The sequence below is a fragment of the Pseudomonas kilonensis genome, from assembly GCF_001269885.1.
In the GTDB taxonomy this organism is placed as follows: Bacteria; Pseudomonadota; Gammaproteobacteria; order Pseudomonadales; family Pseudomonadaceae; genus Aquipseudomonas; species Aquipseudomonas kilonensis.
The window spans coordinates 1-55,545 of record NZ_LHVH01000034.1 but is presented as its reverse complement, the minus strand read 5'-3'; the positions used below and the strand labels follow the sequence as shown (position 1 = coordinate 55,545).

General features: G+C 61.0%; 52 protein-coding genes and 4 tRNA genes (1 of these 56 only partly in view). 26 read left to right on the top strand and 30 right to left on the bottom strand.

The features are described 5' to 3' along the window. The 6 genes from clpB to AD662_RS24380 all read left to right on the top strand — a co-directional run. Positions 1-700: the final stretch of an ATP-dependent chaperone ClpB gene (gene clpB / locus AD662_RS24405; RefSeq protein ID WP_053189872.1), read on the top strand. It extends 1,865 nt beyond the left edge of the window; 700 of the gene's 2,565 nt are visible here — the last part of the coding sequence; its start codon lies beyond the left edge, outside the window; it ends in the stop codon at positions 698-700. 446 nt (positions 701-1,146) lie between these two features. Next, a tRNA-Asn gene (locus AD662_RS24400) sits at positions 1,147-1,222 on the top strand. A 7-nt stretch (positions 1,223-1,229) separates the two neighbouring features. Continuing rightward, positions 1,230-1,306, top strand: a tRNA-Pro gene (locus AD662_RS24395). 5 nt (positions 1,307-1,311) lie between these two features. Next, positions 1,312-1,387 (top strand) — tRNA-Lys (locus tag AD662_RS24390). A gap of 93 nt (positions 1,388-1,480) precedes the next feature. Beyond that, a tRNA-Pro gene (locus AD662_RS24385) sits at positions 1,481-1,557 on the top strand. 147 nt (positions 1,558-1,704) lie between these two features. Next, on the top strand, positions 1,705-3,330 hold the full coding sequence (locus AD662_RS24380) for a methyl-accepting chemotaxis protein (protein ID WP_053181961.1): 1,626 nt from the start codon (positions 1,705-1,707) through the stop codon (positions 3,328-3,330). A gap of 211 nt (positions 3,331-3,541) precedes the next feature. On the opposite strand, the gene AD662_RS24375 is transcribed toward AD662_RS24380, so the two are convergent. The 5 genes from AD662_RS24375 to AD662_RS24355 all read right to left on the bottom strand — a co-directional run bounded on the left by AD662_RS24375 (position 3,542) and on the right by AD662_RS24355 (position 7,767). Next, positions 3,542-4,840 (bottom strand): NAD(P)/FAD-dependent oxidoreductase, encoded by a 1,299-nt coding sequence (locus AD662_RS24375; protein ID WP_018609242.1) that lies wholly within the window; start codon positions 4,838-4,840, stop codon positions 3,542-3,544. 60 nt (positions 4,841-4,900) lie between these two features. Then, entirely contained in the window at positions 4,901-5,074 is a 174-nt protein-coding gene (locus AD662_RS24370; RefSeq protein ID WP_003185543.1) for a DUF3094 domain-containing protein, read from the bottom strand. Positions 5,075-5,126: 52 nt separating this feature from the next. Then, on the bottom strand, positions 5,127-5,654 hold the full coding sequence (locus tag AD662_RS24365) for an MOSC domain-containing protein (protein ID WP_053181958.1): 528 nt from the start codon (positions 5,652-5,654) through the stop codon (positions 5,127-5,129). Next, the gene (locus tag AD662_RS24360) at positions 5,651-6,277 is read right to left on the bottom strand and encodes a DUF1780 domain-containing protein (protein WP_003205682.1); all 627 of its coding nucleotides are present in this window, start codon (positions 6,275-6,277) and stop codon (positions 5,651-5,653) included. Before AD662_RS24360 ends, AD662_RS24365 begins: the two co-directional genes overlap by 4 nt. A gap of 590 nt (positions 6,278-6,867) precedes the next feature. Then, positions 6,868-7,767, bottom strand: coding sequence for a LysR substrate-binding domain-containing protein (locus AD662_RS24355; RefSeq protein ID WP_018609248.1), 900 nt, complete (start codon positions 7,765-7,767; stop codon positions 6,868-6,870). 151 nt (positions 7,768-7,918) lie between these two features. Between AD662_RS24355 and AD662_RS24350 the strand changes: the two genes are divergently transcribed. From AD662_RS24350 to AD662_RS24340, 3 genes are all read left to right on the top strand, one after another. Then, entirely contained in the window at positions 7,919-8,329 is a 411-nt protein-coding gene (locus AD662_RS24350) for a tautomerase family protein (protein WP_003205679.1), read from the top strand. A 41-nt stretch (positions 8,330-8,370) separates the two neighbouring features. Further along, entirely contained in the window at positions 8,371-9,057 is a 687-nt protein-coding gene (locus tag AD662_RS24345; protein WP_053189871.1) for an energy-coupling factor ABC transporter permease, read from the top strand. A gap of 63 nt (positions 9,058-9,120) precedes the next feature. Continuing rightward, entirely contained in the window at positions 9,121-9,336 is a 216-nt protein-coding gene (locus AD662_RS24340) for a hypothetical protein (protein WP_013694234.1), read from the top strand. On the opposite strand, the gene yacG is transcribed toward AD662_RS24340, so the two are convergent. The 5 genes from yacG to pilB are packed head-to-tail and all read right to left on the bottom strand — an operon-like array spanning position 9,333 to position 13,950. Then, a complete protein-coding gene (gene yacG / locus AD662_RS24335; protein ID WP_018609255.1) occupies positions 9,333-9,539 on the bottom strand; it encodes a DNA gyrase inhibitor YacG in 207 nt (68 codons plus the stop codon). The two genes, AD662_RS24340 and yacG, sit on opposite strands and share 4 nt — an antisense overlap. Further along, complete coding sequence (gene coaE, locus AD662_RS24330) at positions 9,536-10,159, bottom strand: dephospho-CoA kinase (protein WP_033062721.1); 624 nt, start codon at positions 10,157-10,159, stop codon at positions 9,536-9,538. The genes yacG and coaE overlap by 4 nt, the downstream gene beginning before the upstream one ends. Next, a complete protein-coding gene (locus AD662_RS24325) occupies positions 10,159-11,028 on the bottom strand; it encodes a prepilin peptidase (protein ID WP_018609261.1) in 870 nt (289 codons plus the stop codon). Before AD662_RS24325 ends, coaE begins: the two co-directional genes overlap by 1 nt. Before the next feature lies 1 nt (position 11,029). After that, the gene (locus AD662_RS24320; RefSeq protein ID WP_018609262.1) at positions 11,030-12,247 is read right to left on the bottom strand and encodes a type II secretion system F family protein; all 1,218 of its coding nucleotides are present in this window, start codon (positions 12,245-12,247) and stop codon (positions 11,030-11,032) included. 2 nt (positions 12,248-12,249) lie between these two features. Further along, entirely contained in the window at positions 12,250-13,950 is a 1,701-nt protein-coding gene (gene pilB / locus AD662_RS24315) for a type IV-A pilus assembly ATPase PilB (RefSeq protein WP_053189870.1), read from the bottom strand. A 224-nt stretch (positions 13,951-14,174) separates the two neighbouring features. On the opposite strand from pilB, the gene AD662_RS24310 reads away from it, so the two are divergent. Continuing rightward, complete coding sequence (locus AD662_RS24310) at positions 14,175-14,582, top strand: pilin (protein WP_018609267.1); 408 nt, start codon at positions 14,175-14,177, stop codon at positions 14,580-14,582. Positions 14,583-14,849: 267 nt separating this feature from the next. After that, on the top strand, positions 14,850-15,203 hold the full coding sequence (locus AD662_RS24305; RefSeq protein ID WP_003205664.1) for a BON domain-containing protein: 354 nt from the start codon (positions 14,850-14,852) through the stop codon (positions 15,201-15,203). Between the two features lie 326 nt (positions 15,204-15,529). Here the strand turns inward: AD662_RS24305 and AD662_RS24300 are convergent, their stop codons facing one another. The 15 genes from AD662_RS24300 to dksA all read right to left on the bottom strand — a co-directional run bounded on the left by AD662_RS24300 (position 15,530) and on the right by dksA (position 35,737). Further along, positions 15,530-15,820: a DUF2845 domain-containing protein gene (locus AD662_RS24300; RefSeq protein ID WP_018609270.1), complete on the bottom strand. Its 291-nt coding sequence runs from the start codon at positions 15,818-15,820 to the stop codon at positions 15,530-15,532. A 1-nt stretch (position 15,821) separates the two neighbouring features. After that, the gene (locus AD662_RS24295; protein ID WP_174553528.1) at positions 15,822-18,755 is read right to left on the bottom strand and encodes a DUF748 domain-containing protein; all 2,934 of its coding nucleotides are present in this window, start codon (positions 18,753-18,755) and stop codon (positions 15,822-15,824) included. Positions 18,756-18,876: 121 nt separating this feature from the next. Beyond that, entirely contained in the window at positions 18,877-19,893 is a 1,017-nt protein-coding gene (locus AD662_RS24290) for a class I SAM-dependent rRNA methyltransferase (protein WP_053189869.1), read from the bottom strand. Positions 19,894-20,137: 244 nt separating this feature from the next. Further along, a complete protein-coding gene (acs, locus tag AD662_RS24285) occupies positions 20,138-22,075 on the bottom strand; it encodes an acetate--CoA ligase (protein ID WP_053189868.1) in 1,938 nt (645 codons plus the stop codon). A 235-nt stretch (positions 22,076-22,310) separates the two neighbouring features. Next, a complete protein-coding gene (gene pgi / locus AD662_RS24280; RefSeq protein WP_014340245.1) occupies positions 22,311-23,975 on the bottom strand; it encodes a glucose-6-phosphate isomerase in 1,665 nt (554 codons plus the stop codon). A gap of 322 nt (positions 23,976-24,297) precedes the next feature. Further along, positions 24,298-24,678 carry an aspartate 1-decarboxylase gene (panD, locus tag AD662_RS24275; protein WP_003205654.1) on the bottom strand — a complete coding sequence of 127 codons (381 nt, stop codon included), beginning with the start codon at positions 24,676-24,678 and terminating at the stop codon, positions 24,298-24,300. A gap of 217 nt (positions 24,679-24,895) precedes the next feature. Next, entirely contained in the window at positions 24,896-25,756 is an 861-nt protein-coding gene (gene panC / locus AD662_RS24270; RefSeq protein WP_053189867.1) for a pantoate--beta-alanine ligase, read from the bottom strand. Next, the gene (gene panB, locus AD662_RS24265) at positions 25,753-26,553 is read right to left on the bottom strand and encodes a 3-methyl-2-oxobutanoate hydroxymethyltransferase (RefSeq protein ID WP_018609283.1); all 801 of its coding nucleotides are present in this window, start codon (positions 26,551-26,553) and stop codon (positions 25,753-25,755) included. Before panB ends, panC begins: the two co-directional genes overlap by 4 nt. Before the next feature lie 366 nt (positions 26,554-26,919). Next, positions 26,920-27,405 carry a 2-amino-4-hydroxy-6-hydroxymethyldihydropteridine diphosphokinase gene (gene folK / locus AD662_RS24260; RefSeq protein ID WP_053181940.1) on the bottom strand — a complete coding sequence of 162 codons (486 nt, stop codon included), beginning with the start codon at positions 27,403-27,405 and terminating at the stop codon, positions 26,920-26,922. A gap of 3 nt (positions 27,406-27,408) precedes the next feature. Then, positions 27,409-28,806 (bottom strand): polynucleotide adenylyltransferase PcnB, encoded by a 1,398-nt coding sequence (locus AD662_RS24255; RefSeq protein ID WP_053189866.1) that lies wholly within the window; start codon positions 28,804-28,806, stop codon positions 27,409-27,411. Between the two features lie 715 nt (positions 28,807-29,521). Next, positions 29,522-30,955, bottom strand: a complete 1,434-nt coding sequence (locus AD662_RS24250; protein ID WP_024618746.1) for a sigma-54-dependent transcriptional regulator — start codon at positions 30,953-30,955, stop codon at positions 29,522-29,524. 22 nt (positions 30,956-30,977) lie between these two features. Next, entirely contained in the window at positions 30,978-33,932 is a 2,955-nt protein-coding gene (locus tag AD662_RS24245) for a sensor histidine kinase (RefSeq protein WP_024618745.1), read from the bottom strand. Beyond that, on the bottom strand, positions 33,916-34,092 hold the full coding sequence (locus tag AD662_RS29410) for a hypothetical protein (RefSeq protein WP_003176118.1): 177 nt from the start codon (positions 34,090-34,092) through the stop codon (positions 33,916-33,918). Before AD662_RS29410 ends, AD662_RS24245 begins: the two co-directional genes overlap by 17 nt. Positions 34,093-34,170: 78 nt before the next feature. After that, entirely contained in the window at positions 34,171-35,061 is an 891-nt protein-coding gene (gene gluQRS / locus AD662_RS24235; RefSeq protein ID WP_053189865.1) for a tRNA glutamyl-Q(34) synthetase GluQRS, read from the bottom strand. Positions 35,062-35,293: 232 nt separating this feature from the next. Then, entirely contained in the window at positions 35,294-35,737 is a 444-nt protein-coding gene (gene dksA, locus AD662_RS24230) for an RNA polymerase-binding protein DksA (protein ID WP_018609331.1), read from the bottom strand. 351 nt (positions 35,738-36,088) lie between these two features. Between dksA and AD662_RS24225 the strand changes: the two genes are divergently transcribed. Together AD662_RS24225 and sfsA are read left to right on the top strand one after the other, a co-directional pair. Then, positions 36,089-37,261, top strand: a complete 1,173-nt coding sequence (locus AD662_RS24225; protein WP_018609332.1) for a pyridoxal phosphate-dependent aminotransferase — start codon at positions 36,089-36,091, stop codon at positions 37,259-37,261. Next, on the top strand, positions 37,261-38,007 hold the full coding sequence (sfsA, locus tag AD662_RS24220) for a DNA/RNA nuclease SfsA (RefSeq protein WP_018609334.1): 747 nt from the start codon (positions 37,261-37,263) through the stop codon (positions 38,005-38,007). The genes AD662_RS24225 and sfsA overlap by 1 nt, the downstream gene beginning before the upstream one ends. On the opposite strand, the gene AD662_RS24215 is transcribed toward sfsA, so the two are convergent. Further along, on the bottom strand, positions 37,963-38,280 hold the full coding sequence (locus AD662_RS24215; protein ID WP_018609337.1) for a Rieske (2Fe-2S) protein: 318 nt from the start codon (positions 38,278-38,280) through the stop codon (positions 37,963-37,965). The two genes, sfsA and AD662_RS24215, sit on opposite strands and share 45 nt — an antisense overlap. A gap of 254 nt (positions 38,281-38,534) precedes the next feature. Here AD662_RS24215 and AD662_RS24210 point away from each other — a divergent pair, with 254 nt between their 5' ends. The 4 genes from AD662_RS24210 to AD662_RS24195 are packed head-to-tail and all read left to right on the top strand — an operon-like array spanning position 38,535 to position 42,085. Then, the gene (locus AD662_RS24210) at positions 38,535-39,413 is read left to right on the top strand and encodes a heme/hemin ABC transporter substrate-binding protein (protein WP_053189864.1); all 879 of its coding nucleotides are present in this window, start codon (positions 38,535-38,537) and stop codon (positions 39,411-39,413) included. 50 nt (positions 39,414-39,463) lie between these two features. Next, positions 39,464-40,447: a FecCD family ABC transporter permease gene (locus AD662_RS24205; protein ID WP_162843743.1), complete on the top strand. Its 984-nt coding sequence runs from the start codon at positions 39,464-39,466 to the stop codon at positions 40,445-40,447. Continuing rightward, positions 40,447-41,214, top strand: a complete 768-nt coding sequence (locus tag AD662_RS24200) for a heme ABC transporter ATP-binding protein (RefSeq protein WP_053189862.1) — start codon at positions 40,447-40,449, stop codon at positions 41,212-41,214. Before AD662_RS24205 ends, AD662_RS24200 begins: the two co-directional genes overlap by 1 nt. A gap of 16 nt (positions 41,215-41,230) precedes the next feature. Further along, positions 41,231-42,085 carry a ChaN family lipoprotein gene (locus AD662_RS24195; RefSeq protein ID WP_053189861.1) on the top strand — a complete coding sequence of 285 codons (855 nt, stop codon included), beginning with the start codon at positions 41,231-41,233 and terminating at the stop codon, positions 42,083-42,085. 221 nt (positions 42,086-42,306) lie between these two features. Here the strand turns inward: AD662_RS24195 and AD662_RS24190 are convergent, their stop codons facing one another. The 3 genes from AD662_RS24190 to AD662_RS24180 all read right to left on the bottom strand — a co-directional run bounded on the left by AD662_RS24190 (position 42,307) and on the right by AD662_RS24180 (position 44,786). Next, positions 42,307-42,579, bottom strand: coding sequence for a TfoX/Sxy family protein (locus AD662_RS24190; RefSeq protein WP_018609346.1), 273 nt, complete (start codon positions 42,577-42,579; stop codon positions 42,307-42,309). Between the two features lie 220 nt (positions 42,580-42,799). Next, positions 42,800-43,141: a pentapeptide repeat-containing protein gene (locus AD662_RS24185; RefSeq protein ID WP_018609348.1), complete on the bottom strand. Its 342-nt coding sequence runs from the start codon at positions 43,139-43,141 to the stop codon at positions 42,800-42,802. Between the two features lie 88 nt (positions 43,142-43,229). Next, on the bottom strand, positions 43,230-44,786 hold the full coding sequence (locus tag AD662_RS24180) for a bifunctional aminoglycoside phosphotransferase/ATP-binding protein (RefSeq protein ID WP_018609350.1): 1,557 nt from the start codon (positions 44,784-44,786) through the stop codon (positions 43,230-43,232). Positions 44,787-44,905: 119 nt separating this feature from the next. Here AD662_RS24180 and mrcB point away from each other — a divergent pair, with 119 nt between their 5' ends. From mrcB to AD662_RS24165, 3 genes are read left to right on the top strand one after another with little or no spacing between them, the layout of a single operon-like run. Next, positions 44,906-47,224, top strand: a complete 2,319-nt coding sequence (gene mrcB, locus AD662_RS24175) for a penicillin-binding protein 1B (RefSeq protein WP_053189860.1) — start codon at positions 44,906-44,908, stop codon at positions 47,222-47,224. 16 nt (positions 47,225-47,240) lie between these two features. Then, on the top strand, positions 47,241-47,960 hold the full coding sequence (locus tag AD662_RS24170) for a tetratricopeptide repeat protein (protein WP_018609353.1): 720 nt from the start codon (positions 47,241-47,243) through the stop codon (positions 47,958-47,960). Further along, complete coding sequence (locus tag AD662_RS24165) at positions 47,960-48,295, top strand: YqcC family protein (RefSeq protein WP_018609355.1); 336 nt, start codon at positions 47,960-47,962, stop codon at positions 48,293-48,295. The genes AD662_RS24170 and AD662_RS24165 overlap by 1 nt, the downstream gene beginning before the upstream one ends. 6 nt (positions 48,296-48,301) lie before the next feature. On the opposite strand, the gene AD662_RS24160 is transcribed toward AD662_RS24165, so the two are convergent. Further along, complete coding sequence (locus tag AD662_RS24160; protein WP_024618735.1) at positions 48,302-48,724, bottom strand: DUF4124 domain-containing protein; 423 nt, start codon at positions 48,722-48,724, stop codon at positions 48,302-48,304. Positions 48,725-49,126: 402 nt separating this feature from the next. On the opposite strand from AD662_RS24160, the gene AD662_RS24155 reads away from it, so the two are divergent. From AD662_RS24155 to msrQ, 6 genes are all read left to right on the top strand, one after another. Next, positions 49,127-50,851 (top strand): acetolactate synthase 3 large subunit, encoded by a 1,725-nt coding sequence (locus AD662_RS24155; protein ID WP_024618734.1) that lies wholly within the window; start codon positions 49,127-49,129, stop codon positions 50,849-50,851. 2 nt (positions 50,852-50,853) lie between these two features. Beyond that, positions 50,854-51,345, top strand: coding sequence for an acetolactate synthase small subunit (gene ilvN, locus AD662_RS24150; RefSeq protein WP_018609360.1), 492 nt, complete (start codon positions 50,854-50,856; stop codon positions 51,343-51,345). 45 nt (positions 51,346-51,390) lie between these two features. Next, positions 51,391-52,407 (top strand): ketol-acid reductoisomerase, encoded by a 1,017-nt coding sequence (gene ilvC / locus AD662_RS24145; RefSeq protein ID WP_018609362.1) that lies wholly within the window; start codon positions 51,391-51,393, stop codon positions 52,405-52,407. Between the two features lie 144 nt (positions 52,408-52,551). Next, positions 52,552-53,397 (top strand): CDP-diacylglycerol--serine O-phosphatidyltransferase, encoded by an 846-nt coding sequence (gene pssA / locus AD662_RS24140; protein ID WP_014340224.1) that lies wholly within the window; start codon positions 52,552-52,554, stop codon positions 53,395-53,397. 75 nt (positions 53,398-53,472) lie between these two features. Continuing rightward, positions 53,473-54,486, top strand: coding sequence for a protein-methionine-sulfoxide reductase catalytic subunit MsrP (msrP, locus tag AD662_RS24135; RefSeq protein WP_024618733.1), 1,014 nt, complete (start codon positions 53,473-53,475; stop codon positions 54,484-54,486). Further along, a complete protein-coding gene (msrQ, locus tag AD662_RS24130) occupies positions 54,486-55,106 on the top strand; it encodes a protein-methionine-sulfoxide reductase heme-binding subunit MsrQ (RefSeq protein WP_053189859.1) in 621 nt (206 codons plus the stop codon). The genes msrP and msrQ overlap by 1 nt, the downstream gene beginning before the upstream one ends. Positions 55,107-55,545 lie beyond the last annotated feature (439 nt).

The following is a 55,545-nucleotide window of genomic DNA, read 5'->3' as shown; positions in this document are numbered from 1 at the left end:
CTTCGACACCGAAGAGGCCATGGTGCGCATCGACATGTCCGAGTTCATGGAGAAACATTCCGTGGCACGGCTGATCGGTGCTCCGCCGGGTTATGTCGGTTATGAAGAGGGCGGTTACCTCACCGAGGCCGTGCGTCGCAAGCCGTACTCGGTGATCCTGCTCGATGAAGTCGAGAAGGCGCACCCGGATGTGTTCAACATCCTGCTGCAAGTGCTGGAGGATGGTCGCCTGACGGATAGCCACGGGCGCACGGTGGACTTCCGCAACACGGTGATCGTGATGACCTCCAACCTGGGCTCGACGCAGATCCAGGAACTGGTGGGCGACCGCGAGGCGCAGCGCGCGGCGGTGATGGACGCGATCTCTACGCACTTCCGGCCGGAGTTCATCAACCGGGTCGACGAAGTGGTGATCTTCGAGCCGTTGGCCCGTGAACAGATTGCCGGCATTACCGAGATCCAGTTGGGTCGCCTGCGCAGTCGCCTCACCGAGCGTGAGCTGAAACTGCAGTTGAGCGACGAGGCGTTGGACAAGCTGATTGCGGTGGGTTACGACCCGGTCTATGGCGCGCGGCCGCTGAAGCGGGCGATCCAGCGCTGGATCGAAAACCCGCTGGCGCAGTTGATCCTGTCGGGTCGTTTCATGCCGGGCGAAACCGTGACCGGTACAGTGGAGAACGACGAAATCGTCTTTGACTGAGTCGATTGACAGGGCTTTTGTGGCGAGGGAACTTGCTCTCGCTGGAGGGTGCTGTAGGAGCTGTCGAGTGCAACGAGGCTGCGATCTTTCCTCTGACGCCAGGGTCTGAAGCGAAAGATCAAAAGATCGCAGCCTTCGGCAGCTCCTACACAGTCCATCGCTTGCCACAGGGCGTGTTTGCTTTGCGAGGCCATTTTTTTCATCAGGCCGTTGAACTCAAAGGAAAAGGCTTGTAAAGTGCGCCCCGCAGTACGTCACCCCAAGGGTTACTTCTCGCTGAGAAGGAATCCAAAATAAGTTGCAAATCATTGTCTTGAAAGCAATTTAAGGGGTTGACAGAGGTTTTTAAGATTGTAGAATAGCGCGCCTCAGACACACGAACGCAGCGATGCGTAAGGGTAGAAGAGGTTGAAGCTAGCTTCAATGTTGCAACTTGAAATATCAGTTCCGTGATAGCTCAGTCGGTAGAGCAAATGACTGTTAATCATTGGGTCCCAGGTTCGAGTCCTGGTCACGGAGCCATTTCAATCGGGGTATAGCGCAGTCCGGTAGCGCGCCTGCTTTGGGAGCAGGATGTCAGGAGTTCGAATCCCCTTACCCCGACCATCTTTGGGTCGTTAGCTCAGTTGGTAGAGCAGTTGGCTTTTAACCAATTGGTCGTAGGTTCGAATCCCACACGACCCACCATTTTTGAAACCAGTTCGCTGGAATCGAATCTTAAGATCAGAGGCCAAAAGCCCTGATCGAGAAGGCGACTTGCAAAGGTCGCCTTTTTTTTACCGGGGTATAGCGCAGTCCGGTAGCGCGCCTGCTTTGGGAGCAGGATGTCAGGAGTTCGAATCCCCTTACCCCGACCATATTAAAAATCCTCGTATCGAAAGATACGGGGATTTTTTTTGCCTGCGATAAAGTGGGTAGGACTTAAGACATCGTACAACCTGCCGATAACCCGCCGACAGGGGCCTGGCCCCACTTCAGGCCAACAATAAAAAAAGGCATTCCCTATGGTTCTTCGTCAGTTGAATATCGCCCCACGTGCCGCGTTGGGTTTTGCCTTGATCGCCGTGCTGGTGGCATTGCTCGGGGTGTTCGCGCTGGGGCAGATGTCGAGTATTCGTGACAGTGAAGTCGCGGTGGAAACCCAGTGGCTGCCGAGCATTCGCGGCGGTGATGAGATCCGCGAGTGGATGCTGCGGATCCGCACCATTTCCCTGCGCATGGCCCTGGACCAGGACCCGAAGAACGTTGCGGTGTATCGCGGGCAGATGGACACGCGTGACAAGGAGCTGAGCGAAAAAATCGCGGCCTACGAAAAGCTCGTCGTGACGCCTGAAGGCAAGGCCCTCTACGACCAGTTCAAGCAAACCTTTGCCGCCTACCGTACGGGTATCGCCCAATCCTTCACCCTGGCCGAACAAGGGCGGCGGGACGAGTTGATCAAGCTGCTGCTGGTGGACATGAAGACCGTGGTGGACGGTTCCGGCAAGCAGCTCAACGACCTGGCGGAGCTATTCTCCAAGCAGGTGTCCATCGAGAGCCAGAAGTCCCAGGAGCACTACGCCAATTCCCGCATGATCGTCAGCCTGTTCGTTGTGCTCGCCGCCCTGGCCACGGTGGCCCTGGCCATGCTGCTCACGCGCAGTATCGTCAAGCCCTTGGGTGAGGCGCTCAACGCTGCGGAGAACGTCGCCCGGGGTGACCTGACCCGGCCAATCGAGACCCATGGCAACGACGAAGTGAGCCGCTTGCTCAAGGCATTGGCGGCCATGCAGCAGAATCTGCGTGAGACGTTGCAGGGCATCAGCAGTTCGGCCGCGCAACTGGCCACCGCAGCCGATGAGCTGAACGCCGTCACGCTCGACAGCACCCACAGCCTGCAACAGCAGAACAACGAAATTGAACAGGCCGCCACGGCCGTCACCGAAATGACCACTGCCGTGGAGGAGGTTGCGCGCAATGCGGTCTCCACCTCCGATGCCACGCGTCAGTCCAGTGAGTCGGCGTCCCTTGGGCAGCAGCGGGTCAGCGATACGGTCGACGCCATCGGCGCCCTCGCCAGCGATGTGCAGGTGACCGGTGGCCTGGTGCAATCCCTGGCCAACCAATCGCAGGATATCGGCAAGGTGCTGGACGTGATCCGCGCCATCGCCGAGCAGACCAACCTGCTGGCCCTTAACGCGGCCATCGAAGCGGCCCGGGCGGGTGAGAGCGGACGTGGGTTTGCGGTGGTGGCGGATGAAGTGCGGGCGCTGGCTTATCGCACGCAGCAATCGACCCAGGAAATCGAGCAAATGGTCCAGGGCATGCGCAGCGGTGCCACCCAGGCACTCGACTCCATGCAGGCCAGCTCCAGTCGCGCCGCCAGTACCCTGGCCATGGCTGAGCGGGCGGGGGACGCGTTGCAGACCATCACGGCGTCGGTCAATGAAATCCACGAACGCAACCTGGTGATCGCCAGCGCCGCCGAAGAACAGGCACAAGTGGCCCGCGAGGTGGATCGCAACCTGGTGAACATTCGTGATTTGTCGGTGCGCTCGGCGTCTGGCGCGGACCAGACCAGTGCATCCAGCCATGAGTTGTCGCAGCTGGCGAATTCGCTGCGCACGATGGTGCAGCGGTTTCAGGTTTGATGGATTGGCTGTGCAGATCGAGTTTTATCGTTTAGATAAATATTGACTGCACTGCCGTCTTCGCGAGCAAGCCCGCTCCCACAGTTGACCGCGTACTCATGAAGTACTCGATCTCCTGTGGGAGCGGGCTTGCTCGCGAAGACGATGGAACAGGCGATGCACCTCTAAAGCTCAGCGCCACCACAAGCGGTTGACGCTTCGCTTTTTATCCTCAGTGCAACTTCAGCCGAGGCTCAGTCCCACGCCCGATCTTGCTGCCCAGCATCAGCATGGCCGTGCGGAACATGCCGTACAGCGCCATCTGGTGCATGCGGTACAACGACACGTAGAACATCCGCGCCAGCCAGCCTTCGAGCATCACGCTGCCGGTCAGGTTGCCCATCAGGTTGCCCACCGCCGAGAACCGCGACAGCGAGATCAGCGAACCGTAGTCGGTGTATTTGTATTCGGGCAGGGCCTTGCCTTCGATCCGCAGCTTCAAGGATTTGGCCAGCAGCGAGGCCTGCTGGTGCGCGGCCTGGGCGCGGGGCGGGACGTTGCGCTCGCTGCCGGGTTGCGGGCAGGCGGCGCAGTCGCCGAAGGCAAAGATGTTCTCGTCGCGGCTTGTCTGCAACGTAGGCAGCACCTGCAACTGGTTGATCCGGTTGGTCTCCAGTCCGTCGATGTCCTTGAGGAAGTCCGGTGCGCGAATCCCGGCGGCCCAGACTTTCAGGCTCGCGTCGATCACTTTGCCGTCCGCGGTAATGAGGCTGTCGGCGGTCACCTGGCTGACAGCGGCGTTGGTCATGACGTTGACGCCGAGTTTTTCCAGGGTCTTGTGCACCGGGCCGCCGATACGCTCCGGCAGTGCCGGCAAGACCCTTGGGCCCGCCTCTATCAGGGTGATGTGCATGTTCTCCGGTTTGATCCGGTCCAGGCCGTAGGCGTGCAGTTCGTGGGCGGCATTGTGCAGCTCGGCGGCCAGTTCGACCCCGGTCGCACCGGCGCCGACAATGGCGACGCTGATGCGCTCGACGATATCGGTTTGCCCGGCGTGGGCGCGCAGATAGTGGTGCAGCAATTGCTGATGGAAGCGCTCCGCCTGTTTGCGGGTGTCGAGGAACAGGCAGTGCTGCGCCGCGCCTTCGGTGCCGAAGTCATTGGTGGTGCTGCCGACGGCAATCACCAGGCTGTCGTAGCCCAGTTCCCGGGCTGGCAACAGCTCGACGCCGGCCTCGTCATAGGTGGCGGCCAGTTGGATTCTCTTGCGCTCGCGATCCAGGCCGCTCATGCGCCCCAGCTGGAACTCGAAGTGGTTCCATTTTGCCTGGGCGACATAGTTGAGTTCGTCTTCGGAGGAGTTCAAGGAGCCGGCGGCCACTTCGTGCAGCAGCGGTTTCCAGATGTGGGTCAGATTCGCGTCGACCAGCATCACACTGGCCGTGCCGCGCTTGCCCAGAGTCTTACCCAGACGGGTAGCCAACTCCAGACCGCCGGCGCCGCCGCCAACGATGACAATACGATGAGTCATGGGGATATCTCGCAAGGCTAAAGGAAATCAGTGCCGTTACCTGCGCGAGCATCAAGCGGCTCATAGCGTCAGGTAACTGATCAGTCGGCTCAACAGGCCCAGGCCGATGGTCACGGCCAGTACCACCACCAGGAGCATCCACGGCCGGAAAGGCCGGCGCTCGACTCGGTGCTGGGACAGTTGCAGGTACTCTTCGACATGCTTCTGGTCATCTGGGTTCAGGCGACTGGTCATAAAGGCCTCGTCAGGTAGACGTTGCGGAATGTGAAGACGTTACAGCGTCCGGCTAGCCGGCATTGAAAGCAGCGTAGCCGCTCGCCGGAACGGGTTCGACGATCAGGCTGTCGTCCAGGCGAATGATTCCACTTTTTAACACCCGGGCGGTGATTCCGCCATGGCCGCGTACCGCCTGGAACGTACCTTCGCCGAGGTTTCGCTCCAATCGGGCACACGGCTGGCACCAGCCGGTGGTTTCAAAAATGGCTTGGCCAATGCGAAAGCGCCGGCCCTTGAGGCTGAACAGATTGATACCGCTGACCACAATATTGCGTCGCAGCTCCTGTGGCAGCACGGGACGGTCCTCGGGACGGCCCATCAGCGAGGCGATCACGGCCAGGTGCTCCCATTGGATCAGCGTCACTTGCCGCGCATTGCGCACGCCGGGACGGGCATGATCGCCGGTCAGCCCAGCCTCCAGGCGGGCCTCCACGGCGTCCAGTTCGATCATGGGCGCATGGCCCTGGGGGCGCACGCCAATCCAGCGTACGCGGCCTTGCTGGGGCACAGCGGCAATCAGTTCCTGCAGTGGGCTCACAGGCTGATCCCGACATCGAAAACAATGCTGCGACCCAGGTTGCTGCGCAGGAAGTCCGGCGCGTCAGGGTGGGCGAACAGCACCCGGGCGAACGTCGGCCCTACCAGTGACAGCGAGCGCCAGCCCTGGCGCAGGTATTCGGTCGGCGGTGGGAAGTGACTGTTGAGGTCCAGCACTTCGCGCTTGAGGCTGGCGAAGGCGATGATGTCGAGGTCGCCCAGGTCCATGCCGCGCTCGGTGTAGTTATGGGCTTTCTTGCGCAAGGTCGGGGCCAGCCGCATCAGGAACTCATTGGCCGGGATCCGCCGCGGCTTGGCCTCGCGACGCACCAGTTGGCTCAGGGAAAAGGCGCTGCGACGGCGTTGCAGTTCATCGCGCCATTCGTCATTGAGGCGCCGGCCCTCGTCGAGCACGAAAAACACCTCGAAGTTGGCATCGCGAAACAACACGTCCGGCGGCTCGCCGGCCGGCGCGAACTCGTCGGCGCGGTAAGGCACGTTCAGCCCCTGCAGCAGGCGCTGACAGACCCAACGCTCACGCTCCCATTTGCGGGCATTGGAGAGAAAGGCGTTGGCTTGCTCGGCCGCGATGGTCAGCAGGCGTAAGTAATCGGAGTCATCCATGAGCCCAAGCTTAGCGTTCAAATGTGATCAAAAAAAATAAAGCTGCTGTGATGGGAGCAAATTTCCGCTCAGGCAGGCAATGCTGTTCACTTAGAGCCTAAAGCAAGGGGTCGAGCCTCTATGTATCTGCACCACCGCTATCGCGAGCAAGCTCGCTCCCACACTGAATCTTCAGCAGACACAAAACTCATGCACACCGCAAAACCTGTGGGAGCGGGCTTGCTCGCGAAGACGTCGGCGCATTCAACATTGATGTTGCCTGACAGACCGCTATCGCGAGCAAGCTTTGCTCCCACAGAGCTAACGGATGTACGACCGGGTTAGCCGCGCTGGGCCATGGATAGCCCTTCGCGGCGGCCCACGGAGCAATGCCTTCGTTCAGGCATGCCGAGCCTGGGCGAGGCACCGAGTGGTGGGGCAGAAGCGCTTTGGTTACTTTCGACTGGGCCGGCTTCCGGGCTTTTCGAAAGTGACCCGCCGTCAGGGCGCAACCCTAAGTAGCCGTTACCGAAGAAATGGATATACGCACCACCCTGAAACAGCCCTAGGAATGGAAGATAAAATTCCGATAAGCGCTCAAGTGAACAGCATTACCCCCAGGCAGGACCCAATAGATCATCCTGCTCAGCCTGACACGCCAACCAAGCGCAGAACAAATCCAGCTTCTTGCTCTGCTGCGCGCTGCGCTTAGCAACATAGACGTAGCGGCTCGGGCGAAACCCAAACGGTGCCACCAGGCGGCCAAGGCGAATGTCGTCGGCCACCAGATGCCACGGTGCGACACAAATCCCCAGGCCGGCAATCGCCGCCTCCAACGTAAAGTAATAATGCTCGTATTCCAGCCCGGCCGGCGCAGTGGCCTGGTGTCCAATCGCATCCCCCCAATTTGCCCAGGCATCCGGACGGGTTTTGGTATGCAGGAGGGGATGGCGGAAAATCGAGCCCAAGTCGGTCAATTGAATTCGCGCGGACAAGGTGGGCGACAACACGGCGCCCAATCGTTCAGGAAACAGCCGGACGGTGTTTTTCTGTTCGCCCACGATGCCCTGTTCAGCCGTGATCATCACGTCATAGCGATCCCGGCCCGGATCGGTCCCGTGAACCGGTGAGCTCAGGCGAATCTTGATCTCTGGGTAAGTCGTATTGAAGTCGAAAAGACGCGGTATCAGCCACTTGACCGTAAAGGTGCTGAAGCAGGACACGTCCAAGGTGCCTGTCGCCGTGTCTCGGACCCTGCTCACCGCAGCCTCGATCTGATCCAGTGCGGCCGTCAGTTCCGGCAGCAGTTCTCTTGCGGCTACGGTGAGCTGAGGTTTGTTTTTTGGGCCTTCGAACAGGTCCACGCCAAGGCTCAGCTCCAGCTGGCGTACCTGGCGACTCACAGCGCCAGGCGTGACAGACAGCTCCTCGGCGGCCGCGATCATTTTGCCCAGTCGGGCAGCGGCCTCGAAGGTATGCAGTGCATTCAATGGGGGGAGGCGACGTTTCATAAAGTGACTTTAACTCAATTACATCGAGCGCATAAATCGATATCAGGTATCGCGCGGATTTTGCAGAATTCCCCAGTTCCTGCAGTGTTTGCCGACTGTTCCGGGTCGCCAGGATTGAGGGGCATTCCCTATCAAATTGAGAGCACCTCACATGCCATTCGTTCGTACCGCCGTCATCAAGGGCACCAGCCAGCAACAACGTCAGCGCATCGTCGATGGCATACACCAAGCGCTGGTCGAGAGCATTGGTATGCCCGAGGATGAATTGTTCAACCTGGTCACGGACTACGACCCTGAACAGTTTTTCTACAGCCGCACGTTTAACGGTGTGGCTCGTTCAGACCATTTGATCGTGATTGAGATTACGATGCGCAGGGGCCGCAGTGATGCGATGAAGCGCGAGCTCTACAAAAAAATCGCGGACAATCTCGGGGTTCAAGCCCAGGTTCGTCCGCAAGACGTTTTCATCTTCATGCACGAGAATGACTATTCGGATTGGTCGGTAGGCTTTGGCAAGTTTGCAATGGCCTTGGTACAACAGCCAGGAAGTGTCGCTACTTAAGTAGCGCGCGGACGGCGTTCAAGTTCTCGCAGGAGTAGCCCATGATCGGTGCCGAACTGCTTTCACCGCAGACCCTGGCGGCCGGCTGGCTGATGTATGTGCCGGTGTTGGTCTGGGCCGTGGTGCGGGCGCCGTGGGTCGAGCTGTTCACCGACAGCCGTCGCCAGCATCTGTTGTTCGGCACGGTGCTGGCGTTGTTCATGCTGTGGCTGGTGCACCGGGATTTCGATACCGGCGTTTCGTATCACTTCATCGGCATGACTGCCGTGACGCTGTTGCTGGACTGGCCGTTGGCGATCCTCGGTGGCCTGTGCGCGCAGCTCGCGCTGGTGCTGCTGGGCCGTCAGGACATGGCGGCGGTAGGGATCAACGGTGCGCTGCTGATCCTGTTGCCGGTGTTGGTCACCGAGTGTTGCGCGATCCTGGTGGAGCGCGCCCAGCCGCGCAATCTGTTTGTGTATATCTTCTGCTCGGGGTTTCTCGCCGCCGCGCTTTCGGCGTTGGCGTGCCTGCTGCTGGGACTTGGCCTGCTGTGGTACGACGGTATATTCGCCATGCCTTACTGGCTGGAAGATTTTGTCGGCTACCTCTGGCTGATCATCTTCCCCGAGGCCTTCATCAACGGCATGGTGATCAGTGCGTTGGTGGTGTTCAGTCCCGAATGGCTGGAGACCTTCAACCGCACGCGCTACCTGTCGGCTCCGTGGAACGATGATGACAAGCCTTGATTCACGTCAAGGCTGCACCACCACACGCCCTTCATGCTTTGGAAAATTTCCAGGAGCACAACCATGAGTGTTTATGAGTGGGCGAGACAAGAGATCAGGCGTAGTCACGATGCCGCGATGGAGATCGGTTTTGACCCGGGCTTGAGCCTGCGTGCCTTGCTCAGTGCGATCGTGCAACAGAGCAAGACAGTGCGCAGCCCTGAAGACCTGGCCGATGAGTTGAGTTTCCTGGCGGAAAACCTCGACGATGAACAGGACTACGGTTTCATGCGGCCTTAATGATGTGAGCGAGGCTCGAAGTCTTCGCTGAACAGCTCGTCCTCGGCGTCGGGGCTGACCGGAATCTTATGTTCTTCCGACGCCCAGGCGCCGAGGTCGATCAGTTTGCAGCGATCAGAACAGAACGGCCGGAATGTGCTCTCCGGGCTCCATTCCACAGGGGCGCCGCAGGTTGGGCAATCAACGGTTGGGGTCTGGCTCATGATTGGCCTCCACGCAAAGTAAGGTAAAAGTGATGCAGGCGCTCGACCTCGCTGTGCAGCCAGGCGAGGTCGCGATCATTGACCACCACGTCGTCGGCATGGCCCAGGCGATCCTGGCGGCTGGACTGGGCCTTGAGAATCGCCTGGACCTGCTGTTCGCTGGTCTGGTCGCGCTGCAACGTACGTTCGATCTGCAGTTGTTCCGGCGCATCGATCACCAGGATCCGCTGGGTCATGGTGTACTGCCCTGACTCGATCAGCAGTGGCGATACCAGAATCGCGTAGGACGATTGTGCCTGGGCCAGATGATGGGCGATTTCCTCGGCGATCAGCGGATGCAGCAGCGCCTCGAGCCAGCGGCGTTCATCGGCATTCTCGAAGATCAGCTTGCGCAGCGCCGCCCGGTCCAGGGCGCCGTCGGCCTGCAATACGCCGGGGCCGAAATGCTCGGCGATTTTCGCCAGCGCCGGGCGCCCGGGTTCGACCACCCAGCGCGCCGCATGATCGGCGTCGATGACGTGCACGCCCAGGTCGATGAAATGCTGGGCCGCTGCGCTCTTGCCGCTGCCGATGCCACCGGTCAGGCCGAGAATCCAGGGTTTTTTCACTGAGGTATTCATTAAAAACCGACAGACTGCCAATAGAAGTCGGTTATTTGACCACCCCAGAGCAAGGCAATCCAGCCGGCAATGGCCAGATAAGGTCCAAAGGGGATCTGCGTCGACCCGGGAGCATCACGCAAGCGCAGCACAATCACCCCGACAACGGCGCCCACCAGCGACGACAGCAGCAGCGTCAGCGGCAGGATCTGCCAGCCACCCCAGGCGCCGAGCATCGCCAGTAGCTTGAAATCCCCGTAGCCCATGCCTTCCTTGCCGGTGATCAGCTTGAACACCCAGAACACCGACCACAGCGCCAGATAGCCGGCCACGGCGCCCCACATCGCCTGGTTCAAGGGCACGAAGAGTCCGAAGCTGTTGATGATCAAGCCCAGCCACAACAACGGCAGCACCAGGGTATCGGGCAGTAATTGATGCTCGGCGTCGATCAGGCTCATGCCCAGCAGGCCCCAGGTCAACACCATCACCATCGCGGCGTGCCAGCCAAAGCCGAAATGCCAGGCGACGAACGCCGATAACGCGCCGCAGGCCACTTCGGTCAGGGGGTAACGCCTGCCGATGGGCGCGGCGCAGCTTGAGCAGCGACCGCGCAGCATCAGGTAGCTGAGCAGGGGGATGTTTTCCCAGGCGCGGATGCGATGGCCGCAGTGCGGGCACTGGGAGTGGGGCAGCATCAGGTTGTAGACCGGGCCCGGGGTTTCGGCCGGCAGGCCCAGCAGGTCGTGGGCTTGCAGGCGCCATTCGCGGTTGAGCATCTTCGGCAGGCGCCACACCAGCACGTTGAGGAAACTGCCGATGATCAGGCCGAGCAATGCCGCAACGAGCACGAAAGCCAGGGGGTACAGCACGAAGAATTCGCTCAGGGGCATGTCAGATCGCAGAGCCGAGTTGAAAGATGGGCAAGTACATGGCAACCACCAGGCCACCGACGACCACCCCCAGGACCACCATGATGAAGGGTTCCATCAGGCTGGTGAGGTTGTCCACCAGATTGTCCACCTCGGCCTCATAAAAGCTCGCCACTTTGTCGAGCATGTCGTCCAGCGCGCCGGATTCCTCGCCGATGGCGGTCATCTGGATCGCCAGGTTCGGAAAGATCCCTGAGGCGCGCATGGAAAAATTCAACTGCATGCCGGTCGAGACGTCCTGGCGGATGCGCTGCACGGCACGCTTGAATACCACATTGCCGGTGGCACCCGATACCGAGTCGAGGGCTTCGACCAGCGGCACGCCAGCGGCGAATGTCGTCGAGAGCGTGCGGGCATAGCGAGCCACCGCAGACTTGTACATCAAGGTACCTATCAACGGGAGCTTGAGCAGCCATGTGTCTCGCCAGTCACGAAACGCCTGGGAACGCTTGAGGGCATATTTCACCCCGAAAAAAGCCCCCGCCAAGCCGCCAAGCAGCATCCACCACCATTCCTGCATGAACTCCGACAGGCCGATGACCATCACCGTGAAGGCCGGCAGCTGCGCACCGAACCCGGAGAATACCGATTCGAACTGTGGCACCACCTTGACCAGCAGGATGCCGGTGACCACCGCTGCGACGAGTATCACCGCCGTCGGGTAGGTCATGGCTTTCTTGATCTTGGCCTTGAGGGCTTCGCTCTTTTCCTTGTAGGTCGCGACCCGGTCCAGCAGTGTGTCCAGGGCGCCGGCCTGTTCACCGGCGTCGACGAGGTTGCAGTACAGGTCGTCGAAATACTGTGGGCATTTGCGCAGCGAGGCGGCGAAGCTGTTGCCAGCGGCAACTTCCTGCTTCACCTGGTCCACCAGCTTGCGCATGTTGGCGTTGTCGAAGCCTTCGCCGATGATGTCGAACGCTTGCAGCAGCGGTACGCCAGCCTTGAGCATCGTGGCCATCTGGCGGGTGAAGAGGGCGATATCCAGCGGCTTGATGCGCTTGCCCTTGCTGAATATCGAGGTGGATTTCTTGCGCACCTTCTGCGGGTTGATGCCTTGTTTGCGCAGCTGTGCCTTGACCAGGGCCGGGCTCTGACCCGTCAGCTCGCCGGTCATTTTCACGCCTTTGCGGTCTTTGCCTTCCCACGTATAGACGTCGGTTTTTACTGCCTTGACCGCCATGCTTAATCCTTGGTGACCCGGTTGATTTCTTCGAGGCTGGTGACGCCCTGCATCACTTTGAGCAGCCCCGACGTGCGCAGGTCATTGAAGCCGTCCTTGCGCATCTGCAGATCGATTTCCAGCGAGTTGCCCTCGGCCATGATCAACCGTTGCAGCTCGGGCGTGTTCTTGACCACTTCGTAAACCCCCACGCGCCCTTTGTAACCCTGGTTGCACTGTTCGCAACCGACCGGCTCATAGATCGTGAATGTGCCGATGCGTTCCCGGCTGAAACCTTCCTTGAGCAGGGTTTCTTCGGGAATCTCGATGGCTCTCTTGCAGTGGTTGCACAGCTTGCGCGCCAGCCGTTGGGCAATGATCAGGTGCACGGCGGTGGCGATGTTGAACCCCGGAATGCCCATATTCTGCAGGCGGATCAGGGTTTCGGCGGCGCTGTTGGTGTGCAGGGTGGAGAGCACCAGGTGCCCGGTCTGGGCGGCCTTGATGGCGATCTCGGCGGTTTCCAGGTCGCGGATCTCGCCGACCATGATCACGTCCGGGTCCTGGCGCAGGAACGAGCGCAGGGCCTGGGCGAAATCCAGCCCCTGGCGCGGATTCACGTTGACCTGGTTGATGCCTTCCATGTTGATTTCCACCGGGTCTTCGGCGGTGGAAATGTTGATGTCCACGGTGTTGAGGATATTCAGCCCGGTGTACAGCGACACGGTCTTGCCCGAGCCGGTCGGGCCGGTCACCAGGATCAGCCCTTGCGGTTGCTTGAGGGCGGCCATGTACAGGTCTTTCTGGTCCGGTTCGTAGCCCAGGGCATCGATGCCCATTTGTGCGCTGGACGGGTCGAGGATCCGGATCACCACTTTTTCGCCCCAGAGCGTGGGCAGGGTGTTGACCCGGAAATCGATGGACTTGGTTTTCGACAGGCGCATTTTCAGGCGCCCGTCCTGGGGTTTGCGCCGCTCGGAAATATCCAGGCTGGCCATGACTTTCAGGCGTGCGGCGATACGGCTGGCCAGTTGGATCGGCGGCCTGGCCACTTCTCGCAGCATGCCGTCGGTGCGCACCCGCACCCGGTAGATCTTTTCATAGGGCTCGAAGTGCAAGTCGGAAGAGCCACCCTTGATTGCGTCCAGCAGCATCTTGTTGACGAAGCGCACCACGGGCGCATCGTCGGTGTCCTGGCCGGCGATGGAGTCCTGCCTGGTGTCGTCGATCGATTCGATGTCCAGGCCGTCGAGGTCGACATCGCCCATGCCTTCCAGGCCGGTGCTGCTGGACTCGAAAAACTTTTCGATGGCGTCGCTGAGCTTGTCGTCCTCCACCAGGATGGCTTCGGTGGTCAGGCCGGTGCTGAATTGGATGTCGTTGATGGCCTGATGATTGGTGGGGTCGGAGATACCTACATACAGCTTGTTGCCACGCCGCCACAGCGGTAGGGCGTGGTGCTGGCGCACCAGTTTCTCGCTGACCAGGCCGGTGGGTTGGGTTTCCTTGTCGAGGCTGTTGAGGTCCAGCAGGGCAACGCCAAAATGCTCCGAAGCAATCTCCGCGACCTGGCGGCTCTGGACCAGTTTGTTCTGCACCAGGTAGCTGACCAGGGGGATGCGGTTGCGTTGGGCCTGTTGATACGCCTGTTGCGCACTTTGCTCGGTGAGCAGTTCGGCCAACACCAATTGCTTGGTCAGGCCGCTGAGGGCGATGTCATTCATGGGAATCCCGGCGGCGAACAATTCATGACTTATAGCCTAGTCAAGGCTTGGCGCCAAACCAGCGGGGCAGGGTGACAAAAAACGTCAGATAGTGCGGTTGTTGAGGTAGGACGTTGCCATTGTGCGGGTTCAACCCCCTTTATTGATGAGGCTTGAGGGTTGGCATGTGCCCTGCAAAGGCCATTTCAGGTCATGAGATTTCGACTCATGCTACGGAGATATCTATGAGTAAGCAGAAGGGTTTTACACTGATCGAACTGCTGATCGTCGTGGCGATCATCGGCATTCTGGCGACGTTTGCGTTGCCGCAATATTCCAGGTACCAAGCGCGGGCGAAGGCTACCGCCGGGCTGGGGGAAATCTCGGCGCTGAAGGTGGCGTACGAGGATCAGATGAATCAGGGCGTTACTCCAACGTTGGCCCTCATGAACGCCCCGACCACAACCAGCAACTGCACAGTTTCGGTAACAGGTACGGCTACGACGGCAGGCACCATCGTTTGTACCCTCCTGAACGCCCCTGCCTCCGTAGCAGGCAAGACGATCACCCTCAGCCGTGATGTCGACGGCGCCTGGACATGCGCATCCACCGCAGCCAAGGAATACCTGCCGACCGCTTGCCCTGGCACCTGATACTCGCGCGGCGAGGGGGGCCGCTCCCTCGCCGTGCAAACCGTTCTTGATTTATCGGCTTAGCGGCAAGGCAGGATCGGCATGTTGCATGTTGAAAATGGGAGGCTCATGCAATTTGCATGATTCTGAATTTCACCGTTTCGCTTAACTGATTGATTTATAAAGAATTAATTGGTTTCTTAAAACTGGCACAACCTTCGCACTACTCCTGATAACCCTGCCGGGATGCACCTCCGGCAGTTTTTGAGAAAAACAGGAGTTACTCGTATGAAGAAGTTCGCTATCACTGCCGCCGCTGCTACCGCTCTGACCCTGACCATGGCTAGCGCATTCGCCGAGACCACTCAAGCAACTCAGGCGCCAATGATGCTGGCTGCAGGCGAAGTGACAGAGGCCAAGGAAGACGTTTCCGATACCTGGATCACCACCAAGGTCAAAGCTGATCTGGTCACTGAAAAAGGCATTCCAGGCACAGATATCAAAGTCGAAACCAACAAAGGTGTTGTGTCCCTGTCTTCGATGACCAAAGTCACTGATGCACAAAAAGACACCGCTGTGGCAATCGCCAAGAAAATCAAAGGCGTCAAGGCCGTATCGGCTGACGGCCTGAAAGCCGAGTAAGGCTAAGACTTCTCGCCTGGACTGGGAGAAGGCGCGGCAAGCGGGCCAGGATATACGTTTGCCGTCGCTTTGGAGTTCATGCGAAAGGCCACACGGACGTGGCCATTACAGGCCCCCGGCATTCGTGCCGGGGGCCTGTTCTATTCTGGGGTGCAAAAAGTAGCTGGGGCAGTCTGGAGAGTCGAGTTGCCCTTTTCGCGAGCAAGCCCGCTCCCACAGTGGACCGAGTTTCTTCAGGAAGAATGCGATCCACTGTGGGAGCGGGCTTGCTCGCGAAGGCGGCGGCACAATCAACACACATGCCAGCTAGTTGTGTAGTGGCCCGGTCACCGCCCCCGCTTGCTGGTGATCTGCACCAGCCGATTACCCTCGAAACGCAGGTACTGATACATGCCGCTGTTGGGGCCGTAGGTCCATTCTTCCACCGGGTATTCCTCCCGGCGATTGACACTGCGCTTGTAGCCCAAGTCATCCCGCGCCGCTGGCTGACCGCACTTTTGCAGCACTTCGCTCGAGCGGTCGCCGACGCTGATCAACTGGCTGCCGCAGCGCAGCGTGTCGGCAGCCGCGGCTTGGCCGGCGGCTAGCAATAGACAGAGCCCGAACCAGGGTTTCATCTTATTCGGCATCCAGATGCATCGGGGTAATCACCCGGCCATCGCTCTCGGCCTGGCCGAGGCTGGCGTCGATGAAATACACGCGGTCGTCGGCCAACTGGCCTTTGTCTACCAGGAAGTCCTTGATGCTGCTGGCCCGTTCCTGGCCCAGTTGACGCAACAGCACGTCGCTGCCGCTCCAGAACTTGATCACGCCTTCACGCAGTTTCTCGATGCGCGCCTTTTTGTCCAGTTGCGTCCATTCGGCGGGCGGTTGGGTCTTGAGGCGGGTGCGGTAGATGCCTTCGAGCAGCGGCGCCTTTTCGTCCTCGGGCACCTGTATCAGCGAGGCCTGGGCCGGGACTTTGTCGCCCCGACGCTGCAGCATCTTGTAGTAGTTGTACTGGTACTCGCGCTCCAGGCGCTGGGCGGCGAGCAACGGACCGTCGCTGCTTTCGGCGGCGGTGCCTTCGATCTCCAGGCGCAGCTCCGGACGTTTGCCAAGGGCTTCGGACAGTTTGAGCAGTGTGCCTTCGTTGTCCTTGCTCAGGTCGCTGGAGCCCGGCGCAAACGCCACGCTGCCCAGATCTTCCGAGCCGCCACCGGCCACCAGCCCACCGATAAGCTTGAACGGCGCCTGGGCCGCGCGGACCACCAGGTTGCGCAGGGTCTGCCAGACGATTGGCATGACACTGAATTGCGGGTCGTTGAGATCGCCGGAAACCGGTAGTTCGATGGAAATCCTGCCCTCGGAATCCTTCAGTAATGCGACGGCCAATTTGAGTGGCAGGCTCACGGCGTCCGGGCTGTCGACTTTCTCACCCAGTTGCAGTTGCTCGACCACCACTTTGTTCTCCGCCTGGAGCTTGCCCTGGGTGATCCGGTAATGCAGGTCGAGATTGAGCCGACCCTTGCGGATGCGATAGCCGGCGAACTTGCCAGAGTAGGGGGTCAGGGTGGTCAGCTCGACCCGTTTGAAACTGGTGGCGATGTCGAGGCTGGCCATCGGATCGAAGGGGTTGACCGCCCCCTTGATGGTGACAGGCGCGTAACGGTCGACCTTGCCCTTGATGTCGACGCTGGCCGGTTTGGCCTGGCGGCTGTCGATGGTACCGATCTGGCCGTTGAGCTGCTGGACGGCGGTGGCGAAATTGGGCGTCAGGCTGAAGTCGGCGAAGTTGGCCGAACCGTCATTGATGGCGATGCCGCCGATGTGGATACCCAGCGGTTTTTCCTGGGACGCCGGTTTTGCCGCAGTTTTCTTGGTGCCGCTGTCGGCCGGTTGCGGAATCAGCAGGTCATCGACGTTGGTGGTGCGGTCATCGTTGATCATGAAGCGCGCGTAAGGCTGGAACAGGTTGACCTTGTCGATGGACAGGCTGTCACCGTGCTGATAGTTCAGGCCTTCGAGGACCAAGCGCTGCCACTTGAGGAAGTCACGGGTCTTGAGCGTGTCGAGGGTGTGCAACTGATCGACCTGGGCGCGGCCGGTGACGGCAAATGCCAGTGGCTCGGTGCTTTTGAGGTCGACTGCCAGGTCGCTGCCGAGCATCCCGGAGCGCAGCTCCAGGCGAATGAACGGGTTGATGTACGACTGGGCGACGCGCAGGTCGACGTCCTGGGTCTTGACCTTGAGCTTGGCGGTGATCGGGTTCAGGTTGACCTCGCCGTCGGCGAGGATCTTGCCCTGCTTGCCTATCCCGGTGTCCAGCTTGAGGGTAAAGGGTGAGCCGTTGAGGGTGTCGTAGTTCTGCAGGTCGAGGTTCAGCGGGCCGACCTCCAGTGCCACGGCGGGCTGGGCCTGACGGTCAGCCAAGTGCACCTTATAGTCGCGTAGCTGCACGTCCTTCAACATCACCTGCCATGGTTTGCTGGGCGGTGCCGGTTCAGCTTTTGGCGAGTCGGCCGCCGCCGGGGCAGATGCCGGCTCAGCCTTGACCTGCGGTTTGGCCGGCTGGCTGGCGAAGAGTTTCTGCCAGTCCAGTTGCCCGTCCGCCTCGCGAGCGGCCCAGGTTTCCAGCTTCTGGCTGCGGATCTTGCCCACGATAACTTGCTGCTTGGCCAGGTCCACCGAGGTTTCACTCACGTCCAGGCGTTCGAGCTTCACCAGTGGACGGCCATCGGGGGCCTTGATGGCGAAGGGCGCGACACTGACCGCGACGTTGTTGAGCAGCAGCTCGGTGCCTTTGGCCAGGTTGAGTTTGTAGTCGGTGCTGAGGTTCAGGACACCGTTTTCCAACACCAGCGGTACGGCGTCGCGCACGTAGGGCCAAAAGGCTTTCATCTGGCCGTCGGTGACTTTGAGCGTGCCTTGGGAGGCAATCGGGGTGAGGCTGAAATTACCGGTCCAGTCGATCTGTCCGCCGTTGGGACCTACCGCCACCAGCGTCATGTCGGCATTGTCGTCGGGCAGGGTGCTGAGGTTCTTCAGCTCGAAATCGAGGGTGTCGTAGAGAAACTCAATGGGCTCGCTGGGGCGCAGGTCCTGGAAATGCACATAACCGCCGGCCAACTTGATTCGATCGACCCGCAGCGGGAACGGCTTGGCCTCGGGGTCGGCGGGCGTCGGTTCGCTGGCCGGCAGCTTGAACAGGCCCAGCAGGTTCAACTGACCGTCCTTGGCGAACACCACTTCGGTCTTGGGCTTGTCCAGCTCGATGTCGACCAGGTGCAGGGCGCCGGACCACAAGCTGTCGAGTTGCAAATTGGCGTACAGCCGTTCGAAGCCGACCTGTTCCTTGCCCGGTTCGCCGATATTCAGGCCCCAGAGGGTGACTTCAAGGCTGAAGGGATTGAGTTCGATGCGCTGGATCTGGGCCGGGACCGTCGCAAGGGCGGCTAATTGCTGGTTGGCGATGCGCAAGGCGATGCCCGGCAAAATCAGAAAGCCCAACAGACTGTAGAGGGCCAGTGCGGTCAACAGAGCGCCGATGGCGCGAATCAATCCTTTGGGCATGTGCGGCTTCATCTTGGTGTGAATTCGGAATGCCTTGGAGTATGGCATGCGTTTACGGTTCCGAAGCCACTGTGATTTATGAGATTTGTCTGGTTTTCTCGGTGAGAATTCCGGCGCGGGCCTAGAGCTGGAGGATCAGCGTCTTGAGCGGTGGCTGCTGGTCCTGGGAGGGGAAATCGCTGCCGGGCGTCAGCACGCTCCACTCGCGCACCGGGCGGCCGGCCTTTTCCGCGCAACGCAGCACTTGTTCGCGCCAGTCGTCCATGGGCACTTTTGCCAGGTTGTTGCAGCAGATCAGCACGCCATTGTCGGCGGTGGTGAGCAGCGCCGGTTTCAGCAGGCTTTGGTAATCGCGCAACAGGTCGACGGTGCCGAACGCACTTTTCGCCCAGGCCGGTGGATCGAGCAGCACCAGGTCGTACTGGCGTTGCTCCAGGCGCACGTAGCTGGGCAGTTTCTGCCCGCGCCGCTGGCTGATGGGCAGGCCGGCCAGTTGGCGAATCGCCGGAAAGTAATCCGACTGCACGAATTCCATCGGCGGCAAATCGGGGTTGAGCAAGCCGTTTTCGCGGCCCACCGCCAGGTTGCCTTCGGCGAAGTCCAGGTTGCACACCTCCCGCGCACCACCGGCCGCGGCGCTCAGGCCGACGCCGCAGGTGTAGGCGAACAGGTTCAGCACGCTTTTATTGCGGCTGTGTGCCTTGACCCAGCCCCGGGCGTTGCGCAGGTCGAGAAACAGCAGTGGATCCTGCCCGGCATGGCGACCGCGGACGCGATAACTCAAGCCCCATTCATGCCCGACCAGGTCTTGCAGGGCGGCCTCGTCCGCCTGATAGACGGTGTCCTGGCGGTCGACACGCGAATTGCCCCGGGCGCGATCGTTGTAGACCAAGAGAGTGTCCAGGCCCAGCCGTTCGTTGACGATGCTGTGCAGTTGCAGCAGGTCGTCGCGCTCCAGTGACTGGTGGAAGCTCTGCACCAGCAGTTGCGGGCCGTAGCGGTCGATGGTCAGGCCGGGTGCGCCTTCCTGGCTGCCATGGAACAGGCGATAGCAGTCGGTGCCTTGCTGGTGCAGTTGGCCGAGCAGCTCCTGGCGCTGGTCGAGGGCGGCGCGCAGCGCCTGATTCAAGGAAGACATGCCGGGCGCGCCTTAGAGAAATGAGGCGCGGGAGTTTAGCAGTTATGCATACTCGGGTTGGGCATTGCATACAGATATGAGTCAGGCACCCTCTGTGACGAGAGGCTTTGTGGGAGCAAGGCTTGCCCGCGATGCAGGCGATGCGGTCTTTCAGAAATCGAGGTGCCTGTTTCGCGAGCAAGCTTTGCTCCCACAGTCCAGCGGCGCAAGGACTCGATGCCTCAGGGGAACCGAGTTGTTTGGCTTAGCGATTGAGGCGCTTGTCGATCAACCCCTCCACCACACTGGGATCGGCCAGGGTCGAGGTGTCGCCCAGGCTGTCGAGTTCGTTGCAGGCGATCTTGCGCAGGATGCGCCGCATGATCTTGCCCGAACGGGTCTTGGGTAGCGCCGGTGCCCACTGGATCAGTTCCGGTTTGGCGAAGCTGCCGATTTCCTTGCTGACGTGGGCCAGCAGTTCCTTCTTCAGCTCGTCATTGGCCTCGACCCCGTTCATCGGTGTGACAAAGGCATAGATGCCCTGGCCCTTGAGGTCGTGGGGGTAACCGACGACGGCGGCTTCGGCAATGTTGTCGTGCAGTACCAGGGCGCTTTCCACCTCGGCGGTGCCAATGCGATGCCCGGAGACGTTGATCACGTCGTCGATGCGCCCGGTGATCCAGTAATCGCCGTCTTCGTCGCGGCGCGCGCCGTCGCCCGTGAAGTAATAGCCAGGGTAGGGTTTGAAGTAGGTGTCGACCATGCGTTGATGATCGCCGTAGACGCTGCGAATCTGCCCGGGCCAACTGGATTTGATCGCCAGTACGCCGCTGCCGGGGCCATTGATTTCCTTGCCCACTTCATCCAGCAAGACCGGTTGCACGCCGAACATCGGCCGGGTGGCGCAGCCTGGCTTGAGCCGTGGGGCACTCACCAACGGGCTGAGCATGATGCCGCCAGTCTCGGTCTGCCACCAGGTATCGACAATTGGGCAGCGCTGTTCGCCGACCACGTTGAAATACCATTCCCACGCTTCCGGGTTGATCGGCTCACCGACGGTGCCGAGCAATCGCAGGCTTTTGCGCGATGTTTCCTGCAACGGTCCGGGCCCTTCGCGCATCAACGCGCGCAGGGCGGTCGGCGCGGTGTAGAAGATGTTGACCTGATGCTTGTCGATCACCTGCCAGAAACGCGAACTGCTCGGGTGGCTCGGCACGCCCTCGAAGATCAGCGTGGTGGCGCCATTGGCCAGCGGGCCATAGACGATGTAGCTATGGCCGGTGACCCAGCCGACATCGGCGGTGCACCAGAACACTTCGTTGTCGCGGTAGTCGAGCACGTACTTGAACGTCATCGCCGCTTGCAGCAGATAGCCGCCCGTGGTGTGCAGCACACCCTTGGGTTTGCCAGTGCTGCCGGAGGTGTAGAGGATGAACAGCGGGTCTTCGGCGTCCATCGGTTCGGGTGGGCAATCGTCGCTGATGTCATGCATGGCCTGGTGGTACCAGAGGTCACGACCTTCAACCCAGTCCACCTCGCCCTGGGTGCGCTCGACCACCAGCACGGTGCTGACGTTCGGACAGCTTTCCAGGGCCTTGTCGACGTTACGCTTGAGCGGTACGAAGCGCCCGCCGCGGACACCTTCGTCAGCGGTGATCACGGTGCGGCAATCGGCGTCGAGGATCCGGTCGCGCAGGGAGTCCGGTGAGAAACCACCGAACACCACCGAATGCACCGCGCCGATGCGGGTACAGGCGAGCATGGCGTAGGCGGCCTCGGGGATCATCGGCATGTAGATGCAGACCCGGTCGCCTTTCTTCACGCCACGGCTTTTCAGCACGTTGGCCAGGCGGCACACATGGTTGTGTAGTTTTTTGTAGGTGATTTCTGCCGATTCGGCGGGGGCGTCGCTTTCCCAGATGATTGCCGTCTGGTCGCCGCGCGTTTCCAGGTGACGGTCGATGCAATTGGCGCTGACGTTCAGCTTGCCACCGGCGAACCAGGTCGCGTCGCCGTTCTTGAGGTCATAGCGCTGGACGGTTTGCCAGGGCGTCATCCAGTCGAGAAAGCGCGTGGCCTGCTCGGCCCAGAAGGCGCTGGGGTGTTCGATGGATTCTTTGTAGAGCCGCTTGTACTCGTCCTGACTCAGTTGCGCAGCCCGGCGGACGGCATCGGCTTGGGGGTACTGGCTGATATCGAACATGACGGTTCCTTATTCTTGTTTTGCGACAAGATATAAAGATGCGCCCAGTAGCCAGAGGGTTCAAGTCATGCACAAAGCAACTGTGTGCGAGCTTGGTGGGAGCAAAGCTTGCTCGCGATGACGGCGTCACATTCAACAGATAGGTTGATGTCAGACCGCTATCGCGAGCAAGCTTTGCTCCCACAAGGCTCGCTCCCACAGGGATCAGCGGTGAGCTGTGGGAGCGGGGGGACGATCAGCCGCGATGACGCCCGCGGAAGTAGTTGATCAAGCCCTGGGTCGAAGCATCTTCGGCCGGGTTTTCTTCACTGCCCACCAGGCGGTTGTAGACGCCCTTGCCCAACTCCTTGCCCAGTTCCACGCCCCATTGGTCGAAGGCGTTGATGCCCCAGACCACGCTCTGCACGAACACCTTGTGTTCATACAGCGCCACCAGCGCGCCGAGGCGACGTGGGCTGATGCGTTCGACCACCAGGGTGTTGCTCGGACGGTTGCCCGGGATCACCTTGTGGGAGGCCAGTTTCTGCACCTCTTCTTCGCTGGCGCCCTTGTCCCGCAGCTCGGCTTCGGCTTCGGCGCGGGTCTTGCCGAGCATCAGTGCCTGGCTCTGGGACAGGCAGTTGGCGTACAGCCACTGGTGATGATCGGAAACCGGGTTGAAGCTGACGATCGGCACGATGAAGTCGGCCGGGATCAACTGGGTGCCCTGGTGCAGCAACTGGTGGTAGGCGTGCTGACCGTTGCAGCCAACGCCGCCCCAGATCACCGGGCCCGTGTCGGTCGACACCGGCGTACCGTCCAGGCGCACGCTCTTGCCGTTGGATTCCATGTCCAACTGCTGCAAATGCTTGGTGATGTTACGCAGGTAGTGGTCGTACGGCAGGATCGCATGGCTCTGCGCGCCCCAGAAGTTGCCGTACCACACGCCCAACAGCGCCAGCAGCACCGGCATGTTCTGCTCGAACGGGGCGCTCTGGAAATGCTGGTCCATGGAATAGGCGCCGGAGAGCAACTCCTTGAAGTTCGACATGCCGATGGCCAAGGCGATCGGCAGGCCGATGGCCGACCACAGCGAGTAGCGCCCGCCGACCCAGTCCCACATCGGGAAGATGTTTTCTTCACGGATGCCGAAGGCCACGGCGGCGGCGTTGTTGCTCGATACCGCGATGAAGTGGCGATACAGCTCCGCTTCGGAGCCACCCTGGGCCAGGTACCAGGCGCGGGCGGCCTGGGCGTTCTTCAGGGTTTCGAGGGTGTTGAAGGATTTCGACGAGACGATGAACAGCGTGGTCTCGGCGCGCAGCTTCATGGTCAGTTCATGGAACTCACTGCCGTCGATGTTCGCCAGGTAGTGGCAGCGAACACCTTTTTGCGCGTAGGACAACAGCGCTTCGGACACCAGCTCCGGGCCGAGGAAAGAACCACCGATGCCGATGTTTACCACGTCGGTGATGGGCTTTTCGGTGTAGCCGCGCCACAGGCCGTCGTGAATGCGGCCCACCAGGTCGGTGATCTGGTTCAGCACTTTGTGCACGTCCGGCATCACGTTGACGCCGTTGACCAGCAACTTGTCGCCCACCGGCCGACGCAGGGCGGTGTGCAGGGCAGGGCGGTTTTCCGAGGCGTTGACGATTTCGCCTTCGAACAGCGACTTGATCGCGCCCTTGAGGTCGACTTCGTTGGCCAGGCCCACCAGCAGGTCGCGGGTCTGGGCGTTGATCAGGTTTTTCGAGTAGTCGAGAAACAGGCCACAGCTCGACAGGGTGAATTGAGTGAAACGCTGCGGATCGGCATTGAACGCTTCGCGCATGCTGAAATCCTGCATGGCTTTGCGGTGGTCATTCAGCGCTTGCCAGGCTGGCAGAGCGGTCACGTCATGAGGGGTTCGGTAATACGCCATCGCTGCGGGTTTCCTTTTTACTTGAACGGCCTTTTGTACACTAAAAATTCCGACGCGGCTCGAGGTGGGCGTCCGGACACTGCATCGACACGATCGCCGGACGCAGGGCGACTACAGTAAACCTCGTGTTGCGATCTGTCTTGGCTTTGTCTGACCGATTCCCGGTACTTTTTTATACAGCAGGGGGCGGGAATGGTTCGCTGTGGGAGCAAAGCTTGCTCGCGATTGCAATGGACCCGTTGCATGGATGTCGCCTGACACACTGCTATCGCGAGCAAGCTTTGCTCCCACAGGCTTGTACACAGATATCGTTCGGGTTCGATCAGGCGAGCTGCACCGGAATCGCATTGCTGGTGTGGCTCAGTTCATTGCCCGGGGCCATGTACAGCATGCGGGGCTTGAAGTTGACCAGTTCGGCTTCGCTGTAGTGGGCGTAGGCGCAGATGATGACGCGGTCACCGACCTTGGCCTTGTGCGCTGCGGCACCGTTCACCGAGATCATCCGCGAACCTTCCTCGCCACGGATGGCGTAGGTGGTGAAGCGTTCGCCGTTGTCGACGTTGTAGATCTGGATCTGTTCGTATTCGCGGATCCCCGACAGGTCCAGCCATTCACCATCAATGGCGCAGGAGCCTTCGTAATCGAGCACGGCGTGGGTGACTTCGGCGCGGTGCAGCTTGGCCTTGAGCATGATGGCATGCATGAATGTTTCCTCTGGTCGGGTCCGAACGGCGGGCAGTCTGCCTGAAGGCTTGTGGGGCGGCAATACGCGAGGGATTTGCAAGTGCAGTCTGTATGTGGGAGCAAAGCTTGCTCGCGATGACGGGGTCAAATTCGACACGTATGCCGAATATCAGGCCGCTATCGCGAGCAAGCTTTGCTCCCACAAGGCCAATTCCCAGATTGGGACAGGTGTGGGTTTAGGCGGGGGTGTCGAGGTCCAGGTGCAGGTTGTCGATCAGGCGCGTGGTGCCCAGGAAGGCCGCCACCAGAATCACCAGGTCACGGTCCTCGCTCAATGCCGGACGCAAGGTCTTGGCGTGACGGATTTCCAGGTAGTCGGGACGCAGGCCGGCGGCTTCGAGTTGCTTGAGCTGCTCGTCGATCAGTGCCGGGAAATCTCGTCGGCCCTGTTTGATGGCCTCGGCGATCTGGCTCAGGACGCGATAGACCACGGGCGCGACGGCACGTTGATCCGGGCTGAGGAAGCCGTTGCGCGAGGACAGTGCCAGGCCGTCCTCGGCGCGAACGGTCGGCTCGCCGATGATCTGGATCGGCATGTTCAGGTCATGGACCAGTGCGCGGATCACCGCCAGTTGCTGGAAGTCTTTCTGGCCAAACACCGCCAGGTCAGGCTGGACCATGTTGAACAGTTTACTGACCACCGTCGCCACACCCTCGAAATGCCCTGGACGGCTGGCGCCGCACAAGCCTTCGGACAATTGCGGGACGCTGACCCGGGTCTGCCCGGCCATGCCGTCGGGGTACATCTCTTCGACGCTGGGCGCGAACAGCAGATGGCAGCCGGCCTGGAGCAGTTTCTCCTGGTCGGCCGCCAGGGTGCGGGGGTATTTGTCCAGGTCTTCGCCTGCGCCGAATTGCAGCGGATTGACGAAAATGCTCGCCACCACGAAGTCGGCCCGTTGCGTGGCCTTGGTGACCAGCGCCACGTGACCGCTGTGCAGGTTGCCCATGGTCGGCACGAAGGCGATGCGTTTGCCTTCGCCGCGGGTACGGGCCACGGCGGCTCGCAGTTCGCGTACGGTTTTGACGGTGTTCATGCAGAAAACCCGTGCTCGGCGCCAGGGAAGGTTACGGCCTTGACTTCGGCGACGTAGGCACTCAAGGCGCCCTGGATGGACGTCTGCCCGGCCATGAAGTCCTTCACGAACTTGGGCACGCGACCGGTGATCGACAGGCCGAGCATGTCGTGCAGCACCAGTACCTGGCCATCGGTGGCGTGGCCGGCGCCGATCCCGATCACCGGGATCTTCACCGCCTGGGTGATTTCTTCCGCCAGCTCGCTGGGCACGCATTCGAGCAGCAACATCGCCGCACCAGCCTGCTCCAGCGCAATTGCATCGGCGCGCATCTGCCGTGCCTGGTTCTCATTGCGACCCTGGACCTTGTAGCCACCGAAGATATTGACCGATTGTGGGGTCAGGCCCATGTGCGCGCATACCGGGATGCCCCGCTCGGCCAGCAGCCGAATCGAATCGGCCAGCCACAACGCGCCTTCGACCTTGAGCATGTGGGCTCCGGCCTGCATCAGCATGGCGCTGTTGGTCATGGTTTGTTCGAGGGTGGCGTAGGCCATGAACGGCAGGTCGGCGAGAATCAGTGCATCGGTGTTACCGCGTTTGACGGCGGCCACATGGTAGGCCATCTCGGCGGTGGTCACCGGCAGCGTGCTGTCGTGACCTTGCAGCACCATGCCGAGGGAATCGCCCACCAGCAACACTTCGACACCGGCCTCATTGCAGGCGTGGGCGAAAGTTGCGTCATAGCAGGTCAGCATGGTGATTTTTTCACCTTTTTGCTTGAGACCTTGCAGCGTGGTCAGGGTAATAGCTGGCATGAAAAAGTCCTCATTAGGCGCTCGTGAATTACTGCAAGTAACGCGCATGATTCGTTATCGATACAGGCGCACCTTCTTATGTGTGGTGCTTGTAAGGCCTGGATTGCGCCCTTCAGCGCCGTATTGGCGGCAACGGGACGCCTATAGTCGTGAGGAGCACTCGGGAAGTCAATTGGATGTGTTACCGCCGGGTGTTACCGGGGTTACTGATGCGTTTCAGCGTAGAGGCGTGTCCCCGGCATGACGGTCCAGTACCGCATCCTGTGGGAGCAAAGCTTGCTCGCGATGGCGGTGGATCAGACGGCATGAATGTTCACTGGCCCACCGCAATCGCGAGCAAGCTTTGCTCCCACAAGAGGAACTGCGTCAGTGCGGCGGCAAGCGTTCCAGACCAACGAATGGGCACGCCGCGAGCAGATCCTTGAGTGAGCGCCCATCGGCCAGGCGCAGGTCGGCGGGCGCCAACTCGGCCAGTGGGTACAGCACAAAGGCCCGGGCTTGCATGTGGTAGTGGGGGACCTTGAGGCGAGGCTCGTCGATCAGGCGATCGCCGAACAGCAGGATGTCCAGATCCAGGGTGCGCGGGCCCCAGCGTTCCAGGCGTTCGCGACCCTGTCCGGTTTCGATGGCTTGCAGCGCATCGAGCAGGTCCAGCGGTGCCAGGCGGCTGTCCAGCGCCGCCACCGCGTTGGTGTAGCGCGGCTGGCCGGGCAGCAGGGAATCACTTTGATAAAACGCCGAGACCCCCACCAGTTGGGTGTCGGGCAATTGCGCCAGCGCCTGGACGGCACTGCGCAATTGTTCGGTGGGTTCGGCCAGGTTGCTGCCCATGCCGATGTAGATGCGTTCCATCGATTACTCGCCCGATGCGCTCGGTACACCGGCACGCTTGCGCTTGGCACCGCTGCTGCGACGGCGCTTGCGCGGGCCGCTGGCGCCGTCATCCTTGCCGCTGAGCTCGCGAATCATGTCGCGGCGCTCGCTGTCGTTGGCGTCCTGGTAATCGGTCCACCATTCACCCAGGCCATCGGTCTGCTCGCCCGCGCTTTCACGCAGCAGCAGGAAGTCGTAGCCGGCGCGGAAACGCGGGTTGTCCAGCAGCAGGTCGGCACGTTTGCCGCTGCGCCGTGGCAGGCGCTCCTGCATGTCCCAGATCTCGCGGATCGGCATCGTGAAGCGTTTGGGAATGGCGATGCGCTGGCACTGTTCGGCGATCAGCTCGTGGGCAGCTTCCTGCATCGCCGGGATCGGCGGCATGCCACGCTCTTGCAGGCGCAGCACCCGGGCGGGCAGGGCAGGCCAGAGCAACGCGGCGAACAGGAACGCAGGCGTCACCGGCTTGTTCTGCTTGATGCGCAGGTCGGTGTTGATCAGGGCTTCGCTGATCAAGGTGTGGGTGTAGGTCGGGTTGTGCTCCAGGGCCTCGGCGCTGGCGGGGAATAGCGGATCGAACAGCTGCAGGTCCACGAGCATCTCGAAGGTGTCTGCGGCGTTGCCCGAGAGGAACAACTTGAGCACTTCCTCGAACAGGCGCGCCGAAGGGATTTCCCGCAGCATCGGCGCCAGTTCGCGAATGGGCACGGCGCTGTGTTTTTCGATGCCGAAGTCCAGCTTGGCGGCGAAACGCACGGCCCGCAGCATTCGCACCGGGTCTTCCTGGTAGCGCTGCTTGGGGTCGCCAATCAGGCGGATCAGGCGATTGCGAATATCGTGTACGCCGTTGGCGTAATCGAGGATGCGTTCGCTGACCGGATCGTAATACAGGGCGTTGATGGTGAAGTCGCGGCGTTGCGCGTCTTCTTCCAGGCTGCCGTAGACGTTATCGCGCAGGATACGCCCGCTCTCGTTGCGGGAAGACTGGTTGCTGTCTTCCTCTTCATCGTTTTGCGGGTGATTGGCGCGGAAGGTCGCCACTTCGATGATTTCGCGACCGAAGTGGATGTGGACCAGCTTGAAGCGCCGGCCAATGATCCGCGCGTTGCGAAATTCGGCCCGTATCTGTTCCGGCGTGGCGCTGGTGGCGACGTCGAAATCCTTGGGGGTGATGTTGAGCAGCATGTCGCGCACGCAGCCGCCGACCAGGTAAGCCTGGTAGCCGGCGTTCTGCAAGCGTTCGACGATGTTCACCGCATAACGGCTGAACTGGGCCTTTTGCAGTGAATGCTGGCCGCTGTTGAGCACTTCAGGCGTGCTGCGAATGTGTTGCGTACGACGCAAGGGAGAACGGAATGACTGGAACAGCTTCTTCAGCATGGGATGCACTGTTTGAAGGAATATTCGGCCAAAAACGAAGAATGACCGCATGATGGGCCGAGATTCTAGCATTTAGTCGAGGGATGGTGTAGGACGGAGCAGTTTAGAGCTGCAAGCTTCAGCGACAAGCCTTGTAGGCTGCGGGGAGGCGGAACGACAGAAACCACAAGGGGAGCCGAAGCTCCCCCAGAATTAGTTGCGTGCTCTGTTTTTATTATTGGTTTCGGGCTTCTTGTTTTTGTTGAGTGCCCGCGTCACGAGGTTTTCCCTTCGTGACCCTCCCAATCGGGAGCCAAGAGCAAACGGATTGCTTTGATCGCTGTGTTGCAGTGATCTATCGATCCAACCAGTTCAGGCACCTGTCTTGAGACAGTTTTTATTGTTCTCGGCCTGGTTGTGGGGCAAGCCCCAAATACAACGCCTCTCCAAAAGAATCAGTTAGCTGCGCCTCTCGCCGTCTTGTTTTTATTGTGCGTGAGTCGATTCGTCTTATTTTTATTGTCTTTTGCATTGCTTGTTATTGTTCTTGTACCAAAGCTATAGCAGGGTGCGTGCCAACTTTTGCGAGGCCCAGAGAAACTGGGGGTTCTAGGGTTATAACCATTTTTTCGGGGCGAAAAAAAGCCGGGGTTTCGTTACCGTAAACCCCGGCTTCTGTTACGTGAAAAAGCTGAGGTAACAGTTTTTTCACATTCAGCGGTGTTACCCCCACACCTCAGCTTTCGCTGGTCGCACCGGTCTTGCGTCGTGGAATCCCCAGGCGCTGGCGACGTTCCCACAGGCACTTGCGGCTGACGCCCAGCTTGCGTGCCAGTTCGGTCTCGGTCATGTGGTCCTGGTGCTCCAGGACGAAGTGCTGGAAGTAGTCTTCCAGGGACAGGTCTTCGGTGGGTTCGTGGCTGGTGTTGTTGGCAGCGCCGCCCTGTTGCGGGGCCAGGCCGATGAATTCTTCATCGTCCAGATCACTCAGTTCGATGTCGATGCCCAGCAGGTCGGCGGAGATTTCCGGGCTCTCGCACAGGATCACCGCCCGCTCGACCGCGTTTTCCAGCTCGCGAACGTTACCTGGCCAGGCGTAATGACGAATGGCCTGTTCGGCGTCCGGGGCGAACTTGAGGTCGGTGCGGTTGACCCGCGCGCTCTGGCGGGCCAAAAACGCCTGGGCGATTTCATTGACGTCCGCGCCGCGCTCGCGCAGGGCAGGGAGCTTCAAGGCGATCACGTGCAAGCGGTAATACAAGTCTTCGCGGAACTGGCCGATTTTCGCCAGGCTCTTGAGGTCGCGGTGGGTGGCCGCGATCAGGCGGACATCGACCTTCTGTGACTGCACCGAGCCGACCCGGCGGATTTCGCCTTCCTGAAGCACCCGCAGCAACCGCGCCTGGGCTTCCAACGGCAGCTCGCCGATTTCATCGAGGAACAACGTGCCGCCGTCCGCGGCTTCCACCAGCCCGGCCCGCCCGGCGCTGGCGCCGGTGAACGCACCTTTCTCGTGACCGAACAGTTCGGACTCGATCAGGCTTTCCGGAATCGCCGCGCAGTTCACCGAGATCATCGGCGCCTTGGCCCGGCGTGACAGGTTGTGCAGGGCACGGGCTACCAGCTCCTTGCCGGTACCGGACTCGCCCTGGATCAGGACATTGGAGTCGGTTGGCGCCACTTTGCGGATCTTGCTGTACAGGTCCTGCATGGGCGGGCAGGAACCGATGATGCCAATTTCGCCATTATTGTTGCTGGCGCCGGCTTTCGCCGAGGCGCTGGCCTTGCCAGCGGGCTCCACCGGGTTGCTGGTCGCCGCCTGTCGGTCGCGCAGGATGCGGGCCACGGCCTGGAGCATCTCGTCGTGGTCGAACGGTTTGGCGATGTAGTCCACCGCGCCCATTTTCATGGAGTCGACCGCCGAGCGCAGGCTGGCGTAACTGGTCATGATCAGCACGGGGGTGCCCTGGCCGAGCTTGATCAGCTCGGTGCCCGGGGCGCCAGGCAGGCGCAGGTCGCTGACGATCAGGTCAAACGTGGGAATGCTGAAACGTTCTTGTGCTTCCTGCACTGAACCGGCTTCGCTGACCTGGTACTGGTTGCGTTCCAGCAGGCGGCGCAAGGCGGAGCGGATAATTGTTTCGTCTTCGACGATCAAAATGTGCGGCATTGATTCGATTCTCTCGACGGTCTCAGTTCACAGCGGACGTCGCTTCGACATGACGCGGCAAGGTCACCCGGATACGGGTGCCGCGTTGGCTTTGTACATCGGCCGGGCTGTCGATGGTGATTTGTCCATAATGCTCTTCAACGATGGAATAGACCAGTGCGAGGCCCAGACCGGTGCCTTCGCCAGGATCCTTGGTGGTGAAGAAAGGTTCGAACAATCGGTCCATGATGTTCTGTGGGATACCGCTGCCTTCGTCTTCGACGATCAGGTCGACCGTGTGTTCGAAGGCTTCGCTCTTGACCCGCACCGCGCTGCCGGCCGGTGAGGCGTCCCGCGCGTTGGATAGCAGGTTGATCAACACCTGGGCGAGCCGCTGGGGGTCGCCATCGACCCAGTGATCCGGATCGCACAGGTTGAAGAATTGCACCTCGAAATTGCGCCGGTTGAGCGCCAGCAGACCAATGGCATCCTGGGCCACTTCGGCCAGACAGACGGGCTCATCGTTGTGCTGGTGACCGCCGGCATGGGCGAAGCTCATCAGCGACTGGACGATGCGCGACACGCGCTTGGTCTGTTCGAGGATCTGGCCGCTGATTTCCGTCAGCTCGCCGTCATCCTCACGCTCTTCGCGCAGGTTCTGCGCCAGGCAGGCAATGCCGGTAATCGGGTTGCCGATTTCGTGGGCCACCCCGGCGGCCAACCGGCCGATGCTTGCCAGTCGTTCGGAGTGGACCAGCTTGTCTTCGAGCATCTGGGTATCGGTCAGGTCTTCGACCAGCAGCACCAGGCCGCTGTTACCCGGTGCCAACGGCTCGTCGATCGCTGCCTTGTGCAGGTTCAGCCAACGGGTCTGGCCGTCGAGGGCCAGGTGCTGTTTGTGCAAGTGCTCGTCCGGCAGATCGATGAAGCCTTGCAGCAAGCCTTTCCACGGCTCGCCCAGGGTGCTCAGGCGGGAACCGACCACGCGCTGGGCCGCGATCCCGGTGAGTTCTTCCATGGCCTTGTTCCACATCAGGATTTCCTGATCCTTGGCCAGGGAGCACACGCCCATCGGCAGTTCCTGCAAGGTCTGGCGGTGGTAACGGCGCAAGGCGTCCAGTTCGGCGGCAAGGCCGGTGAGGCGCGAGTGGTAATCCTCGAGGCGGCTTTCGATGAAGTGAATGTCCTCGGTGACATAGTTCTCGCCGCCGGCCTTGTAGGGCAGAAAGGTTTCGACCATGTCCTGGGCCACGCTGGGGCCCATCAGGCCGGACAGGTTGGCCTCGATCCGGTCCCGCAGGCGTCGCAAGGCATACGGACGGCGCTCATCGAAAGGCAGGTAAAGGTCACGCAGGGCCTGTTCGACTTCCTTTTGCGCGGCCTTGGCGCCCAGGGGCTTGGCCAGTTGCGTGGCGAACTCCTGGGGCGAGGCGGCGTGCAGTTCGCGGCGCTGCGGGCGGCGAACGTTGTCCACGGCACAGGCTTCGGCGGCGCTGGCCTCTTCGCTGCTGGCGTTGGTGAACAGCGAGATCAGGGTGAACATCAGCACGTTCGCGGCCAGGGAGGCGATGGCCGCCATATGCCAACTGGTGTCGTCGAGCACGTAGATCATGTTCAGCAGCGGAATATAGAAGCCCTGCAGGTTGCCCATCAGCGGCAACAGCATCGCGACCAGCCATACCAGGATCCCTGCCAGCAGACCGGCGATGAAGCCGCGGCGATTGGCGGTCGGCCAATACAGCACCGACAACACGCCGGGCAGGAACTGCAGGGTGGCGACAAAGGCGACGATGCCCAGGTTGGCCAGGTCCTGTCCCTCACCCAGCATCAGGTAGAAACCGTAGCCGGCCATGATGATCGCGACGATCAGCGCCCGTCGTGTCCATTTCAGCCAGCGGTAGATATTGCCTTCGGCCGGTGGCTGGTAAAGCGGCAGCACCAGGTGGTTGAGGGCCATGCCCGACAATGCCAGCGTGGTGACGATGATCAAGCCGCTGGCCGCCGACAGGCCGCCGACATACGCCAGCAACGCCAGGGCCTTGCTGTTGGCGGCGATGCCGATGCCCAGGGTGAAGTATTCCGGATTGGTACTGGCGCCCAGCTTCAGGCCGGCCCAGAGGATCAACGGTACCGCCAGGCTCATCAGCAGCAGGAACAGCGGCAGGCCCCAACTGGCGCTCACCAGCGAGCGCGGGTTGAGGTTTTCGGTAAAGGTCATGTGGTACATGTGCGGCATCACGATGGCCGATGCGAAGAACACCAGCAACAGCGTGCGCCATGGGCCTTCCTGCAAAGGCGTGTGCAGGGCGGCGAGGGCGGTCTGGTTCTGCAACAGCCAAAGCTCAAGCTGCTGCGGGCCATCGAACACGCCGTACAAGGCATAGAGTCCGACGCCGCCGATGGCGATCAGCTTGATCACCGATTCAAAAGCGATGGCGAACACCAGGCCTTCGTGCTTTTCCCGCGTGGCAATGTGCCGGGAGCCGAAGAAAATCGTGAACAGGATGATCAGCACACAGAAGCTCAACGCCACCCGGTGCTGCACCGGCTCGCGGGTCAGGATGCTGATGGAGTCGGCCACGGCCTGGATCTGCAGGGCCAGCAGCGGCAACACCCCGACCAGCATGAAAATCGTGGTCAGTGCGCCGGCCCAGGTGCTGCGAAAACGAAAGGCGAACAGGTCGGCCAGCGACGACAGTTGGTAGGTGCGGGTGATTTTCAGGATCGGGTAGAGCAACACCGGCGCCAGCAGGAACGCCCCTGACACCCCCAGGTAACTGGAGAGGAAGCCATAGCCGTACTGGTAGGCCAGCCCGACGGTGCCATAGAACGCCCATGCGCTGGCATAGACACCCAGCGACAGGGTGTAGGTCAGCGGGTGGCGGATGATCGCCCGGGGGATCATGCCTCGTTCGCTGATCCAGGCTACGCCGAACAGCACGGCCAGGTAGGCGGCGCTGATCAGGATCATCTGGGTCAGGCTAAAGCTCATCGGCATCTTTTTGGCTCTGCAGGATGAAGGTCACGACAATCAGGATCAGCCAGAGCAGATACGGCCGATACCAGGCACCCGTGGCATCGATCCACCAATCCATGATGGCCGGGGAGAACAGATAAATCCCCACTACCAGGAGCAGGACCAAGCGATAGATATACATCCCGGCCTCTCTAATTTATGCGCGTGCCCAAAAAACGTGCGGCGATGGTAACGGATGGGCGCCAAGCTGCAAGGGCCGTCAACGTATTTGCGCTTCGGGCAGGCTCAGTGTGCGCGGGATCTTGCCCGCGTCCCAGTGGCGAATGCCCCAGGCCAGCAGTTCCCGTGGGCTGGCATCGACCCGTTCGAGGCCCGGTTGCTGGCCCAGCGCGCGCAACGCCCGTAACAACAATGGCGTGGCCTGATCGCCTGCCAGGGGCGGTGAGCGGTAGGATTTACCGAGCTTGTGCCCGTCGGGCTGGGTGATCAGCGGCACGTGCAGGTAACGCGGTTGCGGCAACCCAAGCAGTTCTTGCAGGTAGAGCTGGCGTGGCGTGGAGTCCAGCAGGTCGGCGCCGCGCACGATATCGGTCACCCCTTGCCAGGCGTCGTCCAGGACCACGGCCAGTTGATAGGCGTAGAGCCCGTCGCGGCGGCGGATCACGAAGTCGCCGACCTCGCGGCCCAGGTGCTGGCGGAACTCGCCCTGGACCCGGTCGGTGAAGTGGTACTCAAGCTCGGGGACGCGCAGGCGGATGGCGGCGTCCTCGGGGCTGTGCCCGGCGTTGCGGCACAGCCCCGGATAAATGCCCTGGTACGCTTCCAGTTGTTTGCGCGAACAGGTGCAGGCGTAGGCCAGGCCCTGGCTGAACAGCCGGCTGATCACCTGATCGTAGGCGTCATGGCGCTCGCTCTGGCGAATCATCTCGCCGTCCCATTCGAACCCGTAGCTTTCCAGTGCCTTGAGAATCGCCGTTTGCGCGCCCGGTTCTTCCCGCGGAGGGTCAAGGTCTTCCATGCGCAGCAACCAACGCCCGCCCACGGCGCGGGCATCCAGGTACGACGCCAGGGCGGCGACCAGCGAACCGAAATGCAAATGGCCGCTGGGGGTGGGGGCGAAGCGTCCGATGTAGGGGGCGGTGGCAGTCATAGGGCGAATGTTACTGGGTCCGGGCGGGCAGAGGCATACATCTTGTGATCACGATATTCCCCTGTGGGAGCGGGCTTGCTCGCGAATGCGGTGTGTCAGGTAAAGCATAGGTTGAATGATTCATCGTCTTCGCGAGCAAGCCCGCTCCCACAAGGGCTCACTAGGCTTGGGTAAACAACGCAAATAAAAAACGGAGCGTATGAACGCTCCGTTTCGGTGACAGCCCAGGCGATTATTTACCGACCTGTTTTTCCTTGATTTCCGCCAGGGTCTTGCAGTCGACACACATGTCGGCGGTCGGACGGGCTTCCAGTCGCTTGACGCCGATCTCGACGCCGCAGGACTCGCACCAACCGTATTCTTCGTCTTCGATCAGTTGCAGGGTCTTGTCGATTTTCTTGATGAGCTTGCGCTCGCGATCACGGGCGCGCAGCTCGAGGCTGAACTCTTCTTCCTGACTCGCACGGTCGGCCGGGTCGGGGAAGTTGGCCGCGTCGTCTTTCATGTGATCCACGGTGCGGTCGACTTCCTGCATCAAGTCCTGTTTCCACTTGTTCAGGATCTTGGTGAAGTGCGCGCGCATGGGGGCGCCCATGTACTCTTCGCCAGCTTGCGGGACGTAAGGCTCAAACCCGCTGAGCGACTGATTTTGATTTTGCTTTGCTTGGGTGGGCATGAATGGACCGCCTCTACTCTTGTAATCCACTACGCAGGATTGCTCCATCACCGACACCTGCCGGCCCTGCGGCTGCAAGCGGGCGAACTTACCAGATCAAATCGGGCCGCGCTACTCCCGGTTGTCGAGCCTGCGGCGGCCGGGGCCTGTAAAACGTGACGGGGTTCGCTTCGGTGAGGATGTAAACCTGCTCAATGCTTGATTCTAGTCAAGCCTGGGCCAATCGCGGGAGTCATTTCCAGCAATCCACGGGCTCAGACCGCTTGCGGTTCGCGCGTGTTCGCGCAGTTGTTTCTGACTTGGCGGGAGAGTTGGGTAGAATCGGTTCTCTTTTCCCCTGAAGGAAGGCCAATGGCTCAGCCCTACAGTGCGCGCAGCCGCGCCATCGAACCTTTCCATGTGATGGCGCTGCTGGCCCGTGCCAACGAGCTGCAGGCCGCCGGGCATGACGTCATCCACCTGGAGATCGGCGAACCGGACTTCACCACCGCCGAGCCGATCATCCAGGCCGGCCAGGCCGCGCTGGCGGCGGGCAAGACCCATTACACCGCGGCCCGTGGCATTCCCGAGCTGCGCGAGGCCATCGCTGGTTTCTACGGCCAACGCTATGGGGTGGAAATTGATCCCCGACGCATCCTCGTGACCCCAGGCGGGTCCGGCGCGTTGCTGCTGGCCAGCGCTTTGCTGGTGGACCCAGGCAAGCATTGGCTGCTGGCCGACCCCGGTTATCCGTGCAACCGTCATTTCCTGCGCCTGGTCGAAGGTGCGGCGCAATTGGTGCCCGTGGGGCCGGAGGTGCGTTACCAATTGACGCCGGACCTGGTGAACCGTCATTGGGACCAGGACAGCGTCGGTGCGTTGGTGGCCTCGCCGGCCAACCCGACCGGGACGATTCTCACCCGGGACGAGCTGGCGGGGTTGTCCAAGGCCATCAAGGGCCACAACGGCCATCTGGTGGTGGACGAGATCTATCACGGCCTGACCTACGGCACCGACGCCGCCAGCGTGCTGGAAGTCGATGACGATGCCTTTGTCCTTAACAGTTTCTCCAAGTATTTCGGCATGACCGGCTGGCGACTTGGCTGGCTGGTGGCCCCTCCGGCGGCCGTCGGCGAGTTGGAAAAGCTCGCGCAGAACCTCTACATCAGTGCGCCGAGCATGGCCCAATACGCCGCCCTGGCCTGTTTCGAGCCCGCGACCATCGAGATCTTCGAGCAGCGGCGGGCCGAGTTCGCGCGGCGCCGTGACTTTCTACTGCCGGCCTTGCGTGGGTTGGGCTTCGGTATTGCGGTGGAGCCGGAAGGGGCGTTTTACCTCTATGCCGATATCAGCGCGTTCGGCGGCGATGCCTTTGCGTTTTGCCAGCACTTCCTGGAAACCGAGCACGTGGCCTTCACGCCGGGCCTGGATTTCGGCCGTCATCAGGCCGGCCATCATGTGCGTTTTGCTTACACCCAGAGCCTGCCGCGACTACAGGAAGCGGTGGCACGAATCGAACGCGGACTACGGAGCTGGCAAGGCTGATGCGTTTTTCCCCTGCGTTGGAAGAAGGTCGCTTGATTCGACGTTACAAGCGTTTTCTTGCCGATATCGAGACCGTTCACGGCGAGTTGCTCACCATTCATTGCCCCAACACCGGCTCGATGCTCAATTGCATGGCTGAGGGCGCGCGTGTCTGGTTCAGTCGCTCCAGCGACCCCAAGCGCAAGTTGCCCGGCACCTGGGAAATCGGCGAAACCCCTCAGGGACGGCTCGCCTGCATCAATACCGCGCGGGCCAACGCGTTGATCGAAGAGGCCTTGCGCGCTGGGGTCATCAGCGAATTGAACGGGTTTACCGGGCTCAAGCGTGAAGTGGCTTACGGTGTGGAAAACAGCCGTATCGATTTTCGCCTGGACTATGAACAAGGCTCGGCCTGGGTCGAAGTCAAAAGCGTCACGCTGGGGTTCGATGGCACGAATGTGGCGGCGTTTCCCGATGCGGTGACCCAGCGCGGGGCCAAGCACCTGAGGGAACTCGCCTGCCTGGCCCGGGAAGGTGTGCGGGCGGTGCAGCTGTATTGTGTGAACCTGAGCGGCATCGAAGCGGTGCGCCCGGCACAGGAAATCGACCCGGTGTACGCCGCAGCCCTGCGTGATGCGGTGGCGGCGGGTGTGGAGGTGCTGGCCTACGGGGTTACGTTGACGCCCGAGCAGATGTGGGTGGACCGTGCGTTGCCGGTGTTGCTAGAGCTCGACCCAGATGCCTTGCTCGTCCTCCCGGCTGTCTAAGGCAGCGAGGAACTGACCGGCGCAGGGGCCGGCCACGCATTCACCGCTCTCGATCAGAAACAGCGCGCCGTGGGTGGCGCACTGGATCAGGCTGGCGCTGGGGTCGAGGAACTGGTCGGGTTGCCATTCCAGCGGCACGCCCCGGTGCGGGCAGCGGTTGAGATAGGCATACACCTGGCCGGCGCGTCGCACGGCCAGTACTTTGCGCCCATTGATGTCGAAACCGCGACTGCCGTTGTCGGGCACTTCGGCGGCGGTACAAAGAAACTTCATGGGTGTCTCAATATTTGTGTTGAAAAGTCCCCTGTGGGAGCGAGCCTGCTCGCGATAGCGGTGGATCAGCCAGCCTTAATGTGACTGACACACCGCTATCGCGAGCAGGCTCGCTCCCACAGAGGTTCATGCCACAGATGTCTATGCTTGACGGTCAAATGAAAACAATTATCAAATGGCGCCTCCTTCGCAGGTGGCTGAGGATACTTGGCCGGGACCGGTCCTGTGAAAAACTTCTTTGAGGAAGCTGCCCGATGCGCCTGAACATCCGCGTTGTTGCGCTCTGTGTCGCACTGTTGCTCAACCAGGGGGCCAGCGCTGCTGAGTTGCCGCAACGCTGGGTCAGCGCCGGTGGCGCCGTGTCGGAGTGGGTCAGTGCGCTGGGGGGCGAGTCGAAGCTGGTAGGCGTGGACTCCACCAGCCAACAGCCTGAATCCTTGCGGGCCTTGCCCAGTATCGGTTATCAGCGACAGCTATCGGCGGAGGGCGTGCTGAGCCTGCGTCCGCAGATCCTGGTCGGCACCGAGGAAATGGGGCCACCGCCCGTGCTGGCGCAAATTCGCAGCGCCGGTGTGCAGGTCGAATTGTTCTCGGCCACACCAGACCTGCCGGCCTTGCAGGGCAATCTGCGGCACCTGGGACAGTTGCTGGGGGCCGAGGCCGAGGCGGCGCGGTTGTTCGACCGTTATCAAAAACAACTCACCCAGCAACAGGCCCGGGTGACAGAGGCCCAGCGCAAACAAAAGGCCCCCGGTGTATTGCTGTTGGTGGGCAGTTCCGGCGGCAAGCCACTGGTCGCAGGCAAGGGCACTTCTGCTGATTGGCTGTTACAGCAGGCCGGCGGTCACAACCTGGCGACCCACAGCGGCTATAAATCTTTTTCCGTGGAAAGCCTGGCCAGCGTGAATCCCGAAGTACTGGTCTTTGCCGACCGTGCCCTGAGCGGTGAGGAAGCGCGTGCCGCACTGTTCCGGGAAAATCCGATTCTTTCCTCGACCCGGGCCGCCAGGGATGGACGTGTCATGGAGCTCGATCCGACGCTGCTGGTGGGCGGGTTGGGCCCGCGGTTGCCACAAAGCCTGGCGACACTGACGGCGGGTTTCTATCCGGCTGCGTCGGCCACGGCGCCATGACCTCGTTGGTCAAGCCTCGCACCTTGTTCATTGGCCTGTGCCTGCTGTGCCTGCTGGCGACCTGGCTATCCCTGGCCCTGGGGCCGGTGAGCCTGCCGCTGCTCGACACCTTGCACGCCGCTTTGCGTCTGTTAGGTCTACCGGTGGCCGCCGATGGTCTGGAGCAGGCCGAACTGATCCTCGGCCAGATCCGTTTGCCGCGTACCTTGCTGGGGTTGGCGGTGGGCGGGGTATTGGCGTTGTCCGGTGTGGCGATGCAGGGACTGTTTCGCAACCCACTGGCGGACCCGGGGCTGGTGGGCGTGTCCGGCGGTGCGGCACTGGGCGCCGCGTTTGCCATTGTTGGTGGCTCGGCGCTGGGTGGGTTGCCCGAATCCATTGGCCCCTACGTGTTGTCGTTGTGTGCATTCCTGGGCGGGCTCGGTGTTACGGCGCTGGTCTATCGTCTTGGACGACGCAACGGCCAGACCCATGTCGCGACCATGCTCCTGGCCGGTATTGCCCTGACCGCACTGTCCGGTTCGGCCGTCGGCCTGTTCACCTACCTGGCGGATGACGCGACCCTGCGCACCCTGACCTTCTGGAACCTGGGCAGTCTCAACGGCGCCAGCTATGCGCGCTTGTGGCCGCTGTTGCTGGTCAGTGCCGGCGTGGCGCTCTGGCTGCCACGCCGGGCCAGGGCACTCAATGCGCTGTTGCTGGGGGAATCCGAGGCTGCCCACCTGGGCGTTAACGTCGAAAGCCTCAAGCGTGAGCTGGTGTTTTGTACCGCCTTGGGGGTTGGCGCGGCGGTGGCGGCGGCGGGCATGATCGGCTTCGTCGGGCTGGTGGTGCCGCATCTGGTGCGGCTGGTGGCCGGCCCCGACCATCGTGTGTTGCTTCCCGCTTCTGTGTTGGCGGGTGCAAGCCTGCTGTTGTTCGCCGATCTGGTGGCGCGCCTGGCACTGGCCCCTGCGGAATTGCCGATCGGCATTGTCACGGCCTTCATCGGCGCGCCGTTCTTCCTTTATCTATTGGTGCGAGGGCGCGCCTGATGCTGCGAGCGCAGAACCTGCACATTCACCGCGGCCGCAAGACGGTACTGGCGGACGTCGATCTCGAGCTCAACCCTGGCGAAGTGCTCGGCGTGCTCGGGCCCAACGGTGCGGGCAAAAGTACCCTTTTGGCGGGGCTGTGCGGCGAGTTGCGCCCGGCCCAGGGGCAGGTCTGGCTCGATGACCGGCCACTGGCTCAGTGGCAGGGTGCCGAGCGCGCCCGGCGCCTGGCGGTCTTGCCGCAGTCCTCGACCCTGGATTTTGCCTTCCGTGTCGAGGAAGTCGTCGGCATGGGGCGCCTGCCACACCAGAGTGGTCGAGTGCGCGACGAGCAAATCGTTGCCGCGGCGCTGCAAGCGGCTGACGCCGCGCATCTGCACGGTCGCAGTTACCTGGCGTTGTCCGGCGGCGAACGCCAGCGGGTGCATCTGGCGCGAGTGTTGGCGCAATTGTGGCCGGGTGAAGCGGGGCAAACCCTGTTGCTGGACGAGCCGACCTCGATGCTCGATCCGCTGCACCAGCACACCATCCTCCAGGCGGTGCGTGAATTCGCCAGTCGCGGCGCTGCCGTGCTGGTGATCCTGCATGACCTGAACCTGGCGGCGCGTTACTGTGATCGCCTGTTGCTGCTCGCCTCCGGTCGGCCGGTGGCCCTGGACACGCCCCGGCACGTGCTGCGCCCGGAACCGCTCAAGGCGGTGTTTGGTTTGGACGTGCTGGTGCAAGACCATCCGGAGCGCGGGCATCCATTGATCATTGCCCGCTGAGGGCGCCCTGGAGGATATGGACGTGCGCCTGCTCCTGATTCTGGCATTGAGTGTACTGACGGCGTGTCAGAGCATCGCACCGCCCCCACTCGGCGGACGAATCCGTGATTTGCACACTGGCCAGGCCGTGACGCCCCAGGCCTTGGTCGAGCGCTTGGCTGCGGCGCCTCGGGTGGTGGTGGGAGAGCGGCACGACAATCGCGATCACCACGCACTGCAGGTATGGCTGCTCCAGGCCCTGGCCGGGCAGCGGGCCCAGGGCAGCCTGTTGCTGGAAATGCTCACCCCCGCCCAGCAGCCACGCGTTGATTCAGTCCGCCAGCTACCCGCCTTGCCGAAGGACCTGCCCGACGCGCTGGACTGGTCGCCCGGCTGGGATTGGAGCCTGTATGGCCCCGTCGTCGAGTTTGCCCTGGCGCAGCGCTATCCGTTGCTGGCCGCCAATCTGGACGCCGCCGAGATCCAACGTTTCTATCGACAAGCTCCCAACTTGATGGGCACTCGCTCCAATGCAGCCACGGTGAAGGACGCGTTGTTGGGGCAAATCCGTGAATCCCACTGCGGTTTGCTGCCAGAGTCGCAAATGCCGGCGATGCTGGCCGTGCAGCAACAGCGTGACCGGCGCATGGCCGAGCGCCTGTTGCAAGCGCCGACACCGGCACTGTTGTTCGCCGGTGCCTGGCATGCGCGAAAGGATGTTGGTGTGCCGCTGCATGCATTGGATCTCGGTGCCAGCGAGGCGCCTATCGTCCTGATGCTGGCCGAGGAGGGCAGTGAGGTGACGTCGGCCATGGCGGATTACGTGTGGTACACGCCGGCCATGCCGGCCCAGGATTATTGTGCGCAGATGCGCGAACACGTCGGTAAGTGATATTGCAGGCAAAAAAAGACCCGGCAAAAGCCGGGTCAAATAACCGTGATTAGCCTGATGAGGAGATATCTGAGAGTCCGAACCAAGGGCTGTTCAAATATCGACCAGTCTCGCGACTGGATGTGGTAATCATAGCGATTCTCATTACCATGTCAAACATTGTTTTGCGATTCGCCGAAATAACCTCGCGGCCAGGGTTCGCGCTGGAAACGAAAGGGGCGTCAGGTCTTATGGCGCGTCGAAATGGCGTCCAGCTGTTTATTCAGGGCTTCTTTGCGCTCGGCGGGGATGTCATTCCAATGCACATCCATCAACGCGCCCTCGATGGCGTACAGCAACACCTTGGAGGCCCGGAAGCCCCGAGTACGCACGGCGCGATAGGCGTCCACCGCGCCAAGCCGGCGTAGATCCGAGGCACTGTGAATGCCCACGGCGTGCAGCCACTGGGCTGATGTCTTGCCCAGATTCTTCAGGTGTTGCAGTTCATCATTCATCGAGCCTCCTTGCGACGGCCGACTGGTGCAGTGGGCAAGCTTCTGAGCAGTGTAGCGGTCAGTAGGAAAAGCGTGATTCTTTGGTCGGATTCGACGCAAAAGCTTCTAATGCATTACGCACGATGAGGTGGGAAAAGGCTGCATTCTCCAGCGCAAGCGGGGGCGCTGGAGATCTGTTCGGTGGTGGCAGGTCGGCGCGTTGGTCGACCTGGTTTACCTGTCAGCGGCTGCGGTAGCGCAGGCGGGTGCCGAAGTTCATCGACATCAGGATCTCGTCCGCAGACAACTCGGGCGGGAAGTAGGCGCCGGATATTTGCGCATGGGCCAGGCTCGCGCCTTCCAGTGACGACTTGCGAAAATCGATGCCACGCAAATCGGCGGAACGGAAGTAGGCGTCGCTGAAGTCAACGTCGTCCGCGTTCAGTTCTCGCAGATCAAGGCCTCGAAAGTCGCCGCCGCGCATGTCGATCGGGCCTTGTGGGCGTTCGCTGTTGAACCCGGCGATATCGTCTTTGCGCAGCAAGGCATAAAGCGGGGTATTGAGAAGCTTGGGGAGGCTCATTTCATATCACCTGTTGGTTTTATGACGCCAGTATAGTGCCACTATTTGACGGCCGTGAAGCCGGGCATCGCTTCACGGCCGAAAATAGTTACAGGCCTGGCAGGCGCTGGCGGATCTGCGCGACCACGATGTCGAGCGTGCCGCTTTCGTTGGTTTGGACCCGTTTGCTGCAGAGAATTTCCGCCGGGGTCAGTGCTTCGCGGCTGGACTGTTGTGCGGCGATGACCGCCAGGTTCGCATCGGAGGGGTCTTGCTGGTCGGCCTGGCGCTGTGCCAGCCGGCTTTCGATGACCGCTTGCGGCGCGTTGCAGTCAAGGATCAGGAACGGAGTACCGGTGGCCTCGGCGACTTTTTCCGCGGCGTCGCGCTGATCGTGCTTGAGGTAGGTGGCATCGATCACCACCGGGAATCCGGCGCGCAGGATCGCTGCGGCGATTTCATGCAGGCGGGTATAGGTGGCGCTGCTGGCGTCGCTGCTATAGATACCGGCCTGTGGGTCGTTGGGGACCTGTTGCTGGCCGAACAGGCGCTTGCGCTCCACGTCCGAACGCAGGCGAATGGCCCCCAGTGCCTCGACCAGGCGCATCGCGACATGGCTTTTGCCAACGGCCGAAACACCGTGGGTGATGGCCAGGAAAGGCGAAGGAATGGTGCTGTAGCTTTCGGCCAGGTTGGCGTAGTTGCGGTATTGGCGCAGGGTGGTGGCGCGCTGCACCGGATCGGCTTCGGCCGGCATGCTGAACAGCGCGACTTTTGCCCGGACGAGGGCGCGATAGGCTTTATAGAAGTTCAGCAGCTCCAGGCCCTGGTAGTCGCCGGTCAGTTCCAGGTACTGGCTGACGAAGCGCCGCGCCAGCGACTTGAGGCCGCGGTCTTCCAGGTCCATCGCCAGGAACGCGGTGTCGGCGTAGACGTCGGTGAAACGGAACGGTTCGTTGAACTCGATGCAATCGAAAATCACCACCTTGCCGTCGATCACTGTGGCGTTGCCCAGGTGGATATCACCGTGGCATTCGCGGATGAAACCTTCGGCCTTGCGCTGGGTGAACAGCGGCTTGAGGCGTTCGAAACTGCTCTCGGCCCAGGCTTGCAGTGCTTCGAGTTGCAGCAGGTCGGCCTTGTCGTTGAGGAACGGGCGGATCTGTTCGAAGTTCTGCAGCACCGGTGCCATCACGCTTTGCGCAGTGCCAGCGTCGTTTTCGGCGGGCACCTTGGGTGTGGCGAGGTGGAATTGGGCGATCTGCGCGGCCATCTCATCGATGTGCGCGGTGGTCAGCTCGCCGTTGGCTTGCAGTGTGCTGAGCAGTTCGCTCTGCGGGAACTGACGCATCTTCAGGGCGTATTCGATGGCCGGGCCGTCGCCACCCAGCTGTGGCGCTTCGGCGCTGCCGGTAATCGGCAGGACGTCCAGGTACAGGTCCTGGGTCAGGCGCTGGTTCAGACGCAACTCTTCACCGCAGAAATGCTGGCGCGCCTGGAGGCTGGTGAAATCGAGGAAACCGAAGTTGACCGGCTTTTTGAATTTGTAGGCGTATGGCCCGGTGAGCAATACCCAGGAAATGTGGGTCTCGATGACCTGGAACCCTTCGACGGGATGCGGGTAGAGGGCCGGGTTTTGCAGGGCAGCGATCAGGGATTGGCTCACGGGCGGTCCTTCATAGACTGGAAAAATTCAAGGCCGTCATTATGGCCGCAAGCCGCGCTAACGCAAACCACGTGGCGGGCTCATGTTGAACCGCAGCAAAGTGCGTATAATCCGCCGCCATGACTCGTACCCGATCCCCCCGTACCCCCAAGAAACCACCCGCCAGCCGCCTGCGGCCCTGGCTGGGCTGGGCCCTTAAACTCAGCCTGGTGGGCCTTGTCGTGCTCGCCGGTTTTGCGGTCTATCTCGATGCCGTGGTGCAGGAGAAGTTCTCCGGCAAGCGCTGGACCATTCCGGCCAAGGTCTATGCCCGGCCGCTGGAGCTGTTCGTCGGGCAAAAGCTGAGCAAGGATGATTTCCTGACCGAACTCGATGCCTTGGGTTATCGCCGTGAAAGCGTGACCAACGGTCCGGGTGCGGCCTCGGTCAATGGCAATACCATCGACCTCAACACCCGTGGTTTCCAGTTCTATGAAGGCATGGAACAGGCGCAACCGGTGCGGGTGCGTTTTTCCGGTGACTACGTGGCTGCGCTGACCGGCGCGAACAACGCGAGCCTGTCGGTGGTGCGCCTTGAGCCGCTGCTCATTGGTGGCCTGTACCCCAAGAACCTCGAAGACCGGATCCTGATCAAGATCGACCAGGTGCCGCCGTTCCTGCTCGATACGCTGATCGCCGTCGAAGACCGCGACTTCTACCATCACTTCGGCGTCTCGCCCAAGTCGATTGCCCGGGCTATCTGGGTCAACACCTCTTCGGGCCATATGCGCCAGGGCGGCAGTACCCTGACCCAACAGCTGGTCAAGAACTTCTACCTGACCAACGAGCGCAGCCTGACCCGCAAGCTCACCGAAGCCATGATGGCGCTGTTGCTGGAGCTGCACTACGACAAGCCGGAGATCCTGGAGGCGTACCTCAACGAGGTGTTCGTCGGCCAGGACGGTCAACGGGCGGTGCACGGTTTCGGCCTTGCCAGCCAGTTCTTCTTCAGCCAGCCGCTGTCCGAGCTCAAGCTGCATCAGGTGGCGTTGCTGGTGGGCATGGTCAAGGGGCCGTCTTCCTACAATCCGCGTCGTAATCCGGAGCGCGCCCTCGAACGGCGCAACCTGGTGCTCGACCTGCTGCAACAACAGGGTGTGGCGACGGCCGAGCAAGTCGAGGCGGCGAAAAAGATGCCGTTGGGCGTGACCAAGCGTGGCAGCCTGGCGGACAGTTCCTTCCCAGGCTTCATGGACCTGGTCAAGCGTCAACTGCGCGAAGACTACCGCGACGAAGACTTGACTGAAGAAGGCCTGCGCATTTTCACCAGCTTCGACCCAATCCTGCAGATGAAGGCCGAAGCCTCGGTCGAGGACACCTTCAAGCGACTGGGCGGGCGCAAGGGCTCTGACGAAGTTGAAGCGGCCATGGTGGTGACCAACCCGGAAACCGGCGAAGTCCAGGCCATGATCGGCAGCCGCCAGGCCAGTTTCGCCGGTTTCAACCGGGCCCTGGATGCGGTGCGCCCGATTGGCTCGCTGATCAAGCCGGCGGTGTACCTCACCGCCCTGGAAAAGCCGAGCCAATACACGCTGACCAGTTGGCTGTCGGACGAGACCTTCTCGGTCAAGGGCGCCGATGGCCAGGTCTGGAAACCGCAGAACTATGATCGTCGTTCCCACGGCACGGTGTTCCTCTACCAGGGGCTGGCGCATTCCTACAACCTGTCGACGGCTCGCCTCGGGCTGGAAGTCGGCGTGCCGAACGTCCTCAAGACCTTGGCGCGCCTGGGGGTAAGTCGCGAATTCCCGGCGTTCCCATCGATGTTGCTGGGGGCCGGTGGCCTAACGCCGATCGAAGTGGCGGCCATGTACCAGACGCTGGCCAATGGCGGTTTCAACACGCCGATGCGCGGCATCCGCAGCGTGCTGACCGCCGATGGCGAGCCGCTCAAGCGTTATCCGTTCCAGATCCAGCAGCGTTTCGATCCGGCCTCCATTTACCTGATCCAGAGCGCGATGCAGCGGGTCATGCGTGAAGGCACCGGCAGTTCGGTCTATAACGTGCTGCCCCGGACCCTGACCCTGGCGGGCAAGACCGGTACCAGTAACGACTCGCGCGACAGCTGGTTCGCCGGCTTCAGCCAGGACCTGCTGGCGGTGGTCTGGCTCGGACGTGATGACAACGGCAAGACCCCGTTCACCGGTGCCACCGGCGCGCTGCAGGTCTGGACCAGTTTCATGCGCAAGGCCGACCCGTTGCCGCTGGACATGCCGCAACCGGACAACATCGTCCAGGCGTGGGTTGATTCGCGTACCGGCCAAGGCTCCGACGCCAATTGCCCGGGCGCTGTACAGATGCCGTATATTCGCGGCAGCGAACCGCCACCCGGTGCTGCCTGTGGCGGCACGAATCCCGCCGAATCGGTGATGGATTGGGTCAAGGACTGGATGAATTAAGCAAAGAGGGTTTCAAGTGAACAAGTGGTTGATTCCAGCGGTAACGGCCGTGGCTTTGCTCAGTGGTTGCTCTACCGTGCAACGTGGTTCGATTCCGGTCGTTGACTCCGGCACCGCTGTTTCCAACAGTGAGCGGGTCTCGGCCAACGGCGGTTTCCGGCAGACGACGGTGAAGCGGCCGGTGCAGGGCCAGGTCCAGGCAATTCCGCAGGGCGACACCGGTGTCGTCGTGATGGTGCCTGGTGGTGGCGCGACGGCCTCGGCGCCGATCAGCAGCACGCCGATCACGCCGGGTCCGATCACGCCTGGGCCTATCGAAACCTCGCCGATCAATCAGGGCAGCTACAGCATGCCTTCGACGCCGAGCAGCATCCCGTCGGCAAGTTCCGGTGGCTTGTCCGCCGATGAACAACTGGACGGCCCGGTGCTGGCCCTGCTGACCACGGCGCAACAGCAACAGGCCGGCGGTGACCTCAACGGTGCGTCTTCCAGCCTGGAGCGTGCCCAACGTGTCGCTCCGCGCGAACCTCAAGTGCTTTATCGCCTGGCCCAGGTGCGCATGGCCCAGGGCGATGCGCCGCAAGCCGAACAACTGGCCCGTCGTGGCCTGACATTCTCCAGTGGTCGCCCGGCGCTTCAGGCCAGCCTATGGGAATTGATCGCCCAGGCCCGTGAGAAACAAGGCGATTCCGCTGGCGCGGCGTTGGCCCGTCAGAAGGCCAAGGTTTCGCTCTGATGGATACGCGTTTTCCTCAGATCGCCGATCAGTTGCTGTTGATCGAGCGGGAACTGCGGGTCCAGGGCTGGTGGAGCGATGTGTCGCCTTCGGCGCAGGCGCTGGCCAGTGTCGAGCCGTTCGCGGTCGACACCCTGGACTTCGAGCAATGGCTGCAATGGATCTTCCTGCCCAGGATGAAAGCCATCCTCGAGCAGGATCTTCCGTTGCCGAATGCCTCAGGGATTCAGGAAATGGCCGAAATGGTCTTCGCTGCTCGCAATGTGCAGGGCAAGGACCGGCAGTTGCAGGTCCTGCTAAAAGAGTTCGATCAGTTGATCAGCAACGCCGGCTGACCGACGTTACTGACAGTTCTCCTCGATTTGCTTGCGGGTCTCGTCGATCCGCAGGCGCCGCTCCTCATCGGTGAGGCGGCGCATTTCCCCCTCCACGTCTTCGCGTACCCTGGGATTGTTCTGCAATTGCGCCAGGTTGGTCCGGGCCTGTTCGCAGAACGCCTTGAGTTGGGCTTCCTGCTCGGCAATCTGTTTCTTGACCTGTTGGTCGATGGCCTTTTGGTCGCCAATGACTCCGCCAGACGGCGGTGCCGCCGGTTTGGCGGGCGGCGGGGCGGACTTGATCACGGTCGTGGCTTCCGTGCCTTCGGGCGGCTGGGCGCCGAAGTGGGTAACGCCCTGGGCGTCCACCCATTTGTAGACCTGACCGGCCATGCACATCGGGCTCAGGCCAACCAGCAGGCTGGCCGTCAAGAAGATCATTCGCATGCTGTTTCCTTGTCATGGGTTGCGCAATTGAAGCTAACACAGTTGCCGTTTAAAGGTTTTTTCTTGCGTTCTCATGCGCTTACTTCGAATAAAGCACATAGACGACTTGACTTGAAGGAGGCGAAACAGAAGAATCCAAAGTCCGCTGTAGAGGGACTGCCAGAAGCAGACCCACTCGGCAGATCATGAGGCGCACATCCGCGCCGACCTGTTACACCCGCAACGCGTTACCTCGCGCTGGGTGGGAAAGGCCCGCAACACTTGGGACGATCCCAATACTTGCTCAGTCAGTGCTGACGTAGTCGGCGACCACCGTCGCTCATGCTCTGCCGAGAAGTAAACCTATTAAGACCCGTCCCCTTTTTTGTGGGTCGGTATTCTGGCGTTTTAGAGGTGAACAACGTGGAGCTTTTATCTGGCGGTGAGATGCTCGTCCGCTTTTTGCGTGACGAAGGCGTCAAATATATCTACGGGTACCCCGGTGGTGCTCTTCTTCATGTCTATGATGCCCTGTTCAAAGAACCGGAAGTGACCCACATCCTGGTTCGTCACGAGCAGGCGGCCACCCATATGGCTGACGGCTATGCCCGTGCCACCGGCAAGGCCGGCGTGGTACTGGTGACTTCCGGTCCAGGCGCCACGAACGCCATCACCGGTATCGCCACCGCGTACATGGACTCCATTCCGATGGTGATCATCTCCGGCCAGGTGCCCAGCACCCTGGTGGGCACCGATGCGTTCCAGGAAACCGACATGATCGGTATCTCCCGGCCGATCGTGAAGCACAGCTTCATGATCAAGCACGCGTCGGAAATCCCTGAAGTCATGAAGAAGGCCTTCTACCTGGCTGAATCCGGTCGTCCGGGCCCGGTCGTGGTCGATGTCCCCAAGGACATGACCAACCCGGCCGAGAAGTTCGAATACATCTTCCCGAAAAAAGCCAAGCTGCGTTCCTACAGCCCGGCCGTACGCGGCCACTCCGGGCAAATCCGCAAGGCAGCCGAAATGCTCCTGGCGGCCAAGCGTCCGGTGCTGTACTCCGGTGGTGGCGTGATCCTCGGCGGTGGCTCCGCGCCGCTGACCGAACTGGCGAAAATGCTCAACCTGCCGGTCACCAATACGCTGATGGGCCTGGGCGCGTTCCCTGGTACCGACCGTCAGTTCATCGGTATGCTCGGCATGCACGGCAGCTACACCGCCAACCTGGCGATGCACCACGCCGATGTGATCCTGGCGGTCGGCGCACGTTTCGACGATCGCGTCATCAATGGTCCGGCGAAATTCTGCCCGAACGCCAAGATCATCCACATCGACATCGACCCGGCGTCCATCTCCAAGACCATCAAGGCAGACGTGCCGATTGTCGGTCCTGTAGAGAGCGTGCTGACTGAAATGGTCGCCATTCTCAAGGAAATCGGCGAGGTTCCAAACAAGGAGTCCGTGGCCAGTTGGTGGAAGCAGGTTGATGAATGGCGCGGCGATCGTGGCCTGTTCCCTTATGACAAGGGTGACGGCAGTGTGATCAAGCCGCAGACCGTGATCGAAACCCTGTGCGAAGTGACCAAGGGCGATGCCTTTGTGACCTCCGACGTGGGCCAGCACCAGATGTTCGCTGCGCAGTACTACAAGTTCGACAAGCCCAATCGCTGGATCAACTCCGGCGGCCTGGGCACCATGGGCTTCGGTTTCCCGGCGGCCATGGGCATCAAGTTGAGCTTCCCAGAGACTGATGTCGCCTGCGTCACGGGCGAAGGCAGCATCCAGATGAACATCCAGGAGCTGTCCACCTGCCTGCAATACGGTTTGCCGGTGAAGATCGTGATCCTGAACAACGGCGTGTTGGGGATGGTTCGCCAGTGGCAGGACATGAGCTACGGCAGTCGTCACTCGCACTCGTACATGGAATCGTTGCCTGATTTCGTCAAGCTGGCAGAGGCCTACGGTCACGTTGGCGTGCGCATCACCGAATCGAAGGATTTGAAGTCGAAGATGGAGGAAGCGTTCGCCATGAAGGATCGCCTGGTGGTGATCGATATTGCGGTCGACACCAGCGAGCACGTCTACCCGATGCAGATCAAAGACGGCTCCATGCGCGATATGTGGCTGAGCAAGACGGAGCGTACCTAATCATGCGACATATTATTTCCCTGCTTCTGGAAAACGAACCGGGTGCGCTGTCTCGTGTTGTGGGCCTGTTCTCGCAGCGCAACTACAACATCGAAAGCCTGACCGTGGCGCCAACCGAAGACCCGACCCTGTCGCGTCTGACGCTGACCACCGTAGGGCACGATGAAATCATCGAGCAGATCACCAAGAACCTGAACAAGCTGATCGAGGTGGTCAAGCTGGTGGACCTGTCGGAAAGCGCTCACATCGAGCGTGAACTGATGCTGGTCAAGGTCAAGGCCACCGGCGCCCAGCGCGCCGAGATCAAACGCACTACCGATATTTTTCGTGGGCAGATCGTCGATGTCAGCGCCAGCGTCTATACCGTTCAGTTGACCGGTACCAGCGACAAGCTCGACAGCTTCATTCAATCGATCGGCACTGCCTCGATTCTGGAAACCGTACGCAGTGGTGTCACCGGGATTGCCCGTGGCGACAAAGTACTGAGCATCTAAACCAAATTAGCGAATGGCCTGAACGGCCGGATATAGGGGAAATTCATGAAAGTTTTCTACGATAAAGACTGCGACCTGTCGATCATCCAGAGCAAGAAAGTCGCCATCATCGGCTACGGCTCCCAAGGTCACGCCCAAGCGTGCAACCTGAAAGATTCCGGCGTTGACGTGACTGTCGGCCTGCGTAAAGGCTCGGCCACCGTTGCCAAGGCCGAGGCCCATGGCCTGAAAGTGACCGACGTGGCTTCTGCCGTTGCTGCCGCTGACCTGGTCATGATCCTGACCCCGGACGAGTTCCAATCGGCGCTGTACAAGAACGAAATCGAACCGAACATCAAGGAAGGCGCCACCCTGGCCTTCTCCCACGGCTTCGCGATCCACTACAACCAGGTTGTGCCACGTGCCGACCTCGACGTGATCATGATCGCGCCGAAGGCTCCGGGTCACACCGTGCGTTCCGAGTTCGTGAAAGGCGGCGGTATCCCTGACCTGATCGCGATCTACCAGGATGCGTCCGGCAACGCCAAGAACGTGGCCTTGTCCTACGCTGCTGGCGTGGGTGGCGGTCGTACCGGCATCATCGAAACCACCTTCAAGGACGAAACCGAAACCGACCTGTTCGGCGAGCAAGCCGTTCTGTGTGGCGGTACCGTCGAGCTGGTCAAGGCCGGTTTCGAAACCCTGGTTGAAGCTGGCTACGCGCCAGAAATGGCCTACTTCGAATGCCTGCACGAACTGAAGCTGATCGTTGACCTCATGTACGAAGGCGGTATCGCCAACATGAACTACTCGATCTCCAACAACGCCGAGTACGGCGAGTACGTGACCGGTCCGGAAGTCATCAACGCCGAATCCCGCCAGGCCATGCGCAACGCCCTGAAACGTATCCAGGACGGCGAATACGCCAAGATGTTCATCAGCGAAGGCGCTACCGGCTATCCTTCGATGACCGCCAAGCGTCGCAACAACGCCGCCCACGGTATCGAAATCATCGGCGAGCAACTGCGCTCGATGATGCCGTGGATCGGTGCCAACAAGATCGTCGACAAAGCCAAGAACTAAGTCGCGAACTTGATCGAAAAACGCGGCCTTGGCCGCGTTTTTTCGTTTGGGCGGTGGCTTCTGGTATAAAGCTGCATCGTTTGCGGTAGAACCGTCGTCCCAGACATCTGTCGAATTTTTTCACACCGTTGCAAGGTATTGTCCATGAGCGAACGTCCCGACGAGCCAAACCAGGCTCCTGACGCCGAAAGCCTGTTGCCCATCGATGAGCACGTCGAAGAAGGCCATGACGCAGAAGGCCGTAAGGTCCGGCATCGTGGCATCTATCTGCTGCCGAATCTGTTCACCACCGCGAACCTGTTCGCCGGTTTCTATTCCATCATCAGCTCCATGAGTGCCCAGGCTGCCTTGAGCGCTGGCGATAGCGCAGGGGCGAGCCGTTACTTCGCGTTCGCCGCCATTGCGATCTTCGTCGCCATGGTGCTCGATGGCCTGGACGGGCGCGTGGCCCGCATGACCAATACCCAGAGCGCGTTCGGCGCCGAATACGATTCGCTGTCCGACATGGTCGCCTTCGGCGTAGCGCCTGCCTTACTGGCGTTCGGTTGGGCGCTGGGGGACATGGGCAAGGTCGGCTGGATGGTTGCCTTTGTCTATGTGGCGGGTGCGGCGTTGCGCCTGGCTCGTTTCAACACCCAGGTCGGCAAGGCTGACAAGCGTTACTTCATCGGCCTGGCCAGTCCGGCCGCGGCGGGTGTCGTGGCAGGTGTTGTCTGGGCATTCAGCGATTACGGCATCCAGGGTTCAAAAATGTCGTTTCTGGTGGCGCTGCTGGTTGCGGCGGCCGGGATGCTGATGGTCAGCAACATCAAGTACAACAGCTTCAAGGAGCTGGATCTGAAGGGGCGCGTGCCGTTCGTGGCAATTCTGGCAGTGGTGCTGGTATTCGCGGTGGTGTTCAGTGATCCGCCACGTATTCTGTTGTTGGTGTTCCTGGGTTATGCCGCCTCCGGACCGGTGCAATACTTGTTGCGTCTTCGCCGACGCTAAACGTTGCCTTAATGTAATTTCCCCCATACTCCGCAGTCTATTGGTGTACCTGCCCTCCAATACTGCGGAGTTGTCATGCTGATCAAGATCCCCAAGTCGTCCGACTGCCGTGAATCGGACGTCACGCCCGAATCCCTTTATCTATCCCGTCGTCAGATGCTCGGTGCAACCATGGCGGGTCTGGCCGTGAGCAGCTTGCCACGATGGGCCAGTGCTGCCGATGCGGCGCGTTATGCCGATGTCGAGCCCGGCAAGGCGCCGTCCTGGTTTGCCGAGAAACTGCCTTCGGTCCAATGGGGCGCGGTCACGGTCAAGAATGAGCCCATCACGCCGTTCAAGGACGCAACCCATTACAACAACTTCTATGAGTTCGGAACCGATAAGGGAGACCCGGCAGCCAATGCTGGATCGTTGAAGACCGAGCCCTGGAGCGTGGTCGTGGACGGGGAGGTGGGCAAGCCGGGACGCTACGGGTTGGAAGACTTCATGAAGCCTTATCAACTGGAAGAGCGTATTTATCGATTGCGCTGTGTCGAGGCCTGGTCGATGGTCATTCCGTGGATCGGCTTCCCCATCTCCGCATTGCTAAAGCAGGTCGAACCGACGTCCAAGGCCAAGTACATCCGCTTCGAAACCCTGCAGGATCCCAAGGTCATGCCGGGGCAGCGTTCCGGTTTCGCCTTGATCGATTGGCCATATGTCGAAGGCTTGCGATTGGACGAGGCCATGAACCCGTTGGCCATCCTGGCGGTTGGGATGTACGGACGGGAGTTGCCGAACCAGAACGGCGCGCCGCTGCGGTTGGTGGTCCCATGGAAGTACGGTTTCAAAAGTGTGAAATCCATCGTACGTATCAGTTTGGTGAGCGAGCAGCCGAAGACGACTTGGCAAAGCATTGCGTCTGACGAATACGGCTTTTATGCCAACGTCAATCCAACGGTCGATCACCCGCGCTGGACCCAGGCGCGTGAACGTCGTTTGCCGAGCGGGCTGTTCAGCCCCAATGTTCGCGATACGTTGATGTTCAACGGCTATCAGGATGAAGTCGCTTCTTTATATGCAGGGATGGACCTGAGGAAGGACTACTGATGCGTTTTCCAGTCTGGCGAGTCGGCGTCTTCATCGCGGCGGCGGTCTGGCCTTTGTTCTGGCTTTATGAGGCCTTGATGAACTCGCTGGGTCCTGACCCGGGCAAGGTGCTGGTGGATCGGCTCGGGTTGGGCACGTTGATCCTGTTGTTGATCACCTTGAGCATGACGCCGCTGCAAAAGCTGACGGGATGGGCGGGGTGGGTTGCGGTCAGACGGCAGTTGGGGTTGTGGTGCTTTACTTATGTGGTGCTGCATTTGAGTGGGTATGCGGCGTTCATATTGGGGTTCGACTGGTCGCAGCTGGGTGTCGAGTTGAGCAAGCGGCCTTACATTATTGTTGGGGCGCTTGGGTTTCTCGGCCTGCTGGCGCTGGCGGTCACCTCCAATCGCTACAGTCAGCGGCGGCTTGGCGTGCGCTGGAAGAAATTGCATCGGCTGGTTTATCTGATCCTGGTGCTTGGACTGCTCCATATGCTGTGGATCGTGCGGGCAGATCTGAAAGAGTGGTCGATATACGCCTTTATAGGTGCCGTACTGTTGATGTTGAGGGTCCCGCCGGTTATGCGCCGGATCCCGCGTTTGCTGGGTAGGAAAGTCCCTTCTGCAACAAAAGCGTAATTAGGGGTTGACGGCAGATTCTGGAAGTCTATAATTCGCCCCACTTCCGGCGCAGTCGAAACGGAAAACTCCTTGAGATTCAATGAGTTAAGTAAGTTTCGAAGGTGTTGGGCTTCAGGTCATCGAAGCCCGGAAGGAGCAGGTAGAGCGGTGTTGTTTGGCTCTATCGGCGATTCGATCTTCTCGGTCGAAAGCGGTGAAAAAGAGGTGTTGACAGCAGCGAGTAACGCTGTAGAATTCGCCTCCCGCTAACGAGAGATCGGAAGCGCAAGTGGTTGAAGTTGTTGATGTTTCCGAAGCGAAACTTTGAAAACTTCTTAAAATAACCGCTTGACAGATACACGGGGCGCTGTAGAATGCGCGCCTCGGTTGAGACGAAAGAATCAACCAACCGCTCTTTAACAACTGAATCAAGCAATTCGTGTGGGTGCTTGTGGAG

What these genes read in the sequence shown, in the direction of transcription:
- AD662_RS24380 (WP_053181961.1), top strand. Translation starts at nt 1,705, where the DNA reads ATGGTTCTTCGTCAGTTGAATATCGCCCCACGTGCCGCGTTGGGTTTT.
- AD662_RS24375 (WP_018609242.1), bottom strand. Translation starts at nt 4,840, where the DNA reads ATGACTCATCGTATTGTCATCGTTGGCGGCGGCGCCGGCGGTCTGGAG.
- AD662_RS24370 (WP_003185543.1), bottom strand. Translation starts at nt 5,074, where the DNA reads ATGACCAGTCGCCTGAACCCAGATGACCAGAAGCATGTCGAAGAGTAC.
- AD662_RS24360 (WP_003205682.1), bottom strand. Translation starts at nt 6,277, where the DNA reads ATGGATGACTCCGATTACTTACGCCTGCTGACCATCGCGGCCGAGCAA.
- AD662_RS24355 (WP_018609248.1), bottom strand. Translation starts at nt 7,767, where the DNA reads ATGAAACGTCGCCTCCCCCCATTGAATGCACTGCATACCTTCGAGGCC.
- AD662_RS24350 (WP_003205679.1), top strand. Translation starts at nt 7,919, where the DNA reads ATGCCATTCGTTCGTACCGCCGTCATCAAGGGCACCAGCCAGCAACAA.
- AD662_RS24345 (WP_053189871.1), top strand. Translation starts at nt 8,371, where the DNA reads ATGATCGGTGCCGAACTGCTTTCACCGCAGACCCTGGCGGCCGGCTGG.
- AD662_RS24340 (WP_013694234.1), top strand. Translation starts at nt 9,121, where the DNA reads ATGAGTGTTTATGAGTGGGCGAGACAAGAGATCAGGCGTAGTCACGAT.
- yacG (WP_018609255.1), bottom strand. Translation starts at nt 9,539, where the DNA reads ATGAGCCAGACCCCAACCGTTGATTGCCCAACCTGCGGCGCCCCTGTG.
- coaE (WP_033062721.1), bottom strand. Translation starts at nt 10,159, where the DNA reads ATGAATACCTCAGTGAAAAAACCCTGGATTCTCGGCCTGACCGGTGGC.
- AD662_RS24325 (WP_018609261.1), bottom strand. Translation starts at nt 11,028, where the DNA reads ATGCCCCTGAGCGAATTCTTCGTGCTGTACCCCCTGGCTTTCGTGCTC.
- AD662_RS24320 (WP_018609262.1), bottom strand. Translation starts at nt 12,247, where the DNA reads ATGGCGGTCAAGGCAGTAAAAACCGACGTCTATACGTGGGAAGGCAAA.
- pilB (WP_053189870.1), bottom strand. Translation starts at nt 13,950, where the DNA reads ATGAATGACATCGCCCTCAGCGGCCTGACCAAGCAATTGGTGTTGGCC.
- AD662_RS24310 (WP_018609267.1), top strand. Translation starts at nt 14,175, where the DNA reads ATGAGTAAGCAGAAGGGTTTTACACTGATCGAACTGCTGATCGTCGTG.
- AD662_RS24305 (WP_003205664.1), top strand. Translation starts at nt 14,850, where the DNA reads ATGAAGAAGTTCGCTATCACTGCCGCCGCTGCTACCGCTCTGACCCTG.
- AD662_RS24300 (WP_018609270.1), bottom strand. Translation starts at nt 15,820, where the DNA reads ATGAAACCCTGGTTCGGGCTCTGTCTATTGCTAGCCGCCGGCCAAGCC.
- AD662_RS24295 (WP_174553528.1), bottom strand. Translation starts at nt 18,755, where the DNA reads ATGCCCAAAGGATTGATTCGCGCCATCGGCGCTCTGTTGACCGCACTG.
- AD662_RS24290 (WP_053189869.1), bottom strand. Translation starts at nt 19,893, where the DNA reads ATGTCTTCCTTGAATCAGGCGCTGCGCGCCGCCCTCGACCAGCGCCAG.
- acs (WP_053189868.1), bottom strand. Translation starts at nt 22,075, where the DNA reads ATGTTCGATATCAGCCAGTACCCCCAAGCCGATGCCGTCCGCCGGGCT.
- pgi (WP_014340245.1), bottom strand. Translation starts at nt 23,975, where the DNA reads ATGGCGTATTACCGAACCCCTCATGACGTGACCGCTCTGCCAGCCTGG.
- panD (WP_003205654.1), bottom strand. Translation starts at nt 24,678, where the DNA reads ATGCATGCCATCATGCTCAAGGCCAAGCTGCACCGCGCCGAAGTCACC.
- panC (WP_053189867.1), bottom strand. Translation starts at nt 25,756, where the DNA reads ATGAACACCGTCAAAACCGTACGCGAACTGCGAGCCGCCGTGGCCCGT.
- panB (WP_018609283.1), bottom strand. Translation starts at nt 26,553, where the DNA reads ATGCCAGCTATTACCCTGACCACGCTGCAAGGTCTCAAGCAAAAAGGT.
- folK (WP_053181940.1), bottom strand. Translation starts at nt 27,405, where the DNA reads ATGGAACGCATCTACATCGGCATGGGCAGCAACCTGGCCGAACCCACC.
- AD662_RS24255 (WP_053189866.1), bottom strand. Translation starts at nt 28,806, where the DNA reads ATGCTGAAGAAGCTGTTCCAGTCATTCCGTTCTCCCTTGCGTCGTACG.
- AD662_RS24250 (WP_024618746.1), bottom strand. Translation starts at nt 30,955, where the DNA reads ATGCCGCACATTTTGATCGTCGAAGACGAAACAATTATCCGCTCCGCC.
- AD662_RS24245 (WP_024618745.1), bottom strand. Translation starts at nt 33,932, where the DNA reads ATGCCGATGAGCTTTAGCCTGACCCAGATGATCCTGATCAGCGCCGCC.
- AD662_RS29410 (WP_003176118.1), bottom strand. Translation starts at nt 34,092, where the DNA reads ATGTATATCTATCGCTTGGTCCTGCTCCTGGTAGTGGGGATTTATCTG.
- gluQRS (WP_053189865.1), bottom strand. Translation starts at nt 35,061, where the DNA reads ATGACTGCCACCGCCCCCTACATCGGACGCTTCGCCCCCACCCCCAGC.
- dksA (WP_018609331.1), bottom strand. Translation starts at nt 35,737, where the DNA reads ATGCCCACCCAAGCAAAGCAAAATCAAAATCAGTCGCTCAGCGGGTTT.
- AD662_RS24225 (WP_018609332.1), top strand. Translation starts at nt 36,089, where the DNA reads ATGGCTCAGCCCTACAGTGCGCGCAGCCGCGCCATCGAACCTTTCCAT.
- sfsA (WP_018609334.1), top strand. Translation starts at nt 37,261, where the DNA reads ATGCGTTTTTCCCCTGCGTTGGAAGAAGGTCGCTTGATTCGACGTTAC.
- AD662_RS24215 (WP_018609337.1), bottom strand. Translation starts at nt 38,280, where the DNA reads ATGAAGTTTCTTTGTACCGCCGCCGAAGTGCCCGACAACGGCAGTCGC.
- AD662_RS24210 (WP_053189864.1), top strand. Translation starts at nt 38,535, where the DNA reads ATGCGCCTGAACATCCGCGTTGTTGCGCTCTGTGTCGCACTGTTGCTC.
- AD662_RS24200 (WP_053189862.1), top strand. Translation starts at nt 40,447, where the DNA reads ATGCTGCGAGCGCAGAACCTGCACATTCACCGCGGCCGCAAGACGGTA.
- AD662_RS24195 (WP_053189861.1), top strand. Translation starts at nt 41,231, where the DNA reads ATGGACGTGCGCCTGCTCCTGATTCTGGCATTGAGTGTACTGACGGCG.
- AD662_RS24190 (WP_018609346.1), bottom strand. Translation starts at nt 42,579, where the DNA reads ATGAATGATGAACTGCAACACCTGAAGAATCTGGGCAAGACATCAGCC.
- AD662_RS24185 (WP_018609348.1), bottom strand. Translation starts at nt 43,141, where the DNA reads ATGAGCCTCCCCAAGCTTCTCAATACCCCGCTTTATGCCTTGCTGCGC.
- mrcB (WP_053189860.1), top strand. Translation starts at nt 44,906, where the DNA reads ATGACTCGTACCCGATCCCCCCGTACCCCCAAGAAACCACCCGCCAGC.
- AD662_RS24165 (WP_018609355.1), top strand. Translation starts at nt 47,960, where the DNA reads ATGGATACGCGTTTTCCTCAGATCGCCGATCAGTTGCTGTTGATCGAG.
- AD662_RS24160 (WP_024618735.1), bottom strand. Translation starts at nt 48,724, where the DNA reads ATGCGAATGATCTTCTTGACGGCCAGCCTGCTGGTTGGCCTGAGCCCG.
- ilvN (WP_018609360.1), top strand. Translation starts at nt 50,854, where the DNA reads ATGCGACATATTATTTCCCTGCTTCTGGAAAACGAACCGGGTGCGCTG.
- ilvC (WP_018609362.1), top strand. Translation starts at nt 51,391, where the DNA reads ATGAAAGTTTTCTACGATAAAGACTGCGACCTGTCGATCATCCAGAGC.
- pssA (WP_014340224.1), top strand. Translation starts at nt 52,552, where the DNA reads ATGAGCGAACGTCCCGACGAGCCAAACCAGGCTCCTGACGCCGAAAGC.
- msrP (WP_024618733.1), top strand. Translation starts at nt 53,473, where the DNA reads ATGCTGATCAAGATCCCCAAGTCGTCCGACTGCCGTGAATCGGACGTC.
- msrQ (WP_053189859.1), top strand. Translation starts at nt 54,486, where the DNA reads ATGCGTTTTCCAGTCTGGCGAGTCGGCGTCTTCATCGCGGCGGCGGTC.